Origin of the sequence: Streptomyces sp. NPDC015127 (genome assembly GCF_043080095.1) — a bacterium.
In the GTDB taxonomy this organism is placed as follows: Bacteria; Actinomycetota; Actinomycetes; order Streptomycetales; family Streptomycetaceae; genus Streptomyces.
The window spans coordinates 56,903-113,851 of record NZ_JBIBVE010000020.1; the positions used below are offsets into that span (position 1 = coordinate 56,903).

Here is a 56,949-nt window from a genome sequence, read left to right on the forward strand (position 1 = left end):
CGCCATGTCGGCGAGCATGAAACGAAGGCCCTGGAAGTCGGCGATCGGGCGGCCGAACTGCTTGCGGTCCGTCGCGTATCCGACGGCCGCGTCCAGCGCCGCCTGGGCCACGCCGACGGCACAGGCCGCGATGCCCAGGCGCCCGGAGTCCAGCGCGGAGAGCGCGATGGCGAAGCCCTGTCCCTCGTCGCCGATGCGGCGGGAGTCGGGGATGCGGACGCCGTCGAAGTGGAGCTGGGCGGTGGGCGAGCCCTTCATGCCCATCTTCTTCTCCGGCAGGGCGGCGTTCAGCCCCGGCGCATCGCCCGGGACCAGGAACGCGGTGATGCCGCGGGCACCCTCGCCACCGGTGCGGGCGAGGACGGTGCAGAAGTCGGCGACGCCGCCGTGCGTGATCCACGCCTTGGTGCCGGTGATGACCCAGTCGTCGCCGTCGCGCACCGCCTTGGTGCGCAGCGATGCGGCGTCGGAACCGGAGGCGGGCTCGGAGAGGCAGTACGCGCCGAGCAGGCCGCCGCCGAGCATCGCGGGCAGGTGGTCGGCGCGCTGCTCCTTGGTGCCGTAACCGGCGAGCGCGTGGCAGGCAAGGGAGTGGACGCTGACGCCGAGGCCCACGGTGAGGCGGGCGGCCGCCAGCTCTTCGAGTACCTGGAGGTAGACCTCGTACGGCTGGTCGCCGCCGCCGTACTCGGAGGCGTACGGCAGGCCGAGCAGGCCGGAGTCGGACAGGAGCCGGAAGACCTCGCGCGGAAAGTGCCCGGCCTCCTCCTCCTCGGCGGCGCGGGGAGCGATCTCCCGCGCGGCGATGTCGCGGACCAGGGCGATCAGGTCCCTGGCCTCCTCGGTGGGCAGCTGACGGTCCACCGGCTGCGGGGCGCGGTCGGGCATTGCGGCGCTCTCCTCCCTGTCGGGCGCTGCGGCGGTCGCGCGGGCAGGGTGAGGGCGCGTCGCCGGGTCTTCTGCCAGGCCGATGGTGCCCTTCCGGGTCACGAAAGAGGCAGGTTGGCGGCTGTTGGCGCGTTGAGTATGCCCGATCGGACGGCTCCCGTCACGGGGTGCCGGGGAGCGCGTGCGGCGATGCCGTGATCTTGCCGGAGAGGCGGCGGAACCGGTCCGGGCCCTTGCCCGGCCGGTCCGGTCGACCGGGCGGGGCGGGACGGCCTCTGCCCTCGCGCGTACGCGCGTGCGGTGCGCGCGTGCGCACCGCCGCGCTGGGCGCAGCCCAGGGAGCGGGCAGTTGCGGCCTAGAGCAGGCCGAGCTGGGTGATCAGCATGGCGATCACGACCACCAGGGTCCATCCGAGGACGTGCTCCAGCACCGACGACTCGTCGTCGGGGCCCCCGGTGCGGGCGCGGAGCATGGCGCGGTCGGCGGTGGCTGCGGTCGAAGTCATGGCGGTCTCGTTCGGTCGGCGAGCTGATGGTCGTCCCCCCGTGGCCCACCACAGTGCCAGCCCGGCCCGGCCCCGGGGTAGACCGGCCCCAGGGGGAGAGACGTTCGTCACGCCCCCGGGGCCCGGCCGGCCGGCTCAGTGGATGCCGACCGCCGCGAGAGCCCGGCGCTGGGCGGGCGTGGGGTCGGCCGGCCAGTACAGGTAGCAGACGCCGCCGGTGCCGGAGACAACCTTGCCCGTCGCGTTGTAGCGCTTGGTGCGGAGCCAGATCTTCTCCCACTCGGCACGCCGGTAGACGCGTCGCACGGCCTCGTTGCTGGGCGACGCCGGATCGTTGGCGATCACGTCGCCGTCGGCGGTGAAGCCGATGACCGTCATCAGGTGCCCGGCGGTCCCGTAGCCGGCTCCGGTCAGCTCTTCCTTGAGGAACGACTGCGAGGTGATGGCCGGGATGCCGGCGCCGATCAGGGTCTCCAGGTCGGTCAGTGAGGAGAGCCGGGTGACGACGGCGCTCATGTCGCGGTACGTCGCGGCGTAGGCCGCGTTGAAGGGCCAGTTGCCGCAGCCCTCGTACTGGTAGTCGTAGGTGAACCGGGCCGCGTGGCAGACCTGCGGATCGGCGAAGTCCGGGTTCACCCACGCCAGGTCGTCGGCGGTGGGCCTGCGCCCCCAGTACTCGATGATCATCTGGGACGAGGTGGGGCTGCACCAGGCCTCGCCGCCGTTGTCGTACTCCGGGTACTGGCCGATGTGCGTGTTCTGCGAGTACCGCGGGACCGCGAGCTCGCGGGCGAGGCCGGGCTGCGACGCGGGCACGCCGAAGCGGTCCGGGATGTCGGAGGCCATCGCGCCCAGGCGCCACACGGTGGGCGTCAGCCGGGTGCCGGGCCTGCGGTAGAGCGTCAGCCGCAGTCGGTACGAGGCCAGCCGCAGCCCGCTCGCCGCGTCGTCGACGGCGAAGGTGTCGGTCCAGATGCTTGCCTTGCCGTCGCTCTGGTCGTCGACCGAGGTGCGGCGGATGTCCCCGTCGCCCGCGGCCCAGCGGCCCATCACGAACCAGGGCGTGTCCGTGCCGTCCGAGTAGGTGCCCGCGAGCTCCACCTGGAGCCAGGTGCCTGCGGGAGTGTGCGCGTTCCAGGAGGCGATGACCTCGGTCGCGGGCACCGCCGACCGGTGCACCGGCGAGGTCCAGGTCGCGTAGTCCCAGCGCGCGCTGCGGCCGGTGTGCGAGTCGGTGTAGTCGACGGTGCCGGCGGGCGTGGCGATCACGACGCCGGGGCGGCGGCCGGGCACGGCCGCGGTGCCGGCCCGCTCGCCGCAGCGCCAGTCGGTGTAGGTGGACCAGAAGCGGTTGTCGATGAGCGGTGCCGCAGCGGCGGTCCGGTCGGAGAGGGAGGACGACGAGGAAGAGGCGGCGCCGGGCGTGGCCGCCGCGGGTCCGGCGGCGGTGGACAGCGTTCCGGCGCTCGCGGCGGCCGCGATCGCGGCGCCGAGGACGGTTCTGCGCGAAGTAGGTCTGGCCATGGGACCCCCAAGTCAGGTGCGCGACAGTGGGGCAACTATCCCGGCTCCGACGGGGCTTCTGCCAGCACTTCGGACCGCGTCGGCCGGGGCAATATTGGTCTGGTCCACTGGCATGACCTGCGGGTGCGTCCCGGTCGCGCGGCGCCACCTCCTACCCTTGCCCCATGGACGATCTCGACCGGCTCGCCGCGCAGCTGCGCGCACTGGCCCCCTCGTGCGGACCGGTGCGCCTCGTCGCGGTGGACGGCCACGCCGGTTCGGGCAAGAGCACGTTCGCGGCCCGGCTCGCCGCTGCGTTCGGCGGTGCGGAGGTGCCCGTGCTGCACCTGGACGATCTGGCCACGCACGAGGAGTTCTTCGCGTGGACGGGCCGGATGCTGGACGAGGTGATCGCTCCGCTGTCGCGTGGACGAACGGCGCTGTTTCACCCGTACGACTGGAATCTGAGGCGTTTTCTGGAACCGCGCCCGCTGCCCGCGGCGCCCGTCGTCCTGGTCGAGGGCGTCGGCGCCGGAAGGCGGGCACTGCGGCCCCACCTGGCCCGACTGCTGTGGATGGACCGTGCGGCCGAGGACTCGTGGTCACGGGGCAGGCAGCGGGACGGGGCCGGGCTCCGCGCCTTCTGGGACGGGTGGACGGCGGCGGAGACACGCCATTTCTCGGCGGACCCGTCCCGTCCGCACGCCGACATCCTGGTACGCGAGTGTTCTGAGGGGTACGAGTGGTCCCTGGGACCTGGCGGGACTCCGGGAACACATCACTCGATCACCGAGCGTGATCGCCCTGGCCAGGCATACTGAACAGTCGGATTTCCGGCGCAAGAGTGCTCCAACTCTGCTTGACCGACGGGGCGTACAGGTCTTACGTTCTCAATGTGCGGCTTTCCGGAGCCGCCGCGGACACGAAGCCCCCGGTTGTTCCCCCGTGATCGGGGGCTTCGTTCTGCCCTTCTCTCCTCTCCACCGGCACCTCTCCAGCCCTTTCGCTCACCCTGGGTCACCGGAGCCGGGTCCTCGCGGCGCTCTTAGCGCAGCCCCCGTGCGCCGGTACGATGCACCCCGGTGGGCTCAATTCCCGTCCGCGGCATGGTCGTTGCGTACGCTGCCGGTGGGCGCCCCCTGGCGCGACAACACTGGTGCACGGTTTGTGGGGGGAGTGTGGGGGACCCTATGGACGACGGCACGCAGGGGGCACGGACTCCGGCCGAGCTCGCCTGGCTGCGCGGTGTGGACGCCTGCACCATGGGCGCCTACCCGCAGGCGGAGGAGGAGTTCCGCGCGGCCGTGCGGCTCGACCCGGGGATGGCCGACGCGTGGCTGGGCCTCCATGCCCTGCGCGTCGACACCACCACCGCCCTGCTGCGCATGTACCGCCACCGCGAGCGGTTCGGCGAACAGCGGGCCCGTCACCGCCGCACGCTCAACTCCTGGTACTGGCTGGGCTGGTGGGTGCAGCCCGTGCTGGAGAGCCGGCGCGATCTGCTGCTGGCGCACGCCTCCCACTGGCTCGACGGCCGCCACGTGCCGGAGCTCGACCGCGCGCTGGCCGGTCTCCCGCCCGTGGACGCCGACCCCCAGGTGCGCTTCCTGCACGCGTGCCGTGCGTACCTGGTCAAGGACTGGGAACAGCTGGTGCGCCACACCGAGCCGCTGGTCGACGATCCGCTCCTGGGCATCGAGGCCGGCCTGTTCGGCGGAATGGCCCGGGTGCGGCTGGAGATGTTCAGCCAGGCGGAGCCCATGCTGTCGGCCGCCCTGATGCGCTGCCGCAGCGAGCAGCCGCAGCGCAAGGAGCTGAGGTACTGGCTGGCACGCGCCCACGAGGGCACCGGCCGCAGCGCCGCGGCCCTGCCGCTGTACCGGGCGGTGCACCGGATCGACCCGGCCTTCATGGACACGTCGGCCCGGCTCGCGGCCATCGCCGAGTACGACGGCATCGACGGCTACGACGAGGTGGCCGGGCTGGCCACCGTGTCGCTGACCGGATTCGGCGCCGACTCCGTGGACGTCCAGCCCGAGGGGGACGGCCCCGTCGTCACCGAGCGCCTGCCGGGTGACCCGGGCGGCCAGCTGCCGGGGAGCGGGCCGGCCGCCCCGGCGGACGGGCCCCGGCGGCGTGCGGCCGTGCCCCCGCACACCGCTCCCCCGCACTTCCCGTCGGGCCCCACCGACCCGGTGCTGTTGGCCGAGGCGCTGGCGGAACTGGAGCGCATGGTGGGCCTGGAGCCGGTGAAACGGCAGGTCAAGGCATTGTCGGCGCAGCTGGAGATGGCCCGGCTGCGGGCCGGTCAGGGCCTGCCCGTACAGCCGCCCAAACGGCACTTCGTCTTCTCCGGCCCCTCGGGCACCGGCAAGACGACCGTGGCCCGCATCCTCGGCCGGGTCTTCTACGCGCTCGGGCTGCTCGGCGGCGACCACCTGGTGGAGGCCCAACGAGCCGATCTGGTGGGCGAGTTCCTGGGCCAGACGGCCGTGAAGGCCAATGAGCTGATCGACTCGGCGCTCGGCGGCGTGCTCTTCGTGGACGAGGCGTACAGCCTCTCCAACTCCGGTTACAGCAAGGGCGACGCGTACGGGGACGAGGCGCTGCAGGTGCTGCTCAAGCGCGCCGAGGACAACCGCGACCACCTGGTGGTCATCCTGGCGGGGTACCCCGAGGGCATGGACCGCCTGCTCGCCACCAATCCCGGCCTCTCCTCGCGCTTCACCACCCGGGTCGACTTCCCGTCCTACCGCCCGCTCGAACTGACCGCGATCGGCGAGGTGCTGGCCGCCGAGAACGGCGACGTGTGGGACGAGGAGGCCCGTGACGAGCTGTGCTCGATCAGCGGCCATGTCGTCGAACAGGGGTGGATCGACGAGCTGGGCAACGGCCGCTTCCTGCGCACGCTGTACGAGAAGAGCTGCGCGTACCGGGACCTGCGGCTGTCCATGTACCCGGGCACACCGAACCGCGAGGACCTGTCGACGCTGCGGCTCCCGGATCTGATGCAGGCGTACGGGGAGGTCCTGTCGGGCCGCGGTCCGGCGGGCCGCGGCGCGCAGGAGCCTCCCCTCGGCTGAGGGACGTGTCCGCCCGGCCGGCTCAGCTCACCAGGGCCGAGTCCGGGCTGGCGGACGCCTTCGGTGTCCGCGGCAGCACCGTGACCCGGTGGGCCGGGTCACGGACCTCGCCCACCAGCATCTCCAGCACGTCCTCCAGCGCGACGAGCCCGAGCACCCGCCCGGACGCGTCGGCGACCTGCGCCAGGTGCGTCGCCGCCCGGCGCATCACGGTGAGCGCGTCGTCCAGCGGCAGCTCGGCGCGCATGGTCGCCATCGGCCGCCAGACGTGCTGGGGCACGGCCCGCTCGCCGTCCTCCAGATCCAGCACGTCCTTGACGTGCAGGTAGCCCATGAAGGGGCCGGAGCCGTCCGCGCACACCGGGAACCGGGAGTAGCCCGTGCGGACGGTCAGCTCCTCCACCTGCCGCGCCGTCACCGACGGCGGCACGGTGACGAGGGCGGACCGGGCGATGAGCACCTCGCTCACCGGCCTGCTGCCGAGTTCCAGCGCGTCCTCCAGACGCTCCTGTTCCGCAGGGGCCAGCAGTCCGGCCTGGCCCGCGTCCTCCACCAGCTGTCCCAGCTGGTCGCTGGTGAAGACGGCCTCCACCTCGTCCTTCGGCTCGACCCGGAAGGCCCGCAGCACCAGCTTGGCGCAGGCGCCGAGGCCCGCGGTCACCGGACGGCACAGCCGGGCGAAGCCGACGAGGCCGGGGCTGAGCCACAGCGCCGTCCGCTCCGGTGCCGCCATGGCGAGGTTCTTCGGCAGCATCTCGCCGACGACGAGGTGCAGGAAGACGACGACCGCCAGCGCGATCACATAGCCGAGGGGGTGGATGAGCCCCTCGGGCACGTGGGCGGCGTGGAAGACGGGCTCCAGGAGGTGCGCGACGGTCGGTTCGGCGACCGCGCCGAGGGTGAGCGAGCAGACGGTGATGCCGAACTGCGCGGCCGCCATCATCTGCGGCAGGTTCTCCAGTCCGTGCAGCACCTGCCGGGCCCGCCCCGAGCCCTCGGCGGCGAGCGGTTCGATCTGGCTGCGGCGTACGGAGACGAGGGCGAACTCGGCTCCGACGAAGAACCCGTTGGCGAGGACCAGGAGCAGGGCGAACAGCAGCTGGGCGGCGCTCATCGGGCGGCCTCCGTCAGCGCCGGTACGTCGGCGGTGCGCACGAGGCGTACGCGCTCGGCGCGGTAGCGCTCGACCTGGCGCACCGACAGGCGCCAGCCGGGCAGTTCGGCCCGGTCGCCGGGGGCCGGGATGCGGCCCAGCAGGTCGGCGACGAGGCCGGCGACGGTCTCGTACGGGCCGTCGGGCACGTCGAGACCTATCCGGCGCAGGGTGAGGACCCGGCAGCTGCCGTCGGCCTCCCAGGCCGGCCTGCCGTCCTCGGGGGCGACAGGTGCGAGTTCGGGCCGGGCGTCGGCCTCGGCGTCGTGCTCGTCGCGGACCTCGCCGACGAGTTCCTCGACGATGTCCTCGAGCGTGACCACGCCGGCCGTGCCGCCGTACTCGTCGACGACGACGGCCATGGGCTGTTCGCTGCGCAGCCGTTCGAGAAGCTGCTGCACGGGCAGCGTCTCCGGCACGAGCAGGGGCTGTACGGCGATACGGGTCACCCGGACCCGCCGGCGCTCCCCGGCCCGCACGGCGAGCGCGTCCTTGAGGGGGACCATCCCGACGATCTCGTCGATGCGCTCGCGGTAGACGGGGAACCGGGAAAGGCCCGTGGCCCGCGTGAGGTTGAGGACGTCGGCGGCGGTGGCGTCCGACTGGAGCGCGCTGACCTTCACCCGCGGTGTCATCACGTGCTGGGCCGTCAGGTGTCCGAGGGACAGGGTCCGTACGAACAGATCGGCGGTGTCCTGCTCCAGCGCACCGGCCCGTGCCGAGTGGCGGGCGAGCGACACCAGCTCGCCGGGGGTGCGGGCGGAGGCCAGCTCCTCGGCGGGCTCGACGCCGAAGAGCCGTACGAGACGGTTGGCCGCGGCGTTGAGCAGGGTGATCACGGGGCGGAAGACGGCCGAGAACACGGTCTGCGGGCCGGCGACGAAGCGCGCGACCTGCAGGGGCCGGGACACCGCCCAGTTCTTGGGGACGAGTTCGCCGATGACCATCTGGACGGCCGAGGCGAACAGCATGCCGATCACGACGGCGACGCCGGGGACGACGCCGTCGGGCAGCCCGGTGGCCGTGAGCGGCCCGTCGAGCAGCTGGGCGAGGGCCGGCTGCGCGAGCATGCCGACGACGAGGGAGGTGATGGTGATGCCGAGCTGGGTGCCGGAGAGCTGGAACGACAGCTGTCGCAGAGCCGCGACGACCCGGCGGGCGCGCTTGTCGCCTTCGGCGGCGGCACGCTCGGCGTCGGCGCGCTCCACGGTGACGAGGCCGAACTCGGCCGCCACGAAGAAGCCGTTGGCGAGGATGAGAAGGAGCGCTGCGGCGAGCAGCAGAAGCGGGATGATCATGCCGCCGCCTCCTGGGAGGGGGCGGCGCAGGTACTACCGGACGATCCGTCCATTGCCGGAGGGAGTCACTCCTCGGGTCGCAGGAAAGCCCCGCCGGCCGGCTGGGGCCGCATGGTGCGGGGCGGGGCGCACCGGGCGCCGCCGCCCACCAGAGTAATCAAGCCAGGGGCGGCTGGGGCAGATGTGTCGGGCTAGGGGGTGTCCGTGCGGGTGCCCCGGCTCTCGGCGAGGGCGCGCAGGGCCCGGGCGTCGTCGATGGCCTGGGCCTTGGCGATGCCCGGCTGGATACCGAGGGCGGGCAGGCTCGTGCCGTCGCTGAGGTCGAGGAAGACCCAGGGGTCGCCGGGACGGAGGTTGACGCGCAGGATCTCGGGCCAGGCGAGCCGGCGCGTCCGGGTGAGGTTCACGACGGTCACGCCGTCCTCGTCGGCGATCACCTTCGGCCTGCTCAGCAGTGCCAGCACGCCGAAGAAGAGCAGCGCGGTGAAGATGAAGCTCACCCGCTCGGGGCCGGTGAGGCGTTCGAGGAGGAGGGTGACGGCGATGAGGACGGTGCACATCACCGCGCCCACGGTGAGCAGGACGATCCGGGTGCGGGTCGGCCTGAAGGTGACCGGGAGCGCGGGGACGCGGGGTGCGGCGGTGGTCATGTGTCGGGCCGTCCCTCAGAGCCGGCAGGCGTGGATGGCCGTCGTCAGGATGGCCCGCGCGCCGAGCGCGTACAGGTCGTCCATGATCCGCTGGGCCTCCTTGGCGGCGACCATGGAGCGGACGGCGACCCAGCCCTCGTGGTGGAGCGGGGAGATGGTCGGCGACTCGAGGCCGGGGGTGAGGGCGACGGCCTGCTCCAGGTTCTCCACGCGGCAGTCGTAGTCCATCATCACGTAGCTGCGGGCGACGAGGACGCCCTGGAGGCGGCGCAGGAACTGCTGCACCTGCGGGTCCTCGGCATCGGCTCCGGTGCGCCGGATGACGACGGCCTCGGAGGTCAGGATCGGCTCGCCGATCACTTCGAGGCCCGCGTTGCGCAGGCTGGTGCCGGTCTCGACGACGTCCGCGATGACCTGGGCGACGCCCAGCTCGATCGCGGTCTCCACGGCGCCGTCGAGGTGGACGACGGAGGCGTCGATGCCGTTGTCGGCGAGGTGCTTGTCGACGATCCCCTCGTAGGAGGTGGCGATCGTCATGCCGCCGAAGTCCTGGACGCCCTTGGCGGTGCCGGGCTTGGTGGCGTAACGGAAGGTGGAGCGGGCGAAGCCGAGCTGGAGGATCTCCTCGGCGTTGGCTCCGGAGTCGAGCAGCAGGTCACGGCCGGTGATGCCGATGTCGAGACGGCCGGAGCTGACGTAGATCGCGATGTCGCGCGGGCGCAGGTAGAAGAACTCGACCTCGTTCTCGGGATCGACGAGGACGAGCTCCTTGGACTCCTTGCGCTGCTGGTAGCCGGCCTCATGGAGCATCGCCGACGCAGGTCCGGACAGTGAACCCTTGTTGGGGACGGCGATGCGCAGCATGAGACAGGCTTCCTTTGTTCGCGTGGGTTCGAGAGGTACGGGCTGGGCGGGCTCAGAGGTGGGCGTAGACGTCGTCGAGGGAGATTCCGCGGGCGACCATCATCACCTGGACGTGGTACAGCAGCTGGGAGATCTCCTCGGCGGCGGCGTCCTTGCCCTCGTACTCGGCGGCCATCCACACTTCGGCGGCCTCCTCGACGACCTTCTTGCCGATGGCGTGCACGCCCTTGTCCACCAGCTCGGCGGTGCGGGAGGTGGCGGGGTCGCCGTTGGCGGCCTTGTGCTGGAGCTCGGTGAAGAGCTCCTCGAACGTCTTCTTGGACATGGTGCTCCCACCCTACGCGGAAGTGGGGTCTCCTCAGCGCCAGGGTTCGGATACTGAGCGAAGGATGGTCGCGGTGGCCACCGCGGCGGTGACCGCTTCGTGCCCCTTGTCCTCGTTCGACCCTTCCAGTCCCGCCCGGTCGAGCGCCTGCTCCTCGGTGTCGCAGGTCAGTACGCCGAAGCCGACGGGGACGCCCGTGTCGATCGACACCTGGGTGAGGCCCTGGGTGACGCCCTGGCACACGTACTCGAAGTGCGGCGTGCCGCCGCGGATGACGACACCGAGCGCCACGATCGCGTCGTAGCCGCGGCCGGCGAGGACCTTGGCGACGACCGGGAGCTCGAAGCTGCCGGGGACCCGCAGGAGGGTCGGCTCGTCGATGCCGAGCTCGTGCAGGGCGCGCAGGGCGCCGTCGACGAGTCCGTCCATGATCTTCTCGTGCCACTGTGCCGCGATCACCGCGACCCGGAGGTCGCCGCAGTTCTTCACGCTCAGTTCGGGTGCGCCCTTGCCGCTCACGTACGTGTCTCCTTGGTGGTCTGTCGCTGTCTTACTGGTTGGTGCAGGTGGACGTGCCGGCGGCGTCCAGCCAGGGCAGGTCGTGCCCCATCCGGTCCCGCTTGGTGCGCAGGTACCGGAGGTTGTGCTCACCGGCCTGCACGGGCATCGGCTCGCGTCCCAGGACGGCGATTCCGTGCCGGGTGAGCGCGGCGGTCTTCTCGGGGTTGTTGGTCATCAGCCGGGTGCTGCGCACCCCGAGGTCGGCGAGGATCTGCGCCCCGGCCCCGTAGTCGCGGGCGTCGGCGGGCAGGCCCAGCTCCAGGTTGGCGTCGAGGGTGTCGCGGCCGCGCTCCTGGAGTTCGTATGCCCGCAGCTTGGACAGCAGCCCGATGCCGCGGCCCTCATGACCGCGCAGGTAGACGACGACGCCGCCCCCGGCCTCGGTGATGCGGTCCATGGACGCCTCCAGCTGGGGACCGCAGTCGCAGCGCAGCGAGTGGAAGATGTCGCCGGTGAGGCACTCGGAGTGGATGCGCACGAGCACGTCCTCGCCGTCGCCGAGGTCGCCGTGGACCAGCGCGACGTGCTCGACGCCGTCGACGGTGGAGCGGTATCCGTACGCCGTGAACTGGCCGTGCGCGGTGGGCAGGTTGACCTCCGCCTCGCGCTTGACGGTCGGTTCGGAGCTGCGGCGGTAGGCGATCAGGTCCTCGATGGAGATGATCGTCAGGCCGTGCTTGCGGGCGAACGGGACGAGCTCGGGCAGCCGCAGCATGACGCCGTCCTCGCCGGCGATCTCGACGATCGCGCCGGCCGGGCGCAGCCCCGCGAGCCGCGCGAGGTCGACGGCGGCCTCGGTGTGGCCGGGGCGGGTCAGGACGCCGCCGGGCTTGGCGCGCAGCGGGAAGATGTGCCCGGGCCGCACGAAGTCGGACGGCCCCGCCTGCCCGCCGGCCAGCAGCTGGAGCGTGGTGGCGCGGTCGGACGCGGAGATGCCGGTGGTGACGCCATAGGCGGGGCCCGCGTCGACGGAGACGGTGAAGGCCGTCTGCATCGACTCGGTGTTGTTGCCGACCATCTGGGGCAGCTCCAGGCGCTCCAGTTCGTCGCTCTCCATCGGGGCGCAGATGAGGCCGCGGCACTCGCTCATCATGAAGGCGATGATCTCGGGCGTGGCCTTCTCGGCGGCGATGACGAGGTCGCCCTCGTTCTCGCGGTCCTCGTCGTCGACGACCACGACCGGGCGGCCCGCGGCGATGTCGCGTATGGCCTGCTCGACGGGGTCGAGGGCGAGGTCCTCGAAGTTGTCGGTGGCGTACCAGGTCTGGATCCCAGGGGCGGCCCGAAGGGCCTCCGGCAGGGTGGTGGTGGGTGACGGGCGGGCAGTCATGCTGCGACTCCTTCCAGAGCGGGCGCGGCACTCTGACGCGAGCGCTGCCACCAGTCGTAGGCACCCCAGACGACGAGGGCGAAGTAGATCACGTAGACGAGGCCGGAGAAGGCGAGGCCGCTGCTGAAGGCGAGCGGCACGCCGACGAGGTCGACGAGCAGCCAGGCGAACCAGAACTCGACCAGGCCGCGGGCCTGGGCGACCATCGCGACCAGCGTGCCGACGAAGATGTACGCGTCGGCCCACGGGCTCCAGGACAGGGACGGGTACGCGGTGAACAGGGCGCCGACCGCGAGCGTGCCGAGCACGGCGCCGGCGGCGAGCAGGCCGCGCTCCTTCCAGGTGGCGAAGCGGACGGCGATGGAGCCGTCCTGGGCCTGCCGGCGGCCGCGGGTCCACTGGTGCCAGCCCCAGGCGGCCACGCCGATGACCAGGAGCTGCTTGCCGACGCCTCCGCTGAGGTGGGCGGAGGCGTACGCGCCGACGAGGACGACGCCCGACAGCAGCTGGGCGGGCCAGGTGAGGACGGATCGGCGCCAGCCGAGGGCGAGCGCGACGAGTCCGATCGTGTTGCCGATCATGTCGGACCACATGATGTGCTGCCCGAAGAGGGTGAACGCCTCCGTGTTGAGCCAGCTCAGCGCGCTCACTTCGCGCTCCCCTTCGCACCGGCGCCGAGCAGCCGCTCGACGTACTTGGCGATGACGTCGACCTCGAGGTTGACCGGGTCGCCGCTCTGCTTGACGCCGAGCGTGGTCAGGGCGAGGGTCGTGGGGATCAGGCTGATCGTGAAGTAGTCGGGGCCCGCCTCGACGACGGTGAGGCTCACGCCGTCGACGGTGATCGAGCCCTTCTCCACGACGTAGCGCGCGAGGTCGGCGGGGAGGGAGATCTTGACGATCTCCCAGTGCTCCGAGGGGGTGCGTTCGACGATGGTGCCGGTGCCGTCGACGTGTCCCTGGACGATGTGCCCGCCGAAGCGTCCGTCGGCCACCATCGGGCGCTCCAGATTGACGCGGGAGCCGGTGGTGAGGGCGCCGAGGCTGGAGCGCTTCAGCGTCTCGGCCATCACGTCGGCGGTGAACTCGCCGTCGCCGGTCTCGACGACGGTGAGGCAGACTCCGTTGACGGCGATCGAGTCGCCGTGCCTGGCCCCTTCGGTGACGACGGGTCCGCGCAGGCGGAAGCGGGAGGCGTCGCCGAGATTCTCCACGGCGGTGACCTCACCCAGCTCTTCGACGATTCCGGTGAACACTCAGGCTCCCTTGGTGACGGTCGCGGTGATGCGCAGATCGGGGCCGATGCGCACGGTCTCGGTGACGTCGAGCCGCAACGCTTCGGCGATGGTGGTGATTCCGGCGTCGGCGAGGGCGGCGGGGCCCGCGCCGAGGAGTGCGGGGGCGAGGTAGCCGACGACGCGGTCGACGGCGTTCGCGGTGACGAAGGCTCCGGCGAGGGTCGGGCCGCCTTCGAGGAGGACGGAGCGGATGCCGCGCTCGTGCAGGGCGGCGAGCAGCGCCGGCACGGACAGTCCACGCTCGGCGCGCGGCAGGCGCAGGACGTCGGGCAGGTCGCTCTCGGCGTCCTCGGCGATCGCGACGAGCGTGGGGGCCGCGTCGTCGAGCACGCGCGCGCCGGGCTTCACGGCCGTGGCGTCGGTGTCGACGACGACCCTCAGCGGCTGGGTCGCGCCCTCGATGCCGCGGACCGCGAGGTGGGGGTCGTCGGCGCGCTGGGTGCCGGAGCCGACGACGACCGCGTCCGACTCGGCGCGCAGCCGGTGGACATCGGCCCGGGACTCGGGCGAGCTGATCCAGCGGCTGGTGCCGTCGGCCGCGGCGATGCGGCCGTCGAGGGTGGCGGCGTACTTCCAGGTGACGTGGGGGCGGCCGAGGCGTACGGAGGTGAGCCAGGCGGTGTTGCCCGCCTCGGCCTCGTCCTCCAGCAGCCCCTGCTCGACCCGGACCCCGGCGGCGCGCAGGGTGTCGGCCCCGCCGGTGGCCTGCGGGGTCGGGTCGGCGACCGCGTACACGACGCGGGCGACACCGGCCTCGATGAGGGCCTGGGCGCAGGGGCCGGTGCGTCCGGTGTGGTTGCAGGGTTCGAGGGTGACGTACGCGGTGCCGCCGCGGCCCTGGTCGCCCGCGGCGCGCAGGGCGTGGACCTCGGCGTGCGGGCCGCCGGCGCGCTGGTGGAAGCCCTCGCCGACGACGCGTCCGGCGGCGTCGGTGACGACGCACCCGACGACCGGGTTGGGGCTGGTGGAGCCGAGACCGCGGGCGGCGAGCGTGATCGCCCGTCGCATGGCGTCTGCGTCGGCTGCGGTGGCCACCGGGTCCTCCTGCCTCATTCGGGCACGGACTCCGGGGCCTGTCGATGACGACAGAGAGCGGAAACAACACCGCACGAGGAACGCCGAGGCCGATGGCTCCGGATCGGCGTGGACGTCGATCCGCACTCATACGGCCGGCTCACCCGTCAGGGTCGCCCGCCGCGCACTGCCTCCCATCCGGACTTTAACCGTCGGTCCAGGAATTTCACCTGGTCAACCGGCCGCTGGCTGCGGACGGGTCGCGGACTGTAACCGCCGGTTCGGAATTGCACCGACCCCGGAGTGCGCTGCTGCTGATACAGGGCCAGTCTGCCACGCCGAACGCTCGGCCATGCGGGTGAATGCTGTGGGCTGGCTCACAGATGACACAGTCCGCCGGAATGGTCCAGACCTATTGACCGCACTGGTCTAGTCCTCTTGATCTCTGCGTCACCTCCGCGGACCGGCCCGCCGGTGTGCGCACACCGGCGGGCCATATCACGTCATCCCCATGCCAGTTGAGCCGAGCCGAACCTCCCCGGCGCCCGGCGGGGCGCCGGGGAACCCCCACCAGGAGGAACTGACCGTGCAGTCCCCCCACCCACAGACGAGCATCGCTGCTCGCAGTCGGCGCAGCCGCCGCACTGCTGGCCGGCTCGCTCCAGGCCGGCGTCTCCCACGCCGCGCCCGAGGAGTCCTGCCGCCCCGACGGGCTCTACCCCGTACCGCGCTTCGCGCGGTGTCCTCAAACTCCCCCTACGGCCTGGCGGCCGTGGGTGGGGGTACCTCCCACGCCGCCAGGCGTAGGGGGAGTGCCCCCAGACGGGCTGGGAAATCCAGCCCCGCCGGCGTTTGAGGCGCGGGGGTCCGGGGGCAGGCCCCCCCGGGGGCGCGAGCGCTACGCCCCCGCGAACAGCTCCCGTTGCGCCGCCTCGCGCGCCACCCGCAGCGCCCCGCTCAGCACCGCCGCCCCGCCCAGCCGTCCCGCCCGGACCTCCGTCCGCAGCGGGGACATCGTCGCCAGCCGCGCCTCCACGCGGGAGGCCAGTTCCGGGCCGCCCGCGTGGCCCACCTCCCCGCCGAGCACCACGCAGCCCGGGTCCAGCACCGACACGACCGCGGCCGCGCCCACTGCGAGGCGGTCGGCGAGGGCGTCGAGGAAACCGTCGTGGCCCTCGGACACGGCCGCCGCGACCACCTCGGCGGCCCGCGGTTCGGGGCCGTCGGCCGGTGCCCCGATCCCGTGGCGCTCCCCCAGCGCGCAGACCGCCGCCGACCCGGCCAATGAGTGGAAGCCGCCGCCGCAGTCGACCGCCGACGGCAGGCCCCTCGTGCCCGGCACGGGCAGGAATCCGATCTCGCCCGCCCCGCCGGACGCGCCCCTGCGCAGCCGCCCGTCAAGGAACAGCGCCGCTCCGATGCCGTGGCCGAGCCAGAGGAAGGCGAACGTGTCCCGGTCACGGGCCGCGCCGGCGCGCTGCTCGGCGAGGGCGGCGAGATTGGTCTCGTTCTCGACCACCACCTGAGCGGGGAGCCGCTCGTGGAGTGCGGTGACGAGACGCCGGTGCCAGGCGGGCAGGCCGGTGGACTCGCGGAGTTCCCCGGTGACGGGGTCGATCAGGCCGGGTGTCCCGATGCCCACGCTGTGCAGCCGGGCCGCCCCGGCTTCGCGGACGGCCCGCTCCAGCAGCGCGGCCGCCTGTTCGACGGCGGGTTCGGTGCCGGTGTCGCCGCCGATAGGCACGGCCGCTTCCGCAAGCGTGGTGCCGAGCAGGTCGGCGACCACGACGGTGACGCTCTGCGTCCGGACGTCGAGCGCGGCGAGATGCGCCCGGTCGGCGACGATCCCGTACAAGCGGGCGTTGGGCCCGCGGCGGTCCGCACCCACCTCGCCGACCACCCGGACGAGGCCGGAGCCCTGGAGCCGTTCCACCAGGTCGGCGACGGTCGGCCGGGACAGGCCGGTGAGGGATTTCAGCTGTCCTGCCGTCAGCGGGCCCTCCTCCAGGAGCAGGTCCAGGGCGAGCCGGTCGTTGATGGCCCGGGCGGTGCTCGGGGATGCAGGCATGCCGGAATCCTTCCAGACGGCCCGGGCCCCTCTGCGGCACGGCCGTGAAATCCGCTATTTATCAGGCAGGGTTCCTGATAGTTTACGGCTCACGTTCTCGGGGAGGGATTTCCGCATGTCGAGGGAAATGGCCGCGGGGCCGCGCCGGCTGAAGCGCGCCCGCGTCGCCGTCGCCGCCGTCTTCTGTGTGCACGGCGCCGTGACCGGCAGCTTCGCGACCCGCATTCCCTGGATCCAGGACCACGCGGACGTCGGTGCGGGCCAGTTGGGACTCGCGCTGGCGTTCCCGGCGCTCGGCGCGTCCGTGGCGATGCCGCTCGCCGGGGCGATCAGCCACCGCTTCGGGGCGCGGAACGCGCTGCGCGGCCTGCTCGCCCTGTGGACGCTGAGCCTGGCCCTCCCCTCCCTCGCACCGAACCTGCTCACCCTCTGCGCCGCCCTGTTCGCCTTCGGCGCGACCGCGGGCATGTCGGACGTGGCGATGAACGCGCTGGGCGTGGAGGTCGAGAACCGCCTCGACCGCTCGATCATGTCGGGGCTGCACGGCATGTGGAGCGCGGGCGCGCTGATCGGCTCGGCGGGCGGCACGCTCGCCGCGCACCTGGGCAGCGACGCCCGGCTGCACCACGCGCTCGCGGCCGCGACGCTGACCGCGCTCGGGCTGATCGCCTGTCAGGGCGTGCTCGACCTGCGCAGCACCCCCGACGAGGAGCCGCCGCCGCGCTTCGCTCTGCCGCCCAGATCTGCGCTGGTCATCGGTGCGATCGGGTTCTGCGCGGTGTTCGCGGAGGGCGCGAGCCTGGACTGGTCCGCGGTGTACCTGCGGGACGTGCTGGACACGTCGCCGGGGCTCGCGGCCGCGTCGACCACGGCCTTCGCGCTGACGATGGCGGTGGCGCGGCTCGCCGGTGACCGGATCGTCGACCGGTTCGGGGCGGTGCGCACGGTGCGCGTGGGCGGCGTGCTGGCCACGGCCGGCGGCTTGCTGGTGGTGGTCGCACCGCATCCGGCGGTGGCCATGGGCGGGTTCGGGCTGATCGGCCTCGGGGTCGCGGTCGTCGTGCCGCTGGCGTTCGCGGCCGCGGGCCGCAGCGGGCCGAACCCGAGCCAGGCCATCGCGGGCGTCGCCACCATCACCTACACGTCCGGGCTCATCGCCCCGTCGGCGATCGGCGCCGTCGCCGACGCGACCAGTCTCGTCGTCTCCTTCGGCCTGGTGACCGCGCTCGCGCTCGGGCTGGTGCTCGGCGCGGGCGTGCTGCGGACGGCCGGCCGGGAGAGCCTGAAGGTCAGTCCGCAGGACGCAGCAGTGCCCGGCCGGCGTCCCTGAACCGCTCGCTCCAGGGCGCGGGCCGGCCGGACAAGGGGATCACAACGTCCGTCGCACGCCCGCCTGACGTTCGAGGTTGCGCAGTTGCACAGCAAGATCCCCTTCCACGGCGTCATGCGCCGGGCCCCGGCGTCCAATGGGCAGAACCTCCTCGCCCCTCATGTCCTCCAGCATGAGAGCGAACGCGGCGTACATGGCCACACCCGCGAGGAGCAGTCCGAGGACGCCAGACACGTAGCCGAGCCAGGCGGCACCGGTGAGGTTGAAGATCGAGGCCACTGCGAAGCGCGGCACAGCCACACAGAGCACGGCCCACATCGCACGCTTGCGGGTCGCGACGGTCGCCATCATCAGAGCGAAAACGGCGAACACGAGATTGAGCACACCGAGCACCTCGGCGCCCGACGGCGGATCGAGGGCCAGCACCAGGGAACTCGCCAGCCAGGTTCCGGAGAAGCACGCCATGAGCGTCGCCGCCAGCACGTCCCTCGCCCCGAACGCCAGGATGCTGACGACGAGTTGAAGGATGAAGGCCGGAAGGATCACCAGGGCGACCGCCCGATGAGCGTCGTCGCCCAGGAAGCCCAGTTGCAGGCTTCCGACGATGACGGAGGCGATCGCCACCGCGAAGAAACCGACCGGCATCGGGGAGGCGATGGGGTGCAGGTTGATGCGGGTCATCGGCCGCAGGTCCGGTTCGAAATGCCTGCCTGTCGGCTGGGCCTGCTCCCCAGACGATTCGGGACTGCTCCTCATGGTGAACTCTCCTGTACGTCGTGCCGGCAAGGGAGCGGGGGGATCATCGCGAGCGTCGCCGTTCAGGCACGGACCAGGGGGGTGTCGACCAGATGCTCGGCCAGGAACCATGCCTGGAGTTCGCCGGTCCGGATCACCTGTGAGACCAGCAGGTCGTTGGTGCCGTCATCGCCCAACTCACCGGTGCGGCCTGCCGCATCGTGGGCCTCGGTCAGGATGGTCTCGTGTGCCTCCAGCAACCGCGACAGCATGGCCGGCACCTCCTCCACACCGTCCGGGGGACGCGGAATCGAGGTGATCTCGGCGACGTGCCGGGGGTCCCCCACAGCGACACCGCCCAGGGTCTGGACCCGTTCGGCGAGGGCGTCGACGAGTTCGAGCTGTTCTCCCGCGTGCTTGTCCAGTACCAGGTGCAGTTGGTAGAAGGTCGCCCCGCGCATCAGCCAGTGGTGCTTCTTGTAGAGGCCGTAGAGGATCTGCGTGTCGGCCAGGACCTTGTTGAGGCGCTGGCAGGAGTACATACGGGCTTCGTAGGACAGGGCGAGGGGGAACTGCTTCACAGTCCCGAACTCCTGGATGATCTCGCCCTTCTGATGCAGCCGCGGCTGGCTGCTCACGTGCTGAGCGCTGATGGTCATGATCCGCCTCCTGCGGTCTCGGGCTGTATGCACCGGTGACGCTAGGTGCCCGCTCGGCTGACCGGTTGTCCAGGAGCGCATGCGGTGGTGCTCGGCAGCGCACTGGGCGAGTGGTCCGCGCCCGGTGTTCGTTCTCGGACAAGTCCCCGTGCGCTGACGGGCGCGTCCTGGTGCCTCGCCCCCTCTAGCCTCGGGCGCACGGCGTGAGCCGACGACAAGCAAGGAGAGGCATGAGGGTGAGCGAGCAGGCAGATGTGGTCGTCCTGGGTCTGGGGCCCGGGGGCGAGTACGTCGCGGGCACGCTGGCAGAGGCCGGGCTGCATGTGGTGGGGATCGAGGCGGAGCTCGTCGGGGGCGAGTGCCCGTACTGGGGGTGCGTGCCCAGCAAGATGATGATCCGTGCCGGGAACCTCCTCGCCGAGGCAGGCCGCGTGCCCTTCCTCGCTGGTGATGTGCAGGTGACTTCCGACTGGAGCCGGGTTGCCGGACGTATCCGTGGCGAGGCCACCGACGACTGGAACGACCAGGTGGCCGCCGACCGCCTCGCGGCGAAGGGCGGCCGGCTCGTACGCGGAACGGGACGGCTCACCGGGCCGCGGCAGGTGACGGTCGGCGACCGCACGTTCCGCGCCCGGCAGGGTGTGGTCCTGGCCACCGGCACCCGGCCCCGGATTCCCCCGGTGCCGGGCCTGGCCTCGACGCCGTACTGGACCAACCGGGACGCCATGGCGGCCAGGGAGCTGCCGGCATCGGTGATCGTGCTCGGCGGTGGCGCCATCGGCGTGGAACTCGCCCAGGTCTTCGCCCGCTTCCGGTGCGCGGTCACCGTGGTGGAGGGGCAGGGCCGGCTGCTGTCGCAGGAAGAACCGGAAGCCGGACAGCTGGCCGAAAAGGTCCTGCGCGAGGACGGCGTCACCGTCCTCACCTCGGCCCGGGCCCGGCAGGTCGGCCATGACGGCACCGGCTTCGTCGTCCGCCTCGAGGGCGAGGAGGAGCCCCTGCGCGCCGAACGGCTTCTCGTCGCCACCGGGCGCCGCGCCGACCTCGCCGCGCTCGGGGTCGACGCGGCGGGTCTCGACCCTACGGCACCGACCGTGCGCACGGACGGGCAGATGCGAGCCGGGGAAGGCCTCTGGGCCATCGGCGACATCACCGGCCACGGCAGCTTCACGCACGTGTCGATGTACCAGGCGGAGATCGCCGTACGGGACATCCTCGGGCGGCCCGGTCCCGACGCGGACTACCGGGCACTGCCCCGCGTCACCTTCACCGACCCCGAGATCGCAGCCGTGGGACTCACCGAGCGGCAGGCGCGCGACCAGCGCCTGCGGGTGCGCACCAGCCTCCTGCCGATCGACTCCTCCACGCGCGGCTGGATCCACGGGCGGGGCAACGAGGGGTTCATCAAGCTGGTCGAGGATTCCGAACGGGGCGTGCTGATCGGGGCGACCTCGGCGGGACCGGCGGGCGGCGAGGTGTTGTACGGGCTGAACGTCGCCGTTCACGCGGAGGTGCCCGTCGAACGCCTGAAGCACATGATCTACACGTATCCCACCTTCCACCGGACCGTGGAAGCCGCTCTGGGAGCCCTCCGCTGAGCCGCTTCTCCCCGGGACCCACGCGGCGAACGGGACGATGGTTCGGGGGATTCGGCGGCGCCATGCCGGGCAGGGACCCCGGTGAAGCGCACAGGACTGCCACGTCGCTGGAGCTCCTCTTCGACCTGTGCTTCGTCATAGCGGTGGCGCAGGCGTCCGAGAGCCTGAGCGCAGCGGTGACCGACGGGCACCACCTCACCGGCTCTCTGCGCTTCGCGCTGGTGTTCTTCACCATCTGGTGGGCGTGGATGAACTTCACGTGGTTCGCTTCCGCCTACGACGTGGACGACGTCCCCTACCGGTTGACGGTGCTGGCCCAGATCACGGGGTCCCTCATCCTCGCCGCCGGCGTCCACCGGGCGTTCGAGGAAGGCGATCTACGCGTCATCACGCTGGGGTACGTCGTGCTGCGCACGGCGCTGGCCGCCCTGTGGCTGCGTGCCGCGCGATCGGATCCCGGCCGGCGACGTACCGCTCTCCGCTTCGCCGCCGGAGTGACGGGCTGCCAGATCGGCTGGATCGGGCTGCTGTTCCTCCCGGCCGCGGCGCAGCTGCCGGCCATCATCGGGCTGATCGTTGCCGAACTCTGCGTCCCGGTGTGGGCGCAGTCCGCCGGGATGACCCCGTGGCATCCGCACCACATCGCGGAACGCTATGGGCTGTTCACCCTCATCGTGCTCGGTGAGTCCGTCGCAGCCGCCGCGGCGGCGATCCGCGGCGCCTTCGACCGCCACCACAACGCCGGTGCGCTGTACATGCTGGCAGCGGGCGGCCTGCTCATGGTCTTCGCCATGTGGTGGCTGTACTTCGCCCGACCGGCGAACAGTCTGCTCGCCACGACGCACCGGGCCCACCGCAAGAGATTCACCTGGGCGTACGGCCACTACCTGGTCTTCGCCTCTGCAGCCGCAGTGGGAGCCGGCCTGGCGGCGTACGCCGAGCTGATCACGCGGCGGCCCGATGTCCCGTCGCCGGCGGCCGGAGCCGTGGTCACGGTGCCGATGGCGGTCTTCCTGATCACCGTGTGGGCCATACATGTCCGGCCGCACCATCAGCGCGGGGGCGAACAGCTCGCGTTCCCCGCTGCCGCGGTCGCTGTCCTGGCGGCCGCTTTCTCCCCGGCACCGGCCCTCATCGCCGGTCTGGCGGCCGCGGCCCTGGTCGTCGTGGTCACGGTGGCCGACCGGGCCGGGCGAGTGCGGCATTGAGGGGGAACGTTTGAGGGGGAAACACAGCTGCGCGGACGAAACGAATGTCGTCCGCGCAGCTGGTGTGGCCCGTGGCCTTGGTCAGCTCGTCGCCCGTACCGCGTCGCGGATCAGGTCGGCGACCTCCTTCGGCTGGGAGACGGCGACCGCGTGCGAGGCGCCCTCGATCTCGACGACGGTCGCTCCGGCGCGCTTGGCGCCGAAACGCTCGACCTCGGGGTTGATCGCCTCGTCCGCTCCGGCGACCAGGGCCCAGGAGGGCTTGGTCTTCCACGCGGCCGCGGTGGCCGTCTCCTCGAACGCCGCGGCGGCCAGCGGCCGCTGGGCCACGGCCAGGACCTTGGTGACGTCCGCGGGCACGTCGGCGGCGAAGACCGAGGGGAAGGCGTCGGCGGCGATGGTGACCTCGACCGCGGGGTCACCGCCGTCGACGGGGTACGTCCACTGCTTCAGGTTGCTCACCAGCGGGGATGCGGGGAAGCGGCCCTGCAGCTCGCCGAGGCTCTCGCCCTCTTCGAGGACATAGGCAGCCACGTAGACCAGCCCGACCACGTTCTCGGTGGTGCCGGCCACGGTGATGAGCGCGCCGCCGTAGGAGTGTCCGACCAGGATGACGGGGCCGTCGATCTGGGATGCCACGGACGCGACGTACGCCGCGTCGGCGACCAGTCCGCGATGGAGGTCCCCCCGGTTCGAGCGCAGCCGAGAACTGGGGGAGGGTTGGGCGGCGCGAGCACCGGGATGCCGTGACTGTGCAGTTCCGCGATGACCCCGATCCAGCTGGCCGAGTCGGCAAACGCGCCGTGGACGAGGACGACCGTGGGGGTGGAGGTGGCCACGGAGGCGTGTCTCTTCTCTGTCAGGCGCCGTGAAGGGCGGTACGCAGGGTGCCGGCGGCCAGCGTGATGGCGGCCTGGGCCGCGTGGGTCTCGCGCAGGGCGTTGAGCATGACGAAGTCGTGGATGATGCCCTGGAAGCGGACCGCGGTGACCGCGACGCCCGCCTCGCGGAGCTTGTTGGCGTAGGCCTCGCCCTCGTCCCGCAGCACGTCGGCCTCGCCGGTGATCACCAGGGCCGGGGGCAGGTCCTTGAGCTGCTCGATGGTGGCGCGCAGCGGGGAGGCGGTGATCTGCGCCCGTTCGGCCTCGTCGGTCGTGTACTGGTCCCAGAACCACTGCATGCCGTCGCGGCGCAGGAAGTAGCCGGTGGCGAACTGGTGGTACGAGCCGGTGTCGAAGCTCGCGTCGGTGACCGGGTAGAACAGCACCTGCTGCACCAGCGGAATGCCGCCGCGCTGCTTGGCCATCAACGTCAGCGCGGCGGTCATGTTGCCGCCGACCGAGTCACCGGCGACCGCGATGCGGGAGCCGTCCAGCCCCTTCGTCGCGCCCTGCTGGACGACCCACTGCGCGACCGCGAAGTTCTGCTCGATGGCGACCGGGTAGCGGGCCTCGGGCGAGAGGTCGTACTCCGGGAAGACCACGGCGGCGCCCGCGCCGACGGCGAGTTCGCGCACCAGACGGTCGTGCGTGTGGGCGTTGCCGAACACCCAGCCCGCACCGTGGATGTAGAGGATCACCGGGAGGGTGCCCTCGGCGCCGGCGGGCTTGACGATCCGCGCACTGACGCTGCCCGTGGGCCCGCCCGAGACGGTGATCCACTCCTCGTCGACCGCGGGCTTGTCGATCTCGCCGGACTGCGCCTCGTCGACGGCCTTGCGCCCTTCCGCGGGGGCCAGGTCGAACAGGTACGGGGGATTGGCGGTCGCCGCGGCGAAAGCGGCTGCCGCGGGTTCCAGCACCGGCTGAACCGACTCGACGGCATCGGGCATGTGACCCTCCTGGAGTATTCGCGCGGACGCCGGTCCTTCCGGCAATCAGGCTCGGATCCCGCGAAGGGCGTCCCGGAGCCGTTGTTCGCCACGCTAAGCCGCCGAGCGCACGGTCATTGCCTACGAGCGCACCACTGCTGTTCTCACAGTGCACGGGCGCCTTCGGGCTTCTCCCTTCGCATTTCAGAGCATGGATGAGCAGTGCGCTGTGAGGCAAAGTCCTGTGCGTTGGCAGGACACTGGGGGTGCGTCTGTGGCGTCTATCGTGATGGCGAAGCAACCGCGGCCCTCACGCACAGGGCCTGCCCTCGTTCTCAGGGCACGACGAGTGTCGGTGGAATTCACCCGGCTCGATTCGAGCAGACAGGCATTTGAGCGTGGCCGAATCGCCAAAGGCCGCCTGTATCGGCCATGACTTGGATCGAAGTCGTATTCCCAGAGGGGTTTCCAGAGATGTCAACAATGCCCGTCGGCGGGCTGGTTCCGCATGCCATCGACGATGCCGCGGACCTCGTCGTCCGCAACGCGAAGATCCACACCGGAGACCCGGGCCGTCCGCATGCGGAGGCGCTCGCCGTCCGCGACGGCGTCATCACGGTCGTCGGTGACGACAAAGACGTGGCTCCCCACATCGGTGCGGGCACGAAGGTGGTCGACGCGCTCGGGCGACGGATGATCCCCGGCCTCAACGACTCCCACCTGCACGTGATCCGCGGGGGCCTCAACTACGTACTGGAACTGCGCTGGGACGGCGTGCACAGCCTGCGTCAGGGCCTGGCGATGCTGCGTGAGCAGGCCGCTCGTACCCCGAAGGGCCAGTGGGTGCGGGTGGTCGGGGGCTGGTCGGCCGAGCAGTTCGCCGAAGGCCGGCTGCCGACCGTCGCCGAACTGAACGCCGCCGCCCCGGACACCCCGGTCTTCGTCCTGCACCTGTACCAGTCGGCCGTGCTGAACCGGGCAGCGCTCAAGGCCGCCGGCTTCACCAAGGACACGCCCGACCCCAAGGGCGGCCAGATCGTGCGGGGCCGGGACGGGGAACCGACCGGCATGCTGCTGGCCGCACCCAGCGCTCTCATCCTCTACTCGACGCTGGCCAAGGCGCCGACCCTGGAGAGCGCGGAGGACCGGAAGACCTCCACCCGGCATTTCCTCCGGGAGTTGAACAGGTTCGGCCTGACCTCGGCGATCGACGCCGCGGGCGGTTTCCAGAACTTCCCCGACAACTACGCCACCGTCATCGAACTGGCCAAGGCCGGACAGCTGTCGTTGCGTATCGCCTACCACCTTTTCCCACAGACTCCCGGTCAGGAGATCGACGATCTCGCCCGCTGGATCGAAATGGCCCGCCCCGAGGACGGGGACGAATGGCTGCGGCTGAACGGCGCGGGTGAGAATCTCACCTGGTCGGCCGCCGATTTCGAGAACTTCACCCAGCCGCGTCCGGAACTCGCCCCTGACTACGAGGCGGAGTTCGAGAAGGCGGTGCGCCTGCTCATGGAGAACGGGTGGGGATTCCGGCTGCACGCCACGTACGACGAAACCATCCGCCGTGACCTCGCGGTGTTCGAGAAACTCGCCGCAGACGGGCTTTTCCCGGCCGGAAACCGGTGGCTCTTCGACCACGCCGAGACCGTCTCCGCGGACAGCCTCGACCGCATCGCCGCCCTCGGCGGTGCGATGTCCGTACAGAACCGCCTGTCCTTCCAGGGCGAGGCGTTCGTACGGCGCTACGGCCCCGGCGCCGCGGCGGACGCCCCGCCGATCCGGGCCATGCTGGACCGCGGGCTGACCGTGGGCGCCGGCACCGACGCCACCCGCGTCTCCTCCTACAACCCCTGGGTCGCCCTGCACTGGCTCGTCAGCGGCCGCACGGTCGGCGACCTGGCGCTGCGCCCGCCGTCCAACCGCGTCGACCGGCAGACGGCGCTGGCGATGTTCACCCGCGCCGGCGCCGCACTGACCGGCGAGGACGAGGTCAAGGGCGTACTGCGGCCGGGATGTTACGCGGACCTGGCGGTCCTGTCCGAGGACTACTTCGCCGTGCCCGAGCCGGACATCGCCCACATCGAGTCGCTGCTGACGGTGACCGGCGGCCGGATCGTCTACGCCGCCGCCGAGTACGAGGGGCTCGACGAGGAACTTCCCCCCGTCAGCCCGGCCTGGAGCCCAGTGGCGCACTTCGGCGGCTACCAGGCGTCCCGTCGGACGACCCTTCCCGGCGCCCGCCAGGCGGAGTTGCTCGGCCAGGCCGTCACCGAGTCGGAGCAGCACCGCCAGTGGCGCATCGCGCGTGGTCTCACCCCCGAGGCCGCGAGCACGCCCTTCGATCCCTGCTTCGACCTCTGAACTCCCGGAAGGGGCCCGGCCCTTGAGTCGCCCCTTCCGGGACACCACCCACAAGCTCCGTCCGACCGGACGGTTCTTCCCACGGCACGGACAGCAGTCCGCGCCACCGCTTACCGAGAAAGGCTCCACTCTCATGGTCAACATCTCCGAGGTCACCGCCGCCCCCAGCCCCGACCTGCTCACCCCGGACAACTGCGCGGTGCTGTTCATCGACCACCAGCCGCAGATGTTCTTCGGCACCGGCAGCGGCGACCGCACCGCCATCATCAACTCCACCGTGGGCCTGGCGAAGTCCGCCAAGGTGTTCGACGTGCCGGTCGTGCTGAGCACCGTGGCCGCCGAGACCTTCTCCGGCCCGCTCATGCCGCAGCTGGCCGACGTCTACCCCGACCAGAAGATCATCGACCGCAGCACGATGAACGCCTGGGAGGACGTGAACTTCGTCGAGGCGGTCAAGGCGACCGGCCGCAAGAAGCTCGTCATCGCCGGTCTGTGGACCGAGGTCTGCGTCGTCCTGCCGGTGCTCTCCGCCATCGCCCAGGGCTACGAGGTCTACGTCGTCACCGACGCGTCCGGCGGTGTCACCCCGCAGGCCCACGAGCACGCGATCCAGCGCATGGTGCAGGCCGGGGCCGTCCCGGTGACCTGGGTGCAGGTGCTCCTGGAGCTCCAGCGCGACTGGGCCCGCACCGAGACGTACGCCGCCGTGGGCGACGTGGTCAAGGCGCACGCCGGCACCTACGGCCTCGGCATGGTCTACGCGTACGCCATGACCGGCGCCCACTCCGCCGGCTGATTCCCGCACCGGCACTGAAACGTCAGGAACAGGCAGGGACACGATGGACGCTGGACTGTTGATCCTCCGGCTGGCGGTGGGGTTGCTCATCGCCGGGCACGGTGTGCAGAAGGTGAGCTTCCGGCTCGGCGGCAACGGATTGGCGGGCGGGACCGAGGAGTTCCGCCGGGACGGATTCCGCGGCGGTCGGCTGACCGCCCTCGCCGCGGGAGCCAGTCAGATCGGTTCCGGCCTGTTCCTGGCGGCCGGCCTGCTCACACCCCTGGCCGCGATGGCCGCCATGGGCGTGATGACGGTCGCGGGCACCGTCAAGTGGGCCAAGGGGCTGTGGGTCCAGAACGACGGCTACGAATACCCCCTCGTTCTCGTCGTCGTCTCCGCCGCACTGGCCCTCACCGGGCCCGGACGGTGGTCCGTGGACCACGCACTGGCCGTCACCCCCTGGCCGGTGTGGGTCTCCGTCGCCGCGATCGTGATGGGTCCCGCGAGCGGCTTGCTCACCCGCGTGGTGCTGCACCGGCCGCCCACGGCGGCGGAAGGGAAGCGGTATGCGCAGGCTGCTGAGTGACGCGTTCCGCACCCTGGTACCGCGTGGAGAGGAACGTCACGGCCCGCTGCCTCCCCTGATGTTGATCCTGACGGTGGTGACCGGACTGGTCGACGCGGTGAGCTATCTGGCGCTCGGGCACGTCTTCGTCGCCAACATGACCGGCAACGTGGTCTTCCTCGGGTTCGCCCTGGCGGGCGACGAGAGCCTGTCCGCGCTCGCATCCGTCGTCGCGATGGTCGCGTTCCTCCTGGGCGCGCTCGCAGGGGGCAGACTCGGCACGCGGTTCGCCCTGCACCGCGGGCACCTGCTGCGCACGTCGACGGCCGTGCAGGCGATCCTGGTCACGGTCACCGTGGTGGTCGCCGCCGTATCGGACGGCCGGGTCACCCCCGGCGTCCAGTACACCCTGATCGTTTTCCTGGGACTCGCCATGGGCCTGCAGAACGCGGTCGCCCGACGCCTGGGTGTTCCGGACCTCACCACGACCGTCCTGACCCTGACCCTGACGGGCCTGGCAGCGGACTCCGCCACGGCCGGCGGCGAGGCACCACGCCCCGGCCGCCGGATCCTCTCCGTGCTCGCCATGTTCCTCGGCGCCCTCGTCGGAGCGCAGCTGGTCCTGCACGGCCATCTCGCCCTCACCCTGGGCCTGACGCTGGTGCTGCTCGCGGTCACCTCCGTGATCACCCACCGTCTCTCGACCGCCGATGCCGCCTGGATCCGGCCGCGGCCCTGAACAACACACCGGCCCACCGGTGGCACTGCGCCGAGGGAACACACCCCGTGCGCTGACGGTCAACAACGACCGGTGGGCCGGTCCTAGGTTTCCACGACGACAGTCGCCTGGCATACGCGACATCCGCCGGAGTCAACGCATCCGCACCCACCCGCCTGGACCGCCATGAGCACCGCTCCACCCTCCACGCCAACGCAGTCCCCCAAGCCGGATTCGGCGTGGGCCCCGCTCGCAGCGCGCGTCTTCCGGGCGCTGTGGATCGCCCAGTTGGTCTCCAACATCGGCAGCTGGATGCAGATGGTGGGCGCCCAGTGGCTGCTGATCGGGCACGACGCGGCACTGGTGACGCTCGTCCAGACGGCTTCCAGCCTGCCCGTCGTACTCCTGGCTCTGCCCTCGGGCGTGGTCGCCGACCGCTACGACCGTCGCAGGGTGCTCCTGGCCGCACAGTTGGCCATGCTCGCGGTTTCCGGCGCGCTGACCGCGCTGGCGTTCGCGGACGCGCTCACCCCGGTGCTGCTGCTGGTGCTCACGTTCCTGCTGGGCTGCGGGGCCGCGTTGATGGGCCCGGCCTGGCAGGCGATCCAGCCGGAGCTGGTGGAACGCCGTCAGCTCGGACAGGCCGCCGCGCTCGGCGGCGTGAACATGAATCTGGCCCGCGCCGTCGGACCGGCCGTAGGTGGACTGGTCGTGGCAGCGGCGGGCGCGGGGTGGGTATTCGCCTTCAACGCCGCTTCCTACCTCGGCATCGCCGCCGTCCTGCTGCTCTGGCGGCCTCCCCGGACGGTTGTCCCCGCCCCCAGCGGTGAGAAGCTGCTGACCGCCCTCGACGCCGGCCGTCGCTACGTGTGGTACGCACCCGGCATCCGCCGGGTCCTGCTGCGCATGATCCTGTTCATCCCTGGTGGCGCCGCCCTGTGGGCGCTGCTGCCGCTCGTCGCGAGCCGGTCCCTGCACCTGGACTCGGGCGGCTACGGGCTGCTCCTGGGCGCGGTCGGCGTCGGCGCGGTCGCGGGAGCCTTCGTATTGCCCCACAGCAACCGGGTGCTCGGCGCCAACGGCACTCTGGGCGGCGGTGCCCTGGTCTTCGCGGGTGTCCTGGCGGTACTGGCCACCGTGCACTCCCCGTGGCTGGTGACGGTGGCGCTGCTGTTCGCCGGTCTGGCGTGGATCGGGGTCCTGTCCACCCTCAACGCGGCCATGCAGACTCGGCTCCCGGGCTGGGTCAGGGCCCGTGGCCTCGCCGTCTATCTCCTGGTCTTCCAAGGCGGCCAGGCGCTGGTGGCGCCGATGTGGGGCGCCCTCGCCGACCGGCTGGGGCTCGCCGTCCCCCTCCTGGCCGGCAGCGCGTTGCTGCTGATCAGTGCCCTCAGCCTGCAGCGCTGGCCGCTGCACGGCGCAGAGGGCGTCGACCCCTCCCCGTCCGAGCACTGGCCGGTCCCGCCCCTGGTGTTCGAGCCCGGGCCGGCCGCCGGCCCGGTGCTGGTCACCGTCTCCTACCGCGTCGCCCCGGGAAACCGATCCGCCTTCAGTAACTGCATGCATCACGTCGCCCGTTCCCGGCGGCGCACCGGAGCCCTCACATGGGGGCTGTACCAGGACGGACAGGATCCCGGGCACTTCATCGAGAACTACCTCGTCGCCTCCTGGTCCGAGCATCTCGCCCAGCACAGCGACAGACTCACCCTCACCGACCGTCGCTACGAGGAGCGGGCACGCCGTCTCCTCGTCCCGGGCACCCGGCCAGAGGTCACCCACGCGTTCGACACGTCATCGGGACCCGTCGTCCCGGAAGGAGGCGGTGCTCAGTGAGCAACGTCGAAACAGAGCCAACCGAGTCGCACCGCGGAACACCGGCCGACGGCGAACGGAGCGCGAGGGTCCCGCACATCGACGTACTCGCCCCACGGGACGTCCCCCTCGGCGGCCCACGGGCGATGAAGGTACGGCGCACACTGCCGCAGCGCGCCCGACCCCTGATCGGAGCCTGGTGCTTCGCCGACCACTACGGCCCCGACGACGTCGCGGTCACGGGTGGCATGGACGTCGCCCCGCATCCGCACACCGGCCTGCAGACGGTGAGCTGGCTGTTCAGCGGGGAGATCGAGCACCGGGACAGCCTCGGCAGCCACGCGCTGGTACGACCGGGCGAGCTGAACCTCATGACGGGCGGGTACGGCATCAGCCACTCGGAGGTCTCGACCGCCCGGACGACGATCCTGCACGGCGTCCAGCTGTGGGTGGCGCTGCCCGAACAGCACAGGAACGCGGAACGCGACTTCAAGCACCACGTACCCGACCCCGTACGGATCGCCGGAGCCGAAATCAGAGTGTTCTTGGGCTCCTTCGCCGGGGACGTCTCCCCCGTACCGACCTTCACGCCCCTGCTCGGTGCCGAGATCGTCCTGGAGCCCCACGCGGCCGTCACTTTCGCCGTCGACCCCGGCTTCGAGCACGGCCTTCTCGTCGACCACGGGCACGTCCGCATGGCCGACACGCTCCTGCACCCTGCTGAGTTGGGATATGCCGACACCGGTAACGACACGTTGACGTTGACGAACGAGTCGGACGACACAGCCCGGACGGTCCTGCTCGGCGGTACCCCGTTCGACGAACAGATCGTCATGTGGTGGAACTTCATCGGCCGCAACCATGAAGAGATCGTCCGGGCTCGGGAGGACTGGCAGAACGCCTCCCAACGCTTCGGCGCGGTCGAGGGATACGACGGCGAGCGCCTTCCCGCGCCGGTCCTGCCGAACGCCGTGATCGCACCACGTGGAAATCCGCCGCGCCGTTGACTCTGATTCGGCGACCTCGCCGTCATACACAGCCCTCAGGCTGCCTCGCCCCCTTCGCCCCCTTCGCCCCGCCGGCCCGAGCCCGTCGACGACGGCACGAGCTTCCCGCGCTGCTGCCCCAGGCCGCTTGGTTGCATCCGCTCGGCCGTCTGCCATTCGCGGGGAGACATTCCGTACGTGGCGCGGAAGACGCGGCTGAAGTGGCTCGGGCTCACGAGGCCCCAGCGCCGGCCGACCGCCGCCACCGTGAGGAGGGGGCCCGAGGCCTGCGACAGATCCCGCCTGCACCTTTCCAGCCGTTGCCGCAGGATCCAGCGGCTCACTGTGGTCTCTTCGTACTCGAAGAGCTTGTGGAGATACCGGACCGAGATGTGGTGCGCGGCCGCGACCACCTCCGGTGACAGGCCGGGATCGGACAGATTCCGAACGATGTATTCCTTGATCAGCGCCAGCATGGCGTGGGCCGATCCCGGCGCCTGCGGGTTCAGCTTTCCGGACCGCTCTTCGACCAGCAGCGCCAGGAGGTCAGTTGCGATGATGCCGAGCCTGCGTCGGACAGACACATCGAAGGTCCCCATGCCCTGAGACAGGCGCGTCAGGTACGTCGCCACCAATCCGCTGCTGCCTCCGCTGCTGGAGAAGAGGGTGGCGGTCAGCGCCCGCAAGTCCTGCTCAGACACTCGTAGATCCTTACGGGGCAGGTGAAACGATGTGAAGCTGAATCCCTCCGCCAGTTCGTTCCGGAAGGGACGGCCGGAGTCGGCCATCGCGAACTCGCCAGGCCGCATGAGGACCTGCCTGCCGCCCTGTTCGAGCGCGCCCGTCCCGCGGTGCTGAAGCACGACAGTGATCCACTCATCGCCGTCCTTGGCGATCAGGCGTGGAGTGCGGGTGACCACCTGTGGGCCTGCCCGCACCGCGGACACCTGCAGGGATCCGAGCTGCTCGCTCGATATCGCCCCCACCGAGGGCTCACGCTCGAGCAGCTTCACCCCGAGCGGCATGAACGTGTTCGAAACCACCTCGTGCCAACATTCCGCCCGCTGGGACGGAGACAGCGGTGCGGTCGACAGAACGACAGACATGGGACCTCCTGCAGAGATGTGAGTGGATCAACCCGGCCGTCAGCCCAACTCCGTGTCCAGCCACTGGAGGACCTCAGGGGTCACCGGGTCGGTGATGTCGTTGAACTCTTCATGCCGGGTCAGGTACTTGGCCACATAGGGACAGACCGGCACGATGCGCTTGCCCGACCTGCGCACGTCGGTGAGTGCCTCATGGACCAGCTGCGCGGCCAGCCCCTGTCCGGCGAAGGCGTCGTCGACTTCCGTGTGGTAGAAGACCCGCTGCTCACCACGGTCGCGGTACGCGGTCAGGCCGACACGCTTTCCATCGACGAGGATTTCGTAACGGTGCCTGTTGTCTCTCCGCTCTACGGCCGGAGCGGCGGAAGGCTGGGTCATCGGGATCCTTTCGGTTGGTGCGGGTAAGTTGCCGGCGATCAGCCGTCAGCCCGCGCGTTGGTGAGCGGCGAGCCGACGCCCGACGCTGCCATTGCCTGCCACTCGCTGGGGGACATTCCGTAGGCGTCCCGGAAGGTACGGCTGAAATGCGATGGGCTGCTGAAGCCCCAGCGGTGCGCCACAGCAGCCACGGTGACCGTTCGGTTCGACGTCCGACCCAGCTCGTGCCTGCAGGAGTCGAGCCTCCGCTGCCGCACCCACTGGCTCACTGAGGTGCCGTCGTTCTGGAAGAGTTTGTGCAGGTAGCGGACGGAGATGTGGTGCGCGCGTGCGATCGATTCCGGTGACAGGTCCGGCTCCATCAGATGCTCTTCGATGAAGCTGCGGATCCGGGACAGCATCTCGCTGCCGGCCTTCGGTGCGCCGCACGTCTCCTCTCCCGCCTCCGTCTGAAGGAGTTCCATGACGAGGATGGCGAGGAGATCCACGGCACTACGGGCGAGCCGGTCACCGATCGCCGACCGGTGGAACTCCGCCTCGGCGGCGAGCGCGGACAGGAAGTCCGACACCAGCGCGCCCATGCCCTCGCTGTGCCGCACCGGCACACCCAGGACACGGTCCAGGTCCGACTCCGAAAGGCCCAAGTAGCAACGGGGTATACGGAAGAACGTCATCTGGCAGTCCTCGCCGAACTGCAGGAAGTGACGCCGGGCCGGATCACAGAAAACAATGTCACTCGGCTCCAGGGAAACCTTGTCCCCAGCCCAGGTGATCGCGACCGACCCACGGACATGCATTCCCAGGTACAGGAATTCGTCATCACCGCCGTCGGGCAGTTCGGAAAGAATCCGAATAACCCCGAGATCAGAGGGAAAAAGGGGGTCGGATGCTTGCCCACTCCCCGTTTTTGGCACACGTGTCATCAAGGACTGGGTCATGAGAACTCCAACTGAATGTTCACCCAGGGGCCGAAGCCTAAATTTCAGCTTCCTCCGCCAGGAACTTCTCCACCACGGCATTGAAGGCGGCGGGGTTTTCGAGGAAAGGAAAATGTGAGCTTGCCACGTCGGTCGGGAAGACGTGAAGTCGTGCGTCCGGAATCTGCTCGGCGATGAAACGCTGCGAACCGGGATTCACGTGGCTTCCGTCGCAGCCGATCACCAGTGTCGGCACATCGATCCGGGGAAGGACATCGCGCCAGTCCTGTGCACAGTGGTCGAACAGCAGGGGAACGCCGGCATAGGGCGGCGTCGATGTGATCTGCTCGGCGACGAAAGCCAGCATCTCGGGGTCCGGGTCGCCGGAGAACATGCCGCGCACGAAGTCTTGGCGTGTCTTCTCACCGTCCGGTCCGGCGAGCGCCGCACCGAGTTCCATGAGTCCCGCCACGTCGAAGATGGCGCCGGAGTCCTGCTGCTCCTCCACCGTCATCCAGGGAACGGCCGCAACGGCCGCGGGCTGGTCGACGGCGACGAACCGCCGGATCCGGCCGGTGCCGTACTGGTCCATGAAGCTCCACCACACCGAGACGCCCATCGACCAGCCCAGGGCGTCGAACCGGTCCAGGTGGAGCTGGTCGACGAGTTCGAGCACATCGCGCGCCAGGCGGGCGATCCGGTAACCGTGGTGCGGTTTGCCGGACAGCCCGTGGCCGCGCAGATCCACTGTGACCACCCGGCGGGACGGGGACAGACCGGTGAGCTGGTGCCGGAACATCTCCTGCGTCTGACCCCAGCCGTGGAGCATGACCAACGGGACGCCGTCGCCTCCACTGTCGCGGTACACCAGCTTCGTACCGTCGTTCGTCGTCAGTTCTCCCACAGCTTCCCTACCCGGTGTCCAGCCTGCGCGCCAGGCTTGTCCTGCCGCTTCGGCAACCGAACACCGACGAGGACCAAGGCTGTCAGCGTTCGTGTAAGACATTCTCGGACATCGGGCGTTTCGGCTGCCACCGCGCGTCGTAGGGATCTGGCTGAGGAGCTTTCTCGCTCTGTAGAAAGCTGCCGGATGCCGCGACGTTCGACGAGGTGACGTCAGACACCGGCGTCGCCGGTCCGCGAGGCGAGGAGTTCCTCGATCCTGAGACCCATGTGCAGAATGAGCCGGTCAGCGCCGTTGTCCAGGTCGAGACCGGTGATCTCCTGTATCTGCCGCAGGCGGTAGTACAGCGATGTCCGGTGAAGTTGCAGGGCGTCCGCGGTCTTGGGGATCGATCCGGCGTTCTCGAGGAAGCACCGCAGCGTGTCCCGCAGCCGGGGGCCACCATTGGCCTCGGTCAGGGTGCGCAGCGGCTTCGGAATCAACGACTCGTTCAGGGCGTGCTCCGGTAGCTGCAGGAGCACGCCGAACTCCCCCAGCTCCTCCCAGTCACCCACGCCCTTCAGGTCGGGCAGCCGGCGCGCCGCACGGACCGCCACGAGCGCCTGCTCGTACGAGGTCCACGCGTCGGCCAGACCGGCCTGGCACCCGCCGATGCCGACCACAGGAGCGGCCGACGCGTCGAGGAAGGTGCTGAGCGCGTCGATGACGCGTCTGGACTGCTCGCCGAGTTCGTCCGGGCTCGGGGGCCGGTCGCGCATTTGGAGCAGAATCGCGCGGTCCTGCTCGATCGCCATGATGCCGTGCGCCGAGCGCGTCTGCAGGAATCCCTCCACCGCGCCCCGGAGAGCTACCTCGATCTGCCCCGGACACTCCTGGCCCCGTGCCACCTGGATGACGCTGACCACGGCGTACGGCGTGTCCCTCAGCAGCCCCCTGTCCAGTGCCCGCTGTCGCGCCGCGTCGCGCGCTGCCGGGCTGCTGCCGAGCAGTTCGAGCAGCAGGTCCCGCGTGTCGCTCTCCTCGGTGTCGGCCGCGAGGTGTTCCACGTACATCTGCGAGGTCATGGCGCGGGCTGCTCGCGCGACGGCCTTTATCTCCTGCTCGGTCAGTACCTGCTGGGGCACGACGATCATCATCAGGCCGAGGAGGTGGCCGCGCTCCCGAAGCGGCACGACGTAGCGGGGCAGCAGCCCGATGTCGTCCCGGCCGTCGACGAATCCGGGCTTGGACCACTGGGCCACGCCCTGCGCGAGGACGTACCGGATGGCCTCCCTGTCGGCGCGGCCCTGCAGCAGCGTGCGGACGCGCACGGGGTCCTCGTCGCCGAAGTGCCGACTCGTGCAGATCATTCTGACCAGCGGGTCGTCGATCGCCACGGACCGGCCGAGCTCCTCCGCGAGTTCGTCGACGAGACACTGGAGCGCCTCACTGCCGGGGCGGGCTCGCTGGAGCCGTTCGGTCATGCGGAGTCCCTCTCTCGATGACCCCTTTCTACAGACAGTGGAACCCTGTCGGCAAATATTCGACAATGTGAGAAACGGCTGCGCTGCCCGAGCCGGTCTGTCAGTCGCTTTCCGCCATGAGTTCGGCGACGACCCGGTCCATGTCGATGTGGAGGTCCTCCGTGCCCGGCGGCACGACCAGATCGGTCTGCTTCAAGAACGCGGTGACCGCCGAAGCCGCGATGTCCAGCAGAGCGGCTCCCGCGGCGGACCTGACGACCACGCGCACCGCGGGCCGAGCGTGGCGGCGCCGGGGTATCACCAGGACGTCTCCCACGCCCACCGGTTTGCGCAGCCCTTCCGACAGCAGACTGCGGGCGAACACCCAGTCGACCGTGCCGGTCGACGTCGCCCCGAGGGAGAGGCACACGGCGTACGGGTCCGTCCTGTCGTAGCGCAGTTCCGCGGGCAGTGATATCGGCGGTTGGTCCGCGACGACGACGTGCACCACCACTTCGTGGGTGACCGAGATCTCGTCGGCGGCATCGGAAAACGGCTTGCTCATTTCGCACCCCGATCATCGGGTCCCTCAGGGGAAGTTTCTTTGCGAACAACCTAAAACTTCCCATGGGGGCGCCTTGTCGAAGAACGTACGAGGTGTTGTCTGAGAAAGAAGAAGCGGCCGCGGACTTTGCCGGACTGGCGGATCTCACGAGAACTCGGGCGTGCGACGCCGGTCGTGACCGGCGCGCCACCGGCCGGGGGGCCGTAAGCTGACCGGAATACCCGGCTGAAGTGAGCGGAATTGGTGAAACCCCAGCGGTGTTCCGCTGTGTCGATGGCGAGAGCCGCATTCTCCCCCTGCCCAGATCCCGCAGGCACGCCTTACCGCCGAGCCGCTCGTCGGCCAGGACGGTCAGGCCGGCCACGGCGCCGAAGGTCCGGGACAGGGCCTCGCGCCAGTAGGTCCGTCGTTGGTGGGCAGGCGCCGTAGCCGTGGTGAGCGGGTTGCCGGCGAGACTGTGTTCATCGGGTGGCGGTGCGCCTGGCGTCACGATTCCGGGCCTTTCAAACTTTCAAGCACTTCCACCATCCAGCCTGGGACCGGCCTGTGTCCGGGGCATCGGCACGATGACTGCGAAGTGACTGTCGGTCGTGGGGCGCGGCGCACGCCGCGCCCTCACCGCAGGCGCCCCAGCTCCCGACATACAGCGCACATACAATGTTTTCGCTGCTCATACGTACTGGGGCCTGGGGGTCATCGGATGTCGGGCCACGAACTGTTCGGCAGGGACAAGGAGCGCACCGCTCTCGATGCGCTCGTCGACGGGCTGCCCGAGGGGGGCGGGGTGCTCGTGGTCCGTGGCGCTCCCGGCATCGGCAAGTCCGCGCTTCTGTCACGGGCCGCGCACCGGGCGCAGAGCGCCGGAGTCGCCGTGCTCACCGCGTCCGGGGTGGAGGCCGAGACCCATCTGCCCTTCGCCGGGCTCTACGAGCTGACGCGGACGATGCTGGACCGTGTTCCAGAGCTGCCGCCCGTCCAGGCGGAGGCGCTGCTCGGGGCCTTCGGAATGGCCGAGCCGCCCCCCGCGGGGCGTGCCCCGCAGCTCTTCCTGATCGCTCTGGCGACGCTCGACCTGCTCACCGAAACAGCAGGCCAGACGCCCGTGCTGCTGGTCGTCGACGACGCGCAGTGGCTCGACTCGCCGACCCTGGACGTTCTCGTGTTCGTCGCCCGGCGACTCGGGGCCGAACCCTTGGGAATGCTGCTCGGCATCCGCGACGGGCACACGACGCCCCTGGACACCCTCGCGCTGAGCGAACTCCGACTCCACCCCCTCACCACGAACGATGCCGGGGCCCTCCTGGATGCCGTGGAGCCGCAGCTCGAACCGCCACTCCGGCACCGGGTGCTCGACGCGGCCGCGGGGAACCCCCTGGCCCTCATCGAACTGCCCGCCGCGCTGCGTGAGCAGGGAGCCCCGGCCGAGGCCCTGACCTCCTCAGCCGTTCCCCTCACCTCAAGACTCGAGCAAGCATTCGCCTCTCGGCTGCTCGACCTGCCGTCCGACACGGGGAGCGTGCTGCTCGTCGCGGCCTCCGACGACGAAGGGGCGCTGGGCGAGGTCCTCGCTGCCGCTTCGGTATTGGCGGGCTCCGACGTCTCTCCGGAAGCCTTGTCTCCCGCAGTGGAGATCGGCCTGGTCACGGCGGACGAATACCGGATCCGGTTCTGCCACCCTCTCGTGCGGTCGGCGATCCTGCAGACCGCTTCGCTCGCCGATCGCCTCGCCGCGCACGGCGCGCTGGCCGCGGTCCTGGACGGTCAATCCGACCGTCGGACCTGGCACCGGGCCGCCGCCAGCGGTCGGCACGACGAATCCGTCGCCGCGGAACTGGACGAGACAGCCGCCAGAGCGGAGGCGCGAGGCGCGCCGGCCGTGGCCCTGGCGGCCCTGGAGCGGTCCATCGCACTCGGCGAAATCCCCTCGCGCAAGGGAAAGCGCCTGCTCAAAGCGGCGGAACTGGCCCTCGAACTCGGCAGGACGGATCAGGCTGCGGCCCTTCTCCATCTGGCGGCACCGCTGGAACTCGACGTGCTGGAGCGGGCCCGCACGGTACTGCTGAGCGAGGCACTCGAAGTCGATGTGTCGAAGAGCATCCCCCGTCTGCACCTCCTGATCGCCACGGCGGAGGATGTGGCAGACGCCGGTGATCCCGAACTCGCGCTGCGGCTGCTGCGAGTCGCGGCGCGACGATGCTGGTGGGCCGATCCGGGGCGCGCTCTGCGCGAGCGTGTGGTGGCCGCGGCCGAGCGGCTGCCCGTCCCTGAGCTGCACCCCGACCTGGTGTTCATCCTGGCCGCCGCCACCCCGCTCGAGCGTGGCGCGACAGTGATCGAGCGGTTCGAGCGCCTGGAGAGCGAGGGCGGCTACGACGCCCTCGCCGCCGCCACGCTCGGTACGGCGGCCACGACGATGGGTGGCTACGACCATGCGGCGGGCTTCCTCCGTCACGCGGCGGCCGGCCTCCGGGCCCAGGGACGGCTGGGGCTCCTCGCCCAGTCCCTGGTGTCGCTGTCGTTCACCGCGGCGCACATCGTGGACTGGGAGTCGGGCCTGCCGAGCGTGGCCGAGGCCCTGCGGCTCGCAGAGGAGAACGCCCAGCCTCGCTGGGTCACCGGTGCACTCATCGCGAAGGCCCATTGCTCGGCGGTGCTCGGGGACCTGGAGACGGCGCAGACCGCCATCGGACAGGCTGAACGCCACGTGCTCGCCGTGGCGAATTCCTCCAACCTCGCCTTCATCCAGATCACGCGAGGCATGATCGGACTCGCGGCCGGCCGTCACGCCGAGGCGTTCGCCTGCGTGTGGCGGGTCTTCGACCCCGCGGACCCCGCGCACCATCCCTATATCCAGACCATCGCGATCCCGGCGCTCGCCGAGGCCGCCGTGAGCGACGCGGAACGGGCCGTGGCGCGCGACGCCCTCAGCCGGCTCGACGAAACGGCCGCGGCCACGACGGCCCGGCTGATCAGGGCGAACCTGGGCTTCGCGCACGCCCTCCTGGCCGACGACGAGGACGCCGAGGCGTCGTTCCGGTCGGCGCTCGACCTGGACATGTCCAGGGACCCCTTCACGCGGGCGCGCCTCCTGCTCGCCTACGGCGCATGGCTGCGTCGTAGGCGACGGGTGATGGAGTCCCGAGCGCCCCTGCGGATCGCCAGGGAGTCCTTCGCCTCTCTGGGGGCCCAGCCCTGGCACGAGCGCGCCTGCCAAGAGCTCCGCTCCGCGGGCGAGGGTGGGACACAGAGCATGCCCGCGGACTGGGATCTGCTCACGCCGCAGGAACTGCAGATCGCGCAGATGGCCGCTACAGGACTCACCAACCGGGAGATAGGCCAGCAGCTCTACCTCTCCCACCGCACCATCGGAGCACACCTGTACCGGATCTATCCGAAACTGGGGATCACCTCCCGTGGCCAGTTGCGGGAGAAGCTCCAGCTGGAGGGATGAGGACCGGCCGCCGATGGCCGCCGTACCACGCCCAGGGCCCCGGCCCAGTCGGTGAATCCGCGGTGTCCTCTCTGTGACCCGCCCGGGCCGGCCTCAGTCGAAGCGCAGGTCGGAGAGCTGCCGTTCGAGCGCGGTGATGTCGTCATCAGGCGTCTCCCCGGCCGGGCGGGCGGCCATCAGGGCGGCCAGCTCCCCGGCCGCCCGCCGTATGCGCCCGGGCAGGCCCTCGGTGTACTCGTCACCACCGGATCCCCAGTCCTCGGACGCCGCGTACACCGCGGTGGGGACCACGGCGGCGCGCAGGTAGGCGAAGAGCGGTCGCAGGGCGTGTTCCAGGACCAGGGAGTGACGGGCCGTGCCGCCCGTCGCCGCGACGAGGACCGGTTTTCCGGTGAGGGCGTCCGGGTCGATCAGGTCGAAGAAGGACTTGAACAGCCCGCTGTAGGAGGCGGTGAACACGGGGGTCACGGCGATCAGGCCGTGGGCACCCGTCACCGCATCGATCGCGGCGGCCAGTTGGGGGGACGGGAAGCCGGTCACGAGGTGGTTGGCGACAGCGCCGGCCAGTTCGCGCAGCTCGATGACCTCGGTCTCCACCTCGTGGCCCTGAGCGGCGAGTTCGCCGCGGGCCGACTCTGCGAGACGGTCGGCGAGCAGGCGTGTGGAGGACGGGGTGCTCAGCCCCGCGGACACAGCGACGAGCTTCATGCGGCGGACACCTCCTGAACGGCCCGCAGCGACTCGTGGGTGGGAGCGTCCGGGACGTCGGTCGGGCGGCCGATCGCGAACTCCTTGCGCAGGACGGGCACCACCTCTTCGCCGAGGATGTCGAGCTGTTCCAGGACGGTCTTCAGGGGCAGACCCGCGTGGTCCATCAGGAACAGCTGCCGCTGGTAGTCGCCGACGGTGTCACGGAAGGACAGAGTCCGCTCGATGACCTCCTGGGGAGACCCCACCGTCAGCGGAGTCTGCTCGGTGAACTCCTCCAGCGACGGCCCGTGCCCGTACACGGGCGCGTTGTCGAAGTAGGGGCGGAACTCCCGTACGGCGTCCTGGGAGTTCTTCCGCATGAACACCTGCCCACCGAGGCCGACGACGGCCTCCTCGGGCCGGCCGTGGCCGTGGAAGGCGTACCGCCGCCGGTACAGCTGGACCATCTGCCGCGTGTGCTCGGCGGGCCAGAAGATGTTGTTGTGGAAGAAGCCGTCGCCGTAGAAGGCCGCTTGGTCTGCGATCTCCGGAGAGCGGATCGATCCGTGCCACACGAACGGCGGTACGCCGTCCAGCGGCCGGGGCGTGGACGTGAACCCCTGCAGTGGCGTGCGGAACTTCCCCTCCCAGTCCACCACGTCCTCGCGCCACAGCCGGCGCAGCAGTGCGTAGTTCTCCTTGGCGAGGTTGATGCCCTCCCGGATGTCCTGGCCGAACCACGGATACACCGGGCCGGTGTTGCCGCGGCCCATCATCAGGTCGACCCGGCCGTCGGCCAGGTGCTGGAGCATCGCGTAGTCCTCGGCGATCTTCACCGGGTCGTTGGTGGTGATCAGCGTCGTGGCGGTGGAAAGGATCAACTTCTCGGTACGGGCGGCGATGTAGCCGAGCATCGTGGTCGGCGACGACGGCACGAACGGCGGGTTGTGGTGCTCACCGGTTGCGAAGACGTCCAGGCCGACCTCCTCCGCCTTCAGCGCGATGGCGACCATCGCCTTGATGCGTTCCTGCTCCGACGGATTACGGCCGTTGGTCGGGTCGGGGGTCACGTCCCCCACCGAGAAAATACCGAACTGCATGGGGACCTCTTCACGTCGGCAACTGTGTGGATGCCGGAAATGTAGGCAGCGGCCGGACGGCCGTCATGCCTGTGCGTGCAGGGGAGCTTGCCCGTCAGCGCCCTCTCCGGGCCGGCGTGGTGGGCCGCGATGGACGACGGCCGCTGCTGCGCCGCAGGTGCCGCGCGAACTGCCCGACCGGTCCTCCGGACGGGCAGTCGGCGCTCGTGGGACGTGCGCGGAACGGGACGACGATCCGGCGGCGGGTCACTTCCCCAGGAAGGTGAGGAGCGCCGCGTTGACTTCCTCCGCGTGGGTCCACAGCAGTCCGTGCGGGGCGCCCTCGATCTCCACGTAGTCGGCGGACGGAAGCGCCTTGTGGAACGGCCGCGCGGTTCCCTCGACGGGCAGGATGCGGTCGCCCGTACCGTGCAGGATCAGGGCCGGCACGTCGATGGCCGGGATGTCGGCCCGGAAGTCGGTGTACCAGGTCGACGGCGCGGCGGCCGCCGCGAAGAACCCGCCACTCGCGGCGACGTTCCAGCTGTTCCGTACCGCCTCCTCGCTGATCCTGGTGCCGAGGTTCTCGTCGAGGTTGTAGAAGTCCTGGTAGAAGGCGGTGTAGTACGCGTAGCGGTCCGCCTTGACGGCTGCGACGACGCCGTCGAAGAACTCCTTCGGGGCGACCCCGTCCGGGTTGTCGTCGGTCTTGAGCAGGCAGGGCTCCAGCGAGGCCAGGAAGGCGACCTTGGCGACCCGGGCGGAGCCGTAGGCGGACACGTACCGGGCGACCTCACCGGTGCCCATCGAGAACCCGACGAGGACGGTGTCGCGCAGGTCGAGGGTCTCCATCACGGTGTTCAGGTCGGCCGCGAAGGTGTCGTAGTCGTAGCCGGTCGTCGGCTGGCTGGACTGCCCGAACCCGCGGCGGTCGTAAGTTATCACGCGGTAGCCGGCGTCGAGCAGCGCGGCACTCTGCCGCTCCCAGGAGTGGCCGTCGAGGGGGAAGCCGTGGATGAGGACGACCGGCTGTCCGGTCCCGTGGTCCTCGTAATAGAGGTCGATGGCGGTGGAGTTCTCCTGGCCCACGGTGATGTACGGCATGCGGTGTTTCCTCGTTTCCTGATGGCTGGCGCGGCTGGAACCCGGTCAGGCTAGGGCGGAGGCCGCGCAGCCAGTTGTCGCGCAGTGCACCACTCCTTGCGCGCGGACGCAGAGATCACGGGCGCGAGCGGCAGTTGACAGAGCGCGCCGCGCGCCTGGTACGTCTGCGTCAGCGCGCGTTCCCCTCCTACGCCACCGGGTCGTCGTACCTCGTCGTGCCCGCGTCCAGGAGCGCCCCCTGCGGCGTGCCCGCGGCCTTGGACAGCCAGCGGAGGGAGTGGTAACCGGTGAGCACCAGGAGGGTGCCGAGGGCGATGCCGTTGAGCTCGAAGTTGTCGGTGATCTTCAGCGACACGCCGCCGATGCCGACGATGACGCCGGCGGCGGCCGGAATCAGGTTGAGCGGCTGACTGAAGTCGACCTTGTTGCGGACCCAGATCTGGGCGCCGAGCAGGCCGATCATGCCGTAGAGGATGACCGTGATGCCGCCCAGCACGCCGCCCGGGATGGCCGCGACGAACGCCCCGAACTTCGGGCACAGACCGAAGAGAAGGGCGAAGAGGGCGGCGCACATGTAGGCGGCGGTCGAGTAGACACGGGTGGCGGCCATGACGCCGATGTTCTCGGCGTACGTGGTGGTGGCCGGGCCACCGGCGACCGTGGAGACCATGGTGGCCGCGCCGTCCGCCGCGATGGCAGTGCCGAGCTTGTCGTCGAGGGGGTCGCCGGTCATCTCGCCAACCGCCTTGATGTGGCCGGTGTTCTCGGCGACCAGAGCGATCAGGACGGGCAGGGCGACGACGATCGCCGACGCGCTGAACGAGGGCGCATGCATGTCGGGGAAGCCGATCCAGGCGGCTTCCTTGACCGAGGTCAGGTCGAGACGCCAGTGGTCCACGACCTTGCCGCTGCCGTCGGCGGAGTGGATCCGGCCCAGGGTGAGGTCGAGGATCCAGGAGAGCACGTAACCGAAGACCAGGCCCAGGAAAATGGCGATACGTGACCAGAATCCACGCAGCACGACGAGCGCCAGGCCGGTGAAGAGCATCGTGGCGAGCGCGGTCCACTGGTCTTGCGGCCAGTAGGTTCCCGCGGCCACCGGAGCGAGGTTGAAGCCGATCAGCATGACGACGGCGCCCGTCACCGCCGGCGGCAGCACCGCGTGGACAACCCGCGCGCCCAGGAACTGGACCACGACGCCCACCGCGGCCAGGGCGAGGCCCACGACGAACAGCGCACCGGTGAGCTCCGCCGGCCCACCGCCCTGGCTTCCGATGACGGCGGCGACACCGACGAAGGAAAGGGATGATCCCAGGTAGCTGGGGACTCGTCCGCGCGTGATGACCAGGAACAGCAGGGTCGCGACGCCCGAGGCCATCAGGCCGAGGCTGGGGTCGAGCCCCATGAGCACCGGGGCGACAAAACATGCACCGATCATCGAGACGACATGCTGCGCGCCCAAACCGATCGTCCGGGTCCACGTGAGCCGCTCGTTCGGCCGGACGACCTCACCCGGCCTCAGATCCCGGCCATCTCCGTGCAGCTTCCACCCGAAACCCGACATTGAGCACTCTCCGTTCGTGTACGTACCGAACGGAAAGTACAAGATGAACGGTCAACCGTTCACGCCGGGAGCACCCCGGGAGCACCCCGGGAGCACGCCGGGCACCGGCTCCCAGGACGTCCCGTCCTCCTTTCCGGGGAAGCCACGGCCCGTCACCGCGCCACCGGGCCGTGGACTGGGACCCTGCCTCCATGGCGCAGAGTGAACAGCTCGCGGTGCTGCCGGGCCACGGCCCGGCGGCGCTCGACTCGGTGGTCCGGCGGATGCTCGCGTACGGCTCCGCGTGGCCGGCCGGGGACGGCCTCGCGGTGTTCAACCGGGTCTATCTCGCGGTCACGCGGGAGATCGGCCGGCACATCGACGACGGCCTGTTCGCGGACCGGCGGGCCGCCGTCACGCTCGACGTGCTGTTCGCGCGGCGCTACCTCTCGGCGGTCGACGCGGCGGCCGAGGGTCTGCGCCCGCCGGCCTGCTGGCGGCCGCTGTTCCAGTACCGCCGCCATCCGGGCGTACGGCCGCTCCAGTTCGCGCTCGCCGGGATCAACGCGCACATCGGGCACGACCTGGCCCTCGCCGTCGTGGACACGTGCCATGCGCTCGGCTGCGAACCGGCGGACGTGGAGGGCGCCTTCGACCGGGTCGGCGACGTCCTCGTCCTGCTGGAGGAACGCATCCGCGAGGACGTGATGCCGGGACCCGATCTGCTGCAGATCGCCGACCCCCTGACGCATCTGGTCGGCTCGTGGAGCCTGGACCGCGCCAGGGAGGGCGCGTGGTCGGCGGCCCGGCTGCTGTGGGGGCTGCGCGAACTCCCGGATCTGGCCGATGAGTTCACCGACCGCCTCGACGCGGGCGTCGGCCTGGTGGGCCGCTGCCTGCTCACCCCCTGGCGCTGATCCGCCCCTGAGGGGCGGATCAGCGCGCGGACTTCAGTCCTCCGGCAGTTCGACGGGGGCGATCTCGTCGTAGAGGTCACCGGGGCCCGGGTTGGACGGGTCGGTCGTCCCGCCGAAGTGGGCCATGACGCCCCAGACGGCGTTCAGCGCGGTCTGCACGGCGCCCTCGGCCCAGCCCGCCGTCCAGGAGATGTCGTCGCCGGCGAGGAAGATGCCGCGCTTGTCCTCGGGCAGCCGGTCCTGCATGAAGTGGGTGAACAGGCGGCGCTGGTAGCGGTAGTGGCCGGGCAGGTTCGCCTTGAAGGCGCCCATGAAGTAGGGCTCGTTCTCCCACGACACGGTCACCGGGTTGCCGATGATGTGGCTGCGGATGTCGACGTTCGGGTAGATCTCACCGAGCGACTTGAGCATGACCTCCATCCGCTCGTTCGCGGACAGCGGCAGCCACTTCAGGCTGTCGTCGCACCAGGTGTACGACAGGCAGATCACGGCCGGCTTGTCGGGACCGTCGTCGAGCAGGTACGTGCCGCGGGTCATGCGGTCGGTCAGGGTCATCGACATGGTGTCGCGGCCTGTCGCGTTGCCCTGGCCGTCAACGGCCTTGTCCAGCCAGAACGGCCGGTCGACCGGCACGAACAGCTTGGACGACTCCATGTAGTGGGTCCGCTCCATCGCCGTCCAGTGGTCGATCGGGAAGAGCGAGTCGTCGCAGGCGATCTTGGAGAGCAGCATCCAGGACTGCGCGGTGAAGACGGCCGCCCGGTACGTGCGGATGTCACCGGACGCGTCCGTGACCGTGATCCGGTTGCCCGCGGTGCGGTTCAGCCGGGTGACGGCGGGCCGCGGCTCGCCGTCGTGCAGCGACGACAGCGAGGTCCCGAGCGGCCAGTGGACGATCTTCTCGGGCTCGCGGTCCCACAGGCGCAGCGGGAGCTGCTGGCTGCCCTCGACGATGCCGCGGTGGTGGTCGTCGGCCTCGGAGTAGACGACGCGCAGGATCTCCAGGATGGAGTTCGGGAAGTCGGTGTCCCAGCCGCCCGTGCCGAAGCCCACCTGGCCGAAGATCTCGCGGTGGCGGAAGGACTTGAACGCCTCCGACTCGCACAGGAAGCCGTAGAAGGTCTGGTTGTCGAGCTTCTCGACGAGCTTCGCCCAGATCTCCCGGATGCGCGGGACGTCGCGCTCGCGCATGGCGCGGTTCATGTCGGAGAAGTCGGCGCCCTCCTCCAGGCAGGTGTTCCAGGCGTCCATCACGTCGCGGTAGACCTGCGGCAGGTCGTCGATGGTCTCGGCGTAGTGCGACTCGCCCTTGAGGTCCACGACGGTGGAGGGGGTGCAGGGCGCGAGCGGGTTGGGGAACGGCTTGGTGGTCAGGCCCACCAGGTCGATGTAGTGCTGCAGGGCCGTGGAGGAGGGCGGGAAGCGCATCGCGCCCATCTCGGCGCTCAGCTCGTCCGTGCCCGTGCCCTCGAAGCCCACGGTGCGCAGCCGTCCGCCGATCTTGTCCGCCTCGTAGACGACCGGCTTGAGACCCATCTTCATCAGCTCGTACGCGGCGACGATGCCGGACAGGCCGCCGCCGATGACGGCGACCTCGGAGCCGTGCTCGGTCGCGGGTATCTGGCCGAGCCCCGCCGGGTGGGCGAGGAAGTCGTCGTAGGCGTACGGGAAGTCCGGACCGAACATGGTGATCGGCGGCTGCGCGTCGCTGTGCTGGACGGCGGTGGTGGGCACCGTGGACGTCATGGGGTACGGACTCCTTGCACGGAAAACGATGAAGCGGGGGAAGCGGGAGGGGGCGGCGTCAGACCAGCGAGCGGTAGAGGCCGGGGCGCCGGTCGCGCAGGTAGGGGTTGTCCTCGCGCGACGCGGCGAGGAGGACGGGGTCGACCTCGCCGACGACGAGTTCCTCGCCCCGGCCTGCACGGGTGCGGACGGTGCCGTCGGGGCTCGCGAGCGAGCTGAGGCCGACGAACTCGAACTCGCCCTCGGGACCGGTCCTGTTGACGTACGCGATGTACATCTGGCTCTCGAACGCCCGGACCGGTACGAGCGATTCGGCGACGAACTGGAAGGGGTGCATCTGCGCGGTCGGCACGAGCAGCAGGTCGGTGCCGGCCAGCGCATGGGCCCGCACGTTCTCCGGGAACTCCACGTCGTAGCAGATCAGCAGCCCGATGCGGATCCCGTCGAGCTCCGCCTGGACGACGGCGGTGTCACCGGGGGTGAACCACTGCTGCTCGAAGCGGCCGAAGAGGTGGGTCTTGCGGTAGTTCGCGAGGCGCTCGCCGCCCGGGCCGATCAGCTGCGCCGAGTTGTGGATCACGTCGCCGGCGCGCTCCGGATAGCCGTAGTGGACGGCGATGCCGTGGCGCACCGCGATCTCCGCGACGGCGCGGGCGCCGGGGCCGTCGGCGGGCTCCGACAGCTTCGGCACGTCGTCGCCGATCGCGTACCCGGTGAGGAACATCTCGGGGCACACCAGCAGCCGCGCGCCGGCCGCGGCGGCACGGCCCGCGGCCTCGTCGAGGACCTTCAGGTTCTCGACGACGTCACCGGGCCGTCCGGAGCTCTGGAGCAGGGCGGTGCGCAGCGACGGCATCGGCAGACCTCTGTCGTGTGAAGGAGAGCGGAGGAGGGGGTGTCGGGGAGACGTCAAAACGGTACGTTTTCGCGCTCGGCCTGGACAAGACTCAAGCGTTGCGGACCGACGGACGATCCGTTGCGTGCCCGGGCCCCGCCCCGGCGATTCGTTGCGCGCCTCCCGCGCCGCCGCGGACGCGGGCCGGACCACGGCGGACGGTGGGACTACACGTGCGCGCCCGACGAGAAGCACCGCGGACGCGGGACGGAACCCGGCCGGCGGCGGACTACGCGGGCGCGCCCGAGGAGAAGCACCGCGGACGCGGGACGGAACCCGGCCGGCGGCGGACTACGCGGGCGCGCCCGAAGAGAAGCGCCGCAGGAGCGGCGAGAGCACCAGCACCGACTTGGTGCGCTCCACGAACGGCTCGCCCGCGATCCGTTCCAGCACGCGCTCGAAGTGGCGCATGTCGGCGGCGAAGACCTGGACGATCGCGTCCGCGTCCCCTGTGACGGTGGAGGCGGACGCGATCTCCGGGTACCGCTTCAGCCCGCGCTCGATGGCCTCGGGCGAGGTGTTGCGACTGCAGTAGATCTCGATGAAGCCCTCGGTCTCCCAGCCGAGCGCCGCCGGGTCCACCCGTACGGTGAATCCGGTGATGGCACCTTCCGCGCGCAGCCGGTCCACCCTGCGCTTCACCGCGGGGGCGGACAGGCCGACCATCGCCCCGATGTCGGCGTAGGAGCGGCGGGCGTCCTCGGCGAGGGCGTGGACGATGCGTTCGTCGAGATCGTTCAGTCGCACTGCGGGTGGATCACTTCTCTGCTGTGGCGAGTCGGGAGCGGCGAAGGCCGTACAGGAAGTAGAACACGAGGCCGACGGCCATCCAGGCACCGAAGACGACCCAGGTGACGGAGTCGAGGCTGAACATGTTGTAGACGCAGAAGCCGAAGCCGAGCACCGGGAACAGCCAGCCGAGCGGCACCATGAACGTGCGCGGCAGGTCGGGCCGGGTGCGGCGCAGCACGATCACCGCGATGTTGACCAGCGCGAAGGCGAAGAGGGTGCCGATGCTGGTGGCGTCGACGAGCTTGCCCAGCGGGATGACGGAGGCGAGGGCGCCGCAGAAGAGCGACACGATCACGGTGTTGACGCGGGGCGTGCCGGTCTTGCCACTGACCTTGCCGAACACCTTGGGCACCAGGCCGTCACGGGACATGGCGAACAGCACACGGGTCTGGCCGTACAGCACGGTCAGGACGACGCTGGCGATGGAGATGACGGCGCCGGCCGCGAGCAGCGTGCCCCAGAAGGTCTGGCCGCTGACGTCGTTCATGATGGCGGTCAGGGAGGCCTCGGAACCTTCGAAGTCCTTCCAGTTCCAGGCGCCGACGGCGACGGCGGCGACCAGGACGTACAGCGCGGTGACGATGATCAGCGACAGCATGATCGCGCGGGGCAGGTCGCGCTGCGGGTTCTTCGCCTCCTCACCGGCGGTGGAGGCGGCGTCGAAGCCGATGTACGAGAAGAACAGGCTGGCCCCGGCGGCGCTGACGCCCGCCATGCCGAGCGGCATGAAGTCGGCGTAGTTGCCGGACTTGAAGCCCATGAAGCCGATGGCGCAGAAGAGGACCAGCGCGGCGATCTTCACGACGACCATGATCGTGTTGGCCCGGGCGGACTCCTTGGCCCCGCCGAGCAGGAAGACCATGGCGAGCAGGACGACGATCAGGCCGGGCAGGTTGATGATGCCGCCCTCGCCGGGCGCCGAGGAGAGCACGCCCGGAATGGTGACGCCGATCGTGCCGTTCAGCAGCTCGTTGAGGTACTCGCCCCAGCCGACGGCCACGGCGGCGACGGACACGCCGTACTCGAGGACCAGACACCAGCCGCAGACCCAGGCGACGAGTTCGCCCATCGTCGCGTACGCGTACGAGTAGGAGGAGCCGGCGACCGGTATGGAGCCGGCCAGCTCGGCGTACGAGAGGGCCGAGAAGAGCGCGGTGAGTCCGGCGAGGACGAACGCCAGGGTGACGGCGGGGCCGGCCTTGGGAACGCTGTCGCCGAGGACGACGAAGATGCCGGTGCCGAGCGTGGCTCCGATGCTGATCATCGTCAGCTGCCACATGGTCAGTGAGCGGCGGAGCGCTCCGCCCTCCCCCTGGCCGCCCTCGGCGACCAGCCTGTCGACGGACTTGCGCCGCATCAGGCGTGCGCCGAGCGCGGGCGTCCTGGTGGGGCTCGGGGAGGACGGTGGCTCGGTCGCGGGCGGCGCTGCTCCGTGGTCCAGCACGTCGGGGCTCCTTCATCGCTGCGGGGATCGGCGAGGGGGACCTCCGGCGGCCCGCAGGCGTGACGAAACAGCCCACGCAGGGGGAAGGGACCGCCGAGCAGACGGTCACCGCCACTCCTGGTACGGGGCTTGAGCCTACGAGTCCGCAGCTCACAGCCGTAATGCATCGTTGTTGCGCATCGGCGGCCGATCATTGCGCGCTGACGCGGCGTGCGGGGAAACATTGCGCCCGGGTGAACGAGAAGATCACGGAGCACGTCACACGGGGGTATGCGACGAATCGCTCATAGATGCGCGCGGACCGGGTAGGCGAGCGGTTGATGAACGCACAGCGCCATGTGGTGATCGAGGAATCACCGCATCCGGAGAGCAGACACAGCGCGGGGGCCCGTACGGCCACCGCGGAGTTCCTGCTGCACCACTGCCCCTGGGTGGACCCGGACGCCGTGCTGCTCGTCGTCTCCGAGCTGGTCTCCAACGCGGTACGGCACACGGCCGGCTGGTGGCGCCTGCATCTGACAGCGGGCACGGACACGCTCGTGGTGGGCATCGAGGACTCCAGCACGCTGCCGCCCGTCGCGCGCCGGCCCTCGCTGTCCGGCGGCGGCGGATTCGGGTGGCACATGGTGCAGCAGCTCGCGAGCCGCGTGGAGGTCTGCCCGCAGCCGTACGGCAAACGGGTCCAGGCGACCTGGGTGCGTCCGGCGGCGGCCCCCTCCTGCTGACGCGCCACCGCGGGCCTGACGGTGCCCGACGCTCCGGCCCGGCACCCCGGCACTCCGTATTTCCGGGCAACCCGGCAACAGAAACGGCGTCCTGGTCTGCCAGGACGCCGTTTCTGCCGTGGGGGGAATGTGGTCCGGGACGGGCGGCGGAGGCCCGCCGCCCATTCATGCCAGTGGTGTCACTCCACCACGAGCAGCCCCTCACGCAACCGCCCGGTGATCCGGGTCAGCAGCCGCGACACGTGCATCTGGGACACGCCCAGCTCCTCGCCGATCTCCGACTGCGTCATCTCCTCGCCGAAACGCATCCGCAGGATCCGCCGGTCACGGTCGTCGAGCTCCTCGATCAGCGGCTTGAGCGCCTGCACGTTCTCCGCCGTCTCCAGGTCCGCGTCGGGTGCGCCAAGGCGGTCGGAGAGCGGCACCGCCGCGTGGTCGGAGGCGTCGTCCATGGGCATGTCGATCGACCCGGCCGTGTAGCCGTTGCTGGCGACGACGCCCTCGATGATCTCCTCCTCGTCCAGCCCCAGGTGCGCGGCGAGTTCGCCGGTGGTCGGCGTGTGGTCCAGCTTCTGCGAGAGCTCGTCGACGGCCTTCGCCAGATCGATCCGCAGCTCCTGGAGCCGGCGCGGCACATGCACGGCCCAGCTGGTGTCGCGGAAGAACCGCTTGATCTCACCGACGATGTACGGGACGGCGAACGTCGCGAACTCCACCTCGCGGCTGAGCTCGAAGCGGTCGATCGCCTTGATCAGGCCGATGGTGCCGACCTGGACGATGTCCTCCATCTGCTCGGCCCTGTTGCGGAAGCGGCCGGCCGCGTACTTGACCAGGGCCAGGTTGAGCTCGATCAGGGTGTTGCGAACGTACTGGTACTCATGGGTGCCCTCGTCGAGCGAGTCGAGCCGCTCGAAGAAGAGCTTGGAGATCTCGCGTGCGTCCTTGGGTGCAACCTCCCCCGGATTCCGCACATCCGGAAGATCCAGCTCCACCATGTCCGGGCGCTGGACTCCAGGCTGCGTGAGTTCGGTCGGGACCGTGCTCGCCGTGGACACTTCGTCCTCCCCTGCTCCGATGTCAGTGCGAAGGCGCGCCTACCCCGGATGTCCCCGCGCATGCCAGGGAGTTCGCGGAAAGTGGAAAACACCGCGCACAAACGCGGCGTCCGGCTCCCGCGACTGGCGCGGAAGCCGGACTGTGCAGGACGTGCCGGGCGTGCCGGACGCCGGAGCGCATCAACTCCAGCTGGCGTGCAGGGGCTTGCCCTCCGCGTAACCGGCGGCGCTCTGGACGCCGACGATCGCCTTCTCGGCGAACTCCTCGAGGGAACCGGCACCGGCGTACGTGCAGGACGAGCGCACACCCGCGATGATCGAGTCGATCAGGTCCTCGACACCCGGGCGGGCCGGGTCGAGGAACATGCGCGAGTGGGAGATGCCCTCCTCGAACAGCGCCTTGCGGGCCCGGTCGTACGCGGACTCCTCGCTCGTACGGTTGCGCACGGCGCGCGCGGAGGCCATGCCGAACGACTCCTTGTAGAGCCGGCCGTTGGCGTCCTGCTGGAGGTCGCCCGGGGACTCGTACGTCCCGGCGAACCAGGAGCCGATCATCACGTTCGACGCACCGGCGGCGAGCGCCATGGCGACGTCGCGCGGGTGGCGGACGCCGCCGTCGGCCCAGACGTGCTTGCCGTACTTCTTCGCCTCGGCGGCGCACTCCAGGACGGCGGAGAACTGCGGGCGGCCCACGCCGGTCATCATGCGGGTGGTGCACATGGCGCCGGGGCCCACACCGACCTTGATGATGTCCGCGCCGGCCTCGACGAGGTCGCGCACACCCTCGGCGGCGACGATGTTGCCGGCGACGATCGGCACCTGCGGGTCGAGCCCACGGACGGCCTTGATCGCGCTGAGCATCGACTCCTGGTGACCGTGCGCGGTGTCGACGACGAGCGTGTCGACGCCCGCGTCGAGCAGCTGCTTGGCCTTGCCCGCCACGTCGCCGTTGATGCCGACGGCCGCGGCGATGCGCAGCTTGCCGTTGGCGTCGACGGCGGGGGTGTAGAGGGTCGCGCGCAGCGCGCCCTTGCGGGTGAGGATGCCGGCGAGGCGGCCGTCCTTGTCCACGGCGGGGGCGTACCGGCGGTTGTGGTGGTCCAGGGTGTTGAACGCCTCGCGCGGGTCCATGTCAGCGTCGAGCAGCAGCAGGTCCGTGGACATGACCTCGGACAGCTGCGTGAAGCGGTCCACGCCGTTCAGGTCCGCGTCGGTGACGACACCGAGGGGACGCTGGTCGGCGTCGACGACGACGCCCGCGTTGTGCGCGCGCTTGGGCAGCAGCGACAGCGCGTCGGCGACGGTCTGGTGCGGGTCGAGCACGATCGGGGTGTCGAGCACGTGGTGGCGGCTCTTGACCCAGGTGATGACGTCGGTGACGACCTCGATCGGGATGTCCTGCGGGATGACGACGAGGCCACCGCGGCGGGCGACGGTCTCGGCCATCCGGCGGCCGGCGATGGCCGTCATGTTGGCGACGACCAGCGGAACGGTCGTACCGGTGCCGTCGGGGGAGGACAGGTCCACGCCCTGGCGGGAGCCCACGGCCGAACGGCTCGGCACCATGAACACATCGTCGTACGTCAGGTCGTACGGCGGCTTCTGGTCATTGAGGAAACGCACGTGCAGAACATCCCAGTCGATCGGAGGATCCCCGGGCATTGCAGCCGGGGAAAACGCACGTACTTCATTCTCCCATGCCGGGCCCGTTGTCATGCCCCGGCGAAAGCTCCAGTCACGGCGCCGCGCTCCGAGCGGATCCTCCAAACGCCCGGGTCCGGGGACCGGCGGACCACGCCGTGGCGCGGCCCGCCCGCCGGGTCAGTCGTCCGGGTCCGCGCGCTCCAGGGCGGGCCGCTGACCCGGTTCCGACGCCAGCAGCTGATCGGCCGCCGCCGTGTCCGTGACCAGGCTGGTCACCAGGCCGGAGCGCAGCACCGCCGCGATGGCCTCCGCCTTGCGCTGCCCGCCCGCGATCGCCACGACCTCGGGGATACGCCGGAGCCGGTCGGCCTCGACGGTGATGCAGCGCTCCCCCAGGTCGCGTCCGACGCGGCGGCCCTGGGTGTCGAAGAGGTGCGCGGACATCTCCGCGGCCACACCGAGCGAGGCGTAGTGCGCGCGCTCCTCGTCGGAGAGCATGTCGTGCACCGTCGAGATGCCCGGCTCCCACGAGCCGATGGAGACGCAGGCGACGGTCACCTTGTCGAAGTAGTCGAAGGCGCGGGCGATCCCCGTCTGGTGCCGCAGCGCCGCCGCGGTCGCCGGGTCCGGCAGCAGCATCGGCGCGTAGATGGGGTGGGCCTCGCCGCCGGAGACCTGGGCCGCCCGCCGTACCGCCTCGACGGAACCGCGCTCGGCGGTCCCCGCGTCGTAGACGCCCGTGAGCTGCACGACCGTGCACGGCGGCAGCCGGTCCAGGGCCGCCGCCATGTGGATCGTGGACCGGCCCCAGGCCAGACCGAGGACGTCGCCCTCGTTCACCAGCTCGCCGAGCAGATCCGCGGCCACCTCGCCCAGGTTCTCGGGGTCGGGCGACTCGTCCGCCTCCGCCGGGGACTCGACGACGACCGCGTGCCGCAGTCCGTAGTGGGCGCGCAGCGCGTCCGAACGCTCGGCGTCGAGCTCGGCGGGGACACGGATCTCGATCCGTACCAGATCACGTTCGAGCGCGGTCTCCAGGACCCTCGCGACCTTGAAGCGGCTGACGCCGAACTCCTCCGCGATCTGGATCTTGGACTTGCCCTCGAGGTAGAAGCGACGTGCCATGGCCGCCGCCTGCACCAGCTCAGCGGGCCCCATCCGCAGGGCGGACCGTCCCGCCGGCCTAGCAGTCACCGCGATCTCCTCACTGCTGTACACACGTACACACACTCCCGGATCCGGCCATCCTGTCAGATCCACCGGTCCTTGATCAGCCCTGATGGGCCAACATCGGTTGAACAAGCGCGGCCATCGGAGCGCTTCCTCAGTGGCCGCACGCCCAGGCGGCCGAGGCGGTGGCCGCCGACGCCTGGTCCCGGAGCAGCCGCACCGCCGCGGCCGGGTCCTCCGCGTTGTAGACCGCGGAACCCGCGACGAACACGTCCGCGCCCGCCTCCGCGCACCGCTCGATCGTCGACGCCGACACTCCGCCGTCGACCTGCAGCCACAGCTCCAGACCGTGCTTGGAGATCAGCTCCCGGGTGCGGCGGATCTTCGGCAGCATGATGTCCAGGAAGGCCTGCCCGCCGAAGCCCGGCTCCACCGTCATGATCAGCAGCATGTCGAGCTCAGGCAGCAGGTCCTCGTACGGCTCGATCGGGGTCGCCGGCCTCAGCGCCATCGACGCGCGCGCGCCCTTGGCACGGATCTCGCGGGCGAGGCGCACGGGAGCGGCGGCGGCCTCGACGTGGAAGGTGACGGAGCCGGCGCCGGCCTCGACGTACTGAGGAGCCCAGCGGTCGGGGGCCTCGATCATCAGGTGGCAGTCCAGCGGGGTGTCCGTCGCCTTGGCGAGCGACTCCACGACCGGCACGCCCAGGGTCAGATTGGGCACGAAGTGGTTGTCCATCACGTCGACGTGGAGCCAGTCGGCGCCCTCGACGGCCTTGGCCTCCTCCGCGAGGCGCGAGAAGTCGGCGGAGAGGATACTGGGGTTGATCTGAACGGCCATGTGCCAAGCCTGCCATGTTCCGGGCCGGTTCCCCTCCCCGGGACGGTACTCGGTACGGACCGGGCTCCGGCAGGATGCGCACAGCCCACCGCAATACCGGCCATTCGACCGGACGTGCGGCCTCCCGGAAGCCCCGACTGCGCGCCGGTGCGCGCTGCCGGACACCTTCGTGCTCCGTTCCGCGCTCGTGACGCGCTCTCGCTCGACGTGCGGCCCCGCGGTGCGCCGGCCGCGCCCGCTCTCGCGATCTGTCAAGGACGCGGACGCGCCGCGCGGCCGGCCCGTCAGCGGGCCGGCCGCGCGGCGCGGGGCAAGCGGTGCTGCTGTGGCGTACGGCTGCGCGGTCCGGCTACGCGGTGCGGCGCAGCAGCGCCAGGTACATCGCGTCGGTCCCGTGCACATGGGGCCACAGCTGCACGTCCGGTCCGTCGCCGAGCGCCGGGACGCCGGGCATCAGCGGCCGCGCGTCCAGCAGCTCCGCCTCGGGTGCCGGGCCGCCGCGCCCGCGCAGGACGTCGTCCACGACGACCCGCGTCTCGGCGAGGTGCGGCGAGCAGGTCGCGTACCCCACCACACCACCGACCCGCACGGCGCTCAACGCCTCGCGCAGCAGGGCGCGCTGGAGCGGGGCGAAGCCCTCCAGGTCCTCCGGGCGGCGGCGCCAGCGGGCCTCGGGGCGGCGGCGCAGCGCGCCGAGACCCGAGCACGGCACGTCGACGATCACCCGGTCGAAGACCCCCGGACGCCACGGCGGACGCGTACCGTCCGCCGCGATCACCTGGTAGGGGCCGGGGTTGCCGGTCAGGGCGCGGTCCACGAGCCGGGCCCGGTGCGGCTGCTTCTCGGAGGCCAGCAGGGTCGCGCCGCGCTCGGCCGCGAGGGCGCCGAGCAGGGCGGCCTTGCCGCCGGGGCCGGCGCAGCCGTCGAGCCACCGTTTGTCGGGCCCCTCCAGCGGGGCGTTGGCCAGGGCGATCGCGACGAGCTGGCTGCCCTCGTCCTGGACGCCGGCCCGCCCCTCGCGCACGGCACCGATCGCGCCGGGCTCGCCGCCCTCCGCGAGCCGGACGGCGTACGGGGACCAGCGGCCCGGCAGCGCCGAGTCCTCGCCCAGCACGTCGAGCAGTTCACCGGTGGTCGCGCGGCCGGGCCGGGCGACCAGGGTCACCTCGGGCCGCTCGTTGTCCGCCTCCAGCAGGTCCTCGATCCCGGCACGGCCGCCGCCGAGCGAGTCCCACAGCGCGGAGACGACCCAGCGGGGATGCGAGTGCACGACCGCGAGGTGGTCCTCCGCGTCCTCGTCGTACGGCGGGGCGACGCGCTCCACCCAGGTGTCCAGGTCGTCCCGCGAGATCTTGCGCAGTACGGCGTTGACGAACTTGGCGCGCCCGTCACCGAGCACCACCCGCGCGAGCTCCACGCTCGCCGAGACCGCCGC

General features: G+C 70.8%; 50 protein-coding genes, 1 pseudogene and 1 riboswitch (2 of these 52 only partly in view). Of the genes and pseudogenes, 14 read left to right on the forward strand and 37 right to left on the reverse strand.

The genetic code is table 11. The annotated features are described in order from the left end of the window. The 3 genes from ACF08N_RS31770 to ACF08N_RS31780 form a co-directional block, all read right to left on the reverse strand. Positions 1-888: the 5' portion of an acyl-CoA dehydrogenase family protein gene (locus ACF08N_RS31770; protein ID WP_392328173.1), read on the reverse strand. The gene continues 285 nt to the left of window position 1, outside the view; 888 of the gene's 1,173 nt are visible here — the first part of the coding sequence; the start codon lies at positions 886-888; its stop codon lies beyond the left edge, outside the window. Positions 889-1,244: 356 nt separating this feature from the next. Next, the gene (locus ACF08N_RS31775) at positions 1,245-1,394 is read right to left on the reverse strand and encodes an SCO1431 family membrane protein (protein ID WP_392328174.1); all 150 of its coding nucleotides are present in this window, start codon (positions 1,392-1,394) and stop codon (positions 1,245-1,247) included. Positions 1,395-1,529: 135 nt separating this feature from the next. Beyond that, the gene (locus ACF08N_RS31780; protein WP_392328175.1) at positions 1,530-2,918 is read right to left on the reverse strand and encodes a peptidase C39 family protein; all 1,389 of its coding nucleotides are present in this window, start codon (positions 2,916-2,918) and stop codon (positions 1,530-1,532) included. A 164-nt stretch (positions 2,919-3,082) separates the two neighbouring features. Between ACF08N_RS31780 and ACF08N_RS31785 the strand changes: the two genes are divergently transcribed. Then, positions 3,083-3,718, forward strand: a complete 636-nt coding sequence (locus tag ACF08N_RS31785; RefSeq protein WP_392328176.1) for a uridine kinase — start codon at positions 3,083-3,085, stop codon at positions 3,716-3,718. Positions 3,719-4,087: 369 nt separating this feature from the next. Then, the gene (locus tag ACF08N_RS31790; RefSeq protein ID WP_392328177.1) at positions 4,088-5,980 is read left to right on the forward strand and encodes an AAA family ATPase; all 1,893 of its coding nucleotides are present in this window, start codon (positions 4,088-4,090) and stop codon (positions 5,978-5,980) included. A gap of 22 nt (positions 5,981-6,002) precedes the next feature. Here ACF08N_RS31790 and ACF08N_RS31795 read toward each other — a convergent pair whose 3' ends face one another. From ACF08N_RS31795 to ACF08N_RS31845, 11 genes are all read right to left on the reverse strand, one after another. Beyond that, on the reverse strand, positions 6,003-7,094 hold the full coding sequence (locus ACF08N_RS31795) for a hemolysin family protein (protein WP_392328178.1): 1,092 nt from the start codon (positions 7,092-7,094) through the stop codon (positions 6,003-6,005). Then, a complete protein-coding gene (locus tag ACF08N_RS31800) occupies positions 7,091-8,431 on the reverse strand; it encodes a hemolysin family protein (protein ID WP_392328179.1) in 1,341 nt (446 codons plus the stop codon). Before ACF08N_RS31800 ends, ACF08N_RS31795 begins: the two co-directional genes overlap by 4 nt. 191 nt (positions 8,432-8,622) lie before the next feature. Then, entirely contained in the window at positions 8,623-9,081 is a 459-nt protein-coding gene (locus tag ACF08N_RS31805) for a PH domain-containing protein (protein WP_392328180.1), read from the reverse strand. A 15-nt stretch (positions 9,082-9,096) separates the two neighbouring features. Further along, entirely contained in the window at positions 9,097-9,945 is an 849-nt protein-coding gene (hisG, locus tag ACF08N_RS31810; protein WP_392328181.1) for an ATP phosphoribosyltransferase, read from the reverse strand. Between the two features lie 52 nt (positions 9,946-9,997). Beyond that, complete coding sequence (locus ACF08N_RS31815) at positions 9,998-10,270, reverse strand: phosphoribosyl-ATP diphosphatase (RefSeq protein WP_011027788.1); 273 nt, start codon at positions 10,268-10,270, stop codon at positions 9,998-10,000. Positions 10,271-10,303: 33 nt separating this feature from the next. Next, on the reverse strand, positions 10,304-10,789 hold the full coding sequence (gene ribH / locus ACF08N_RS31820) for a 6,7-dimethyl-8-ribityllumazine synthase (RefSeq protein WP_177153271.1): 486 nt from the start codon (positions 10,787-10,789) through the stop codon (positions 10,304-10,306). 31 nt (positions 10,790-10,820) lie between these two features. Next, on the reverse strand, positions 10,821-12,161 hold the full coding sequence (locus ACF08N_RS31825) for a bifunctional 3,4-dihydroxy-2-butanone-4-phosphate synthase/GTP cyclohydrolase II (protein ID WP_392328182.1): 1,341 nt from the start codon (positions 12,159-12,161) through the stop codon (positions 10,821-10,823). Next, on the reverse strand, positions 12,158-12,811 hold the full coding sequence (locus ACF08N_RS31830) for a nicotinamide riboside transporter PnuC (RefSeq protein ID WP_392328183.1): 654 nt from the start codon (positions 12,809-12,811) through the stop codon (positions 12,158-12,160). The genes ACF08N_RS31825 and ACF08N_RS31830 overlap by 4 nt, the downstream gene beginning before the upstream one ends. Continuing rightward, positions 12,808-13,416 carry a riboflavin synthase gene (locus ACF08N_RS31835; protein WP_392328184.1) on the reverse strand — a complete coding sequence of 203 codons (609 nt, stop codon included), beginning with the start codon at positions 13,414-13,416 and terminating at the stop codon, positions 12,808-12,810. Before ACF08N_RS31835 ends, ACF08N_RS31830 begins: the two co-directional genes overlap by 4 nt. Further along, positions 13,417-14,493, reverse strand: coding sequence for a bifunctional diaminohydroxyphosphoribosylaminopyrimidine deaminase/5-amino-6-(5-phosphoribosylamino)uracil reductase RibD (ribD, locus tag ACF08N_RS31840; RefSeq protein ID WP_392328185.1), 1,077 nt, complete (start codon positions 14,491-14,493; stop codon positions 13,417-13,419). Between the two features lie 159 nt (positions 14,494-14,652). Next, positions 14,653-14,783, reverse strand: a riboswitch (FMN riboswitch). A 587-nt stretch (positions 14,784-15,370) separates the two neighbouring features. Further along, positions 15,371-16,540 (reverse strand): ROK family transcriptional regulator, encoded by a 1,170-nt coding sequence (locus tag ACF08N_RS31845; protein WP_392328186.1) that lies wholly within the window; start codon positions 16,538-16,540, stop codon positions 15,371-15,373. Positions 16,541-16,655: 115 nt separating this feature from the next. Here ACF08N_RS31845 and ACF08N_RS31850 point away from each other — a divergent pair, with 115 nt between their 5' ends. Next, entirely contained in the window at positions 16,656-17,870 is a 1,215-nt protein-coding gene (locus ACF08N_RS31850; protein ID WP_392328187.1) for an MFS transporter, read from the forward strand. A 39-nt stretch (positions 17,871-17,909) separates the two neighbouring features. Here ACF08N_RS31850 and ACF08N_RS31855 read toward each other — a convergent pair whose 3' ends face one another. Then, on the reverse strand, positions 17,910-18,626 hold the full coding sequence (locus tag ACF08N_RS31855) for an acetate uptake transporter family protein (RefSeq protein ID WP_392328188.1): 717 nt from the start codon (positions 18,624-18,626) through the stop codon (positions 17,910-17,912). Between the two features lie 62 nt (positions 18,627-18,688). Beyond that, on the reverse strand, positions 18,689-19,264 hold the full coding sequence (locus tag ACF08N_RS31860) for a Dps family protein (RefSeq protein ID WP_392328189.1): 576 nt from the start codon (positions 19,262-19,264) through the stop codon (positions 18,689-18,691). A gap of 236 nt (positions 19,265-19,500) precedes the next feature. Between ACF08N_RS31860 and ACF08N_RS31865 the strand changes: the two genes are divergently transcribed. Beyond that, a complete protein-coding gene (locus ACF08N_RS31865; protein WP_392328190.1) occupies positions 19,501-20,862 on the forward strand; it encodes a dihydrolipoyl dehydrogenase family protein in 1,362 nt (453 codons plus the stop codon). Positions 20,863-20,924: 62 nt separating this feature from the next. Then, the gene (locus ACF08N_RS31870; protein WP_392328191.1) at positions 20,925-22,070 is read left to right on the forward strand and encodes a low temperature requirement protein A; all 1,146 of its coding nucleotides are present in this window, start codon (positions 20,925-20,927) and stop codon (positions 22,068-22,070) included. A gap of 81 nt (positions 22,071-22,151) precedes the next feature. Here the strand turns inward: ACF08N_RS31870 and ACF08N_RS31875 are convergent. Further along, positions 22,152-22,909 (reverse strand): annotated as a pseudogene (locus ACF08N_RS31875) (alpha/beta fold hydrolase). 20 nt (positions 22,910-22,929) lie between these two features. Next, on the reverse strand, positions 22,930-23,901 hold the full coding sequence (locus ACF08N_RS31880) for an alpha/beta hydrolase (RefSeq protein ID WP_392328192.1): 972 nt from the start codon (positions 23,899-23,901) through the stop codon (positions 22,930-22,932). A gap of 453 nt (positions 23,902-24,354) precedes the next feature. On the opposite strand from ACF08N_RS31880, the gene ACF08N_RS31885 reads away from it, so the two are divergent. From ACF08N_RS31885 to ACF08N_RS31910, 6 genes are all read left to right on the forward strand, one after another. Continuing rightward, on the forward strand, positions 24,355-26,247 hold the full coding sequence (locus tag ACF08N_RS31885) for an amidohydrolase (protein ID WP_392328193.1): 1,893 nt from the start codon (positions 24,355-24,357) through the stop codon (positions 26,245-26,247). Between the two features lie 133 nt (positions 26,248-26,380). Beyond that, positions 26,381-27,043, forward strand: coding sequence for a hydrolase (locus ACF08N_RS31890; protein ID WP_392328194.1), 663 nt, complete (start codon positions 26,381-26,383; stop codon positions 27,041-27,043). 43 nt (positions 27,044-27,086) lie between these two features. Then, the gene (locus tag ACF08N_RS31895) at positions 27,087-27,611 is read left to right on the forward strand and encodes a DoxX family protein (protein WP_392328195.1); all 525 of its coding nucleotides are present in this window, start codon (positions 27,087-27,089) and stop codon (positions 27,609-27,611) included. Further along, a complete protein-coding gene (locus ACF08N_RS31900) occupies positions 27,592-28,329 on the forward strand; it encodes a YoaK family protein (protein ID WP_392328196.1) in 738 nt (245 codons plus the stop codon). Before ACF08N_RS31895 ends, ACF08N_RS31900 begins: the two co-directional genes overlap by 20 nt. A 165-nt stretch (positions 28,330-28,494) precedes the next feature. After that, positions 28,495-30,141: an MFS transporter gene (locus ACF08N_RS31905; protein ID WP_392328197.1), complete on the forward strand. Its 1,647-nt coding sequence runs from the start codon at positions 28,495-28,497 to the stop codon at positions 30,139-30,141. Beyond that, on the forward strand, positions 30,138-31,127 hold the full coding sequence (locus tag ACF08N_RS31910) for a pirin family protein (RefSeq protein ID WP_392328198.1): 990 nt from the start codon (positions 30,138-30,140) through the stop codon (positions 31,125-31,127). Before ACF08N_RS31905 ends, ACF08N_RS31910 begins: the two co-directional genes overlap by 4 nt. A 35-nt stretch (positions 31,128-31,162) precedes the next feature. Here the strand turns inward: ACF08N_RS31910 and ACF08N_RS31915 are convergent, their stop codons facing one another. From ACF08N_RS31915 to ACF08N_RS31940, 6 genes are all read right to left on the reverse strand, one after another. Further along, entirely contained in the window at positions 31,163-32,212 is a 1,050-nt protein-coding gene (locus tag ACF08N_RS31915) for a helix-turn-helix domain-containing protein (RefSeq protein ID WP_392328199.1), read from the reverse strand. Positions 32,213-32,251: 39 nt separating this feature from the next. Further along, positions 32,252-32,590 carry a GNAT family N-acetyltransferase gene (locus tag ACF08N_RS31920; RefSeq protein WP_392328200.1) on the reverse strand — a complete coding sequence of 113 codons (339 nt, stop codon included), beginning with the start codon at positions 32,588-32,590 and terminating at the stop codon, positions 32,252-32,254. A 38-nt stretch (positions 32,591-32,628) separates the two neighbouring features. Further along, positions 32,629-33,528, reverse strand: a complete 900-nt coding sequence (locus ACF08N_RS31925) for a helix-turn-helix domain-containing protein (RefSeq protein ID WP_392328201.1) — start codon at positions 33,526-33,528, stop codon at positions 32,629-32,631. Between the two features lie 37 nt (positions 33,529-33,565). Further along, positions 33,566-34,411, reverse strand: coding sequence for an alpha/beta fold hydrolase (locus tag ACF08N_RS31930; protein ID WP_221748864.1), 846 nt, complete (start codon positions 34,409-34,411; stop codon positions 33,566-33,568). 212 nt (positions 34,412-34,623) lie between these two features. Beyond that, a complete protein-coding gene (locus ACF08N_RS31935) occupies positions 34,624-35,874 on the reverse strand; it encodes a PucR family transcriptional regulator (protein ID WP_392328202.1) in 1,251 nt (416 codons plus the stop codon). A 100-nt stretch (positions 35,875-35,974) separates the two neighbouring features. Further along, the gene (locus ACF08N_RS31940; protein ID WP_392328203.1) at positions 35,975-36,418 is read right to left on the reverse strand and encodes an SsgA family sporulation/cell division regulator; all 444 of its coding nucleotides are present in this window, start codon (positions 36,416-36,418) and stop codon (positions 35,975-35,977) included. Between the two features lie 700 nt (positions 36,419-37,118). Here ACF08N_RS31940 and ACF08N_RS31945 point away from each other — a divergent pair. Then, positions 37,119-39,869 (forward strand): ATP-binding protein, encoded by a 2,751-nt coding sequence (locus ACF08N_RS31945; RefSeq protein ID WP_392328204.1) that lies wholly within the window; start codon positions 37,119-37,121, stop codon positions 39,867-39,869. Positions 39,870-39,962: 93 nt separating this feature from the next. Here the strand turns inward: ACF08N_RS31945 and ACF08N_RS31950 are convergent, their stop codons facing one another. The 4 genes from ACF08N_RS31950 to ACF08N_RS31965 all read right to left on the reverse strand — a co-directional run bounded on the left by ACF08N_RS31950 (position 39,963) and on the right by ACF08N_RS31965 (position 44,306). Then, complete coding sequence (locus ACF08N_RS31950; protein ID WP_392328205.1) at positions 39,963-40,577, reverse strand: FMN reductase; 615 nt, start codon at positions 40,575-40,577, stop codon at positions 39,963-39,965. Further along, positions 40,574-41,659: an LLM class flavin-dependent oxidoreductase gene (locus ACF08N_RS31955; protein WP_392328206.1), complete on the reverse strand. Its 1,086-nt coding sequence runs from the start codon at positions 41,657-41,659 to the stop codon at positions 40,574-40,576. Before ACF08N_RS31955 ends, ACF08N_RS31950 begins: the two co-directional genes overlap by 4 nt. A gap of 246 nt (positions 41,660-41,905) precedes the next feature. Next, the gene (locus ACF08N_RS31960) at positions 41,906-42,742 is read right to left on the reverse strand and encodes an alpha/beta fold hydrolase (RefSeq protein WP_392328207.1); all 837 of its coding nucleotides are present in this window, start codon (positions 42,740-42,742) and stop codon (positions 41,906-41,908) included. Positions 42,743-42,929: 187 nt separating this feature from the next. Then, positions 42,930-44,306 (reverse strand): uracil-xanthine permease family protein, encoded by a 1,377-nt coding sequence (locus ACF08N_RS31965; RefSeq protein WP_392328208.1) that lies wholly within the window; start codon positions 44,304-44,306, stop codon positions 42,930-42,932. A 191-nt stretch (positions 44,307-44,497) separates the two neighbouring features. On the opposite strand from ACF08N_RS31965, the gene ACF08N_RS31970 reads away from it, so the two are divergent. Beyond that, the gene (locus ACF08N_RS31970; RefSeq protein WP_392328209.1) at positions 44,498-45,202 is read left to right on the forward strand and encodes a DUF5995 family protein; all 705 of its coding nucleotides are present in this window, start codon (positions 44,498-44,500) and stop codon (positions 45,200-45,202) included. 33 nt (positions 45,203-45,235) lie between these two features. Here ACF08N_RS31970 and ACF08N_RS31975 read toward each other — a convergent pair whose 3' ends face one another. From ACF08N_RS31975 to ACF08N_RS31990, 4 genes are all read right to left on the reverse strand, one after another. Then, the gene (locus ACF08N_RS31975; RefSeq protein ID WP_392328210.1) at positions 45,236-46,948 is read right to left on the reverse strand and encodes a flavin monoamine oxidase family protein; all 1,713 of its coding nucleotides are present in this window, start codon (positions 46,946-46,948) and stop codon (positions 45,236-45,238) included. A 58-nt stretch (positions 46,949-47,006) separates the two neighbouring features. Continuing rightward, positions 47,007-47,804 (reverse strand): carbon-nitrogen hydrolase family protein, encoded by a 798-nt coding sequence (locus tag ACF08N_RS31980; RefSeq protein ID WP_392328211.1) that lies wholly within the window; start codon positions 47,802-47,804, stop codon positions 47,007-47,009. Positions 47,805-48,134: 330 nt separating this feature from the next. After that, the gene (locus ACF08N_RS31985; RefSeq protein WP_177153281.1) at positions 48,135-48,590 is read right to left on the reverse strand and encodes an Lrp/AsnC family transcriptional regulator; all 456 of its coding nucleotides are present in this window, start codon (positions 48,588-48,590) and stop codon (positions 48,135-48,137) included. 10 nt (positions 48,591-48,600) lie between these two features. Next, positions 48,601-50,079: an amino acid permease gene (locus tag ACF08N_RS31990; protein WP_392328212.1), complete on the reverse strand. Its 1,479-nt coding sequence runs from the start codon at positions 50,077-50,079 to the stop codon at positions 48,601-48,603. A gap of 320 nt (positions 50,080-50,399) precedes the next feature. Between ACF08N_RS31990 and ACF08N_RS31995 the strand changes: the two genes are divergently transcribed. After that, positions 50,400-50,804, forward strand: coding sequence for an ATP-binding protein (locus ACF08N_RS31995; RefSeq protein WP_392328213.1), 405 nt, complete (start codon positions 50,400-50,402; stop codon positions 50,802-50,804). Between the two features lie 179 nt (positions 50,805-50,983). On the opposite strand, the gene ACF08N_RS32000 is transcribed toward ACF08N_RS31995, so the two are convergent. The 5 genes from ACF08N_RS32000 to ACF08N_RS32020 all read right to left on the reverse strand — a co-directional run. Continuing rightward, entirely contained in the window at positions 50,984-51,859 is an 876-nt protein-coding gene (locus tag ACF08N_RS32000; protein WP_392328214.1) for an RNA polymerase sigma factor SigF, read from the reverse strand. 180 nt (positions 51,860-52,039) lie between these two features. Continuing rightward, positions 52,040-53,482 (reverse strand): GuaB1 family IMP dehydrogenase-related protein, encoded by a 1,443-nt coding sequence (locus ACF08N_RS32005; RefSeq protein WP_392328215.1) that lies wholly within the window; start codon positions 53,480-53,482, stop codon positions 52,040-52,042. Between the two features lie 198 nt (positions 53,483-53,680). Next, complete coding sequence (locus tag ACF08N_RS32010) at positions 53,681-54,721, reverse strand: sugar-binding transcriptional regulator (protein ID WP_392328216.1); 1,041 nt, start codon at positions 54,719-54,721, stop codon at positions 53,681-53,683. A gap of 106 nt (positions 54,722-54,827) precedes the next feature. Further along, a complete protein-coding gene (gene rpe / locus ACF08N_RS32015; RefSeq protein ID WP_392328217.1) occupies positions 54,828-55,514 on the reverse strand; it encodes a ribulose-phosphate 3-epimerase in 687 nt (228 codons plus the stop codon). A 349-nt stretch (positions 55,515-55,863) separates the two neighbouring features. Continuing rightward, positions 55,864-56,949: the 3' portion of an RsmB/NOP family class I SAM-dependent RNA methyltransferase gene (locus ACF08N_RS32020; RefSeq protein ID WP_392328218.1), read on the reverse strand. Its footprint extends 348 nt past the window's final position; only the last 1,086 of its 1,434 coding nucleotides appear in the window; its start codon lies off the right edge, out of view — the gene reads right to left on this strand; it ends in the stop codon at positions 55,864-55,866.

Excerpts from the sequence above, each read along its gene's own strand:
- ACF08N_RS31775 (WP_392328174.1), bottom strand. The coding sequence starts at position 1,394 with ATGACTTCGACCGCAGCCACCGCCGACCGCGCCATGCTCCGCGCCCGC.
- ACF08N_RS31780 (WP_392328175.1), bottom strand. The coding sequence starts at position 2,918 with ATGGCCAGACCTACTTCGCGCAGAACCGTCCTCGGCGCCGCGATCGCG.
- ACF08N_RS31785 (WP_392328176.1), top strand. The coding sequence starts at position 3,083 with ATGGACGATCTCGACCGGCTCGCCGCGCAGCTGCGCGCACTGGCCCCC.
- ACF08N_RS31790 (WP_392328177.1), top strand. The coding sequence starts at position 4,088 with ATGGACGACGGCACGCAGGGGGCACGGACTCCGGCCGAGCTCGCCTGG.
- ACF08N_RS31795 (WP_392328178.1), bottom strand. The coding sequence starts at position 7,094 with ATGAGCGCCGCCCAGCTGCTGTTCGCCCTGCTCCTGGTCCTCGCCAAC.
- ACF08N_RS31800 (WP_392328179.1), bottom strand. The coding sequence starts at position 8,431 with ATGATCATCCCGCTTCTGCTGCTCGCCGCAGCGCTCCTTCTCATCCTC.
- ACF08N_RS31805 (WP_392328180.1), bottom strand. The coding sequence starts at position 9,081 with ATGACCACCGCCGCACCCCGCGTCCCCGCGCTCCCGGTCACCTTCAGG.
- hisG (WP_392328181.1), bottom strand. The coding sequence starts at position 9,945 with ATGCTGCGCATCGCCGTCCCCAACAAGGGTTCACTGTCCGGACCTGCG.
- ACF08N_RS31815 (WP_011027788.1), bottom strand. The coding sequence starts at position 10,270 with ATGTCCAAGAAGACGTTCGAGGAGCTCTTCACCGAGCTCCAGCACAAG.
- ACF08N_RS31825 (WP_392328182.1), bottom strand. The coding sequence starts at position 12,161 with ATGACTGCCCGCCCGTCACCCACCACCACCCTGCCGGAGGCCCTTCGG.
- ACF08N_RS31845 (WP_392328186.1), bottom strand. The coding sequence starts at position 16,540 with ATGCCTGCATCCCCGAGCACCGCCCGGGCCATCAACGACCGGCTCGCC.
- ACF08N_RS31850 (WP_392328187.1), top strand. The coding sequence starts at position 16,656 with ATGTCGAGGGAAATGGCCGCGGGGCCGCGCCGGCTGAAGCGCGCCCGC.
- ACF08N_RS31855 (WP_392328188.1), bottom strand. The coding sequence starts at position 18,626 with ATGAGGAGCAGTCCCGAATCGTCTGGGGAGCAGGCCCAGCCGACAGGC.
- ACF08N_RS31860 (WP_392328189.1), bottom strand. The coding sequence starts at position 19,264 with ATGACCATCAGCGCTCAGCACGTGAGCAGCCAGCCGCGGCTGCATCAG.
- ACF08N_RS31870 (WP_392328191.1), top strand. The coding sequence starts at position 20,925 with ATGCCGGGCAGGGACCCCGGTGAAGCGCACAGGACTGCCACGTCGCTG.
- ACF08N_RS31880 (WP_392328192.1), bottom strand. The coding sequence starts at position 23,901 with ATGCCCGATGCCGTCGAGTCGGTTCAGCCGGTGCTGGAACCCGCGGCA.
- ACF08N_RS31885 (WP_392328193.1), top strand. The coding sequence starts at position 24,355 with ATGTCAACAATGCCCGTCGGCGGGCTGGTTCCGCATGCCATCGACGAT.
- ACF08N_RS31890 (WP_392328194.1), top strand. The coding sequence starts at position 26,381 with ATGGTCAACATCTCCGAGGTCACCGCCGCCCCCAGCCCCGACCTGCTC.
- ACF08N_RS31895 (WP_392328195.1), top strand. The coding sequence starts at position 27,087 with ATGGACGCTGGACTGTTGATCCTCCGGCTGGCGGTGGGGTTGCTCATC.
- ACF08N_RS31900 (WP_392328196.1), top strand. The coding sequence starts at position 27,592 with ATGCGCAGGCTGCTGAGTGACGCGTTCCGCACCCTGGTACCGCGTGGA.
- ACF08N_RS31905 (WP_392328197.1), top strand. The coding sequence starts at position 28,495 with ATGAGCACCGCTCCACCCTCCACGCCAACGCAGTCCCCCAAGCCGGAT.
- ACF08N_RS31915 (WP_392328199.1), bottom strand. The coding sequence starts at position 32,212 with ATGTCTGTCGTTCTGTCGACCGCACCGCTGTCTCCGTCCCAGCGGGCG.
- ACF08N_RS31920 (WP_392328200.1), bottom strand. The coding sequence starts at position 32,590 with ATGACCCAGCCTTCCGCCGCTCCGGCCGTAGAGCGGAGAGACAACAGG.
- ACF08N_RS31925 (WP_392328201.1), bottom strand. The coding sequence starts at position 33,528 with ATGACCCAGTCCTTGATGACACGTGTGCCAAAAACGGGGAGTGGGCAA.
- ACF08N_RS31935 (WP_392328202.1), bottom strand. The coding sequence starts at position 35,874 with ATGACCGAACGGCTCCAGCGAGCCCGCCCCGGCAGTGAGGCGCTCCAG.
- ACF08N_RS31940 (WP_392328203.1), bottom strand. The coding sequence starts at position 36,418 with ATGAGCAAGCCGTTTTCCGATGCCGCCGACGAGATCTCGGTCACCCAC.
- ACF08N_RS31945 (WP_392328204.1), top strand. The coding sequence starts at position 37,119 with ATGTCGGGCCACGAACTGTTCGGCAGGGACAAGGAGCGCACCGCTCTC.
- ACF08N_RS31950 (WP_392328205.1), bottom strand. The coding sequence starts at position 40,577 with ATGAAGCTCGTCGCTGTGTCCGCGGGGCTGAGCACCCCGTCCTCCACA.
- ACF08N_RS31955 (WP_392328206.1), bottom strand. The coding sequence starts at position 41,659 with ATGCAGTTCGGTATTTTCTCGGTGGGGGACGTGACCCCCGACCCGACC.
- ACF08N_RS31960 (WP_392328207.1), bottom strand. The coding sequence starts at position 42,742 with ATGCCGTACATCACCGTGGGCCAGGAGAACTCCACCGCCATCGACCTC.
- ACF08N_RS31965 (WP_392328208.1), bottom strand. The coding sequence starts at position 44,306 with ATGTCGGGTTTCGGGTGGAAGCTGCACGGAGATGGCCGGGATCTGAGG.
- ACF08N_RS31970 (WP_392328209.1), top strand. The coding sequence starts at position 44,498 with ATGGCGCAGAGTGAACAGCTCGCGGTGCTGCCGGGCCACGGCCCGGCG.
- ACF08N_RS31975 (WP_392328210.1), bottom strand. The coding sequence starts at position 46,948 with ATGACGTCCACGGTGCCCACCACCGCCGTCCAGCACAGCGACGCGCAG.
- ACF08N_RS31980 (WP_392328211.1), bottom strand. The coding sequence starts at position 47,804 with ATGCCGTCGCTGCGCACCGCCCTGCTCCAGAGCTCCGGACGGCCCGGT.
- ACF08N_RS31995 (WP_392328213.1), top strand. The coding sequence starts at position 50,400 with ATGAACGCACAGCGCCATGTGGTGATCGAGGAATCACCGCATCCGGAG.
- rpe (WP_392328217.1), bottom strand. The coding sequence starts at position 55,514 with ATGGCCGTTCAGATCAACCCCAGTATCCTCTCCGCCGACTTCTCGCGC.